This window comes from Zestomonas ipomoeae (genome assembly GCF_057128665.1).
On the sequence record NZ_JBSKHQ010000013.1, the window covers coordinates 56,354 to 110,518 of the forward strand.

Here is a 54,165-nt window from a genome sequence, read left to right on the forward strand (position 1 = left end):
GGGCACTGGACCGCCTGGCCGCGGCCTTCGCGCTGCTCGCCGACCTCTGCATGCTGTTGCTCGGCGGCGAACTCAAGCGCCGCGAGCGGCTCTCGGCGCGCCTGGGCGACGTGCTCAGCTACCTGTACCTGGGTTCGGCGGCGCTCAAGCGCTACCACGACCTGGGCTATCCCGAGGAGCAGCAGGCCCTGCTGCGCTGGTCGCTCGAGGAATCGCTGAACAAGGCGGAAACCGCCCTGGCGCAAATCCTCGACAACTTCCCCAACCGCATACTCGGCTGCCTGCTGCACCTGTTGGTGTTCCCCCTCGGCCGTCGCCATGACGGCCCGAGCGATGCCCTGGACAGCGAGGTCGCCGGCATCCTCGGCCGCCCGGACGGCGACCCGGCACTGGAGCAACTGCTCGCCGGCTGCTACCGCCCCGAGAACGAGCAAGACCCGCTCGGCGACCTCCGCCACGCCTTCGACCTGCTCGCCAGCAGCCGACCGGCCGCGGAAAAACTGCAGAAGGCGCTCAAGAGCGGACAGCTGAACCCCGCCGGCTACGCCGACCCGATTGCCGCCGCCGTGACTGCCGGCGTGCTCGACGACACCGAAGCGAATGCCTTGCGCCAGGCGGAGAAGGCTCGACGCCAGGTAATCGATGTCGACGACTTCACCCCCGACGAACTGGCGCCAGCTCCCGGCAAGGTGCGCTAACGAAGCGTCAGCGTATAATCCCGCGCCCTTACGAAAGCAGGTAACCCCAATGGCCAATCCACATCTCGACTATCACCTGGCGCTGCTCGCCCATCTGCGCGGCGTCCTGCTCGCCCTCGGCGAGAACGAACAGATCCCGGAAGAGAGCCATGCGCTGTTTCTCGAACGCTTCGATGAACTGGTGATGAATCTGCCGAACATTCCCGAAGAGCGGCACCTGGGGCAGGACATGATCTGCCAGGTGTTCCAGCGCTACCCGCAGGTCGCCCACCTGGTGCCGCGCGACCTGCTGTGGTTCTTCGGCGGCGACTGCCTGCACTACATGCCGGACGAGGAAATCGCCCTGTTCCAGGAACTCGAAGAGCGCCGCCATCAGGCCGAACAGAACGGCGAGCTTTTCGACTGGAACCGGGAAAAACAACTGCTGGCCCTGCCACCGGAAAGCAACCGGCACTGATAGCCGCGCGCAAACGGAAAAGCCCGCCGGAACACCGAGCGGGCTTCTTTGTCGGCGCATGGGGCGCACAAACGAAAACGCCGCTCTATTGAGCGGCGTTTCGTGAATTTGGAGCGGGAAACGAGACTCGAACTCGCGACCCCGACCTTGGCAAGGTCGTGCTCTACCAACTGAGCTATTCCCGCAATGGCGTCCCCTAGGGGACTCGAACCCCTGTTACCGCCGTGAAAGGGCGGTGTCCTAGGCCACTAGACGAAGGGGACGCGGCCCGGAACTTACAACAGTTTTTCCGGCTTCCTGCGTTTTGCTTTCACCTTCACGCTGGAAGTGGCGCGCATTCTATGGAGCCTTTGAAAGGTCGTCAACCCTCCAATAAAAAATTTTTCAAATCAAACACTTCTGGCCAAGCAAGGTTCCCGCAACAGGTCGGGCGGCCCCAAATCAGACAAGCCTGGCGGCCTCAGAAATCGCCATCACCCGCATCGGCGCCGCGTATCCATAACCAAGCTCTATCAGCAGCGGCGTTAACGCACTACACTCCGGACAAAGCGCCAGCACCAGAGGGGTTGTAGCGGTGTCTCCACTCGTCATCACTCTATTGATCGTTACCGGCCTCGTCATACTGATCGCCATCGGCTACACCAACCACCTGCTGGAAAGCAGCAAGCTGGAGAAGGCGCGCCTACGAGCCGACATCAACGACCGCATCCGGCGTTGCGCCGCGATTTCCAGCGGCCTGCCGGGACAGTTGATGACTCCCGCCTTGAAGTTGCTGCTCAGCAAGCTCGAATTGCAGCTGTGCGAGCGCCTGTTGCCGCTGGATAAGCGCAACAACACCGTCAAGGTCCGCATCGACGAACTGCGCTCCGCCATCGCTCTCGGCGAGTCGATTCCGGTGAACAACGCGCCGCAGCAGATCATCGACGAGAACCAGGCCAAGGAAGTTCGCTTCCAGCTCGAAGCGCTGCACGCACAAATCACCCGCGCCGCCCAGGAAAGCCAACTGCCCCCCAACGAGGCCAAGCGCTGGCTGGGGGAAATCCGCCTGATGCTGGCGCAGCTGCACATCGAATTCTTCACCAATCTTGGCCAGCGAGCCCTGCAACAGCATCAGCCCGGCCAGGCGCGACTGGCCTTCGAGCGCGGCGTGCAATACCTGCGCAAACAGCCGGACCCCGCGCGCTACCAGGCGCAGTTGCAGCAGCTGGAGAAATTGCTGGAACGTGCCAATGCCCTGGTACTGACCAGCAACAAGCCGGCCGCGGACGAGCCCAGCGAGCTCACCGAAGGCTTGAAAACCCTGGAAGAAGACGACGACTGGAAGAAGAAGAACATCTACGACTGAGCGCGCCTGTGCGCGCCATGAACAACGCCGACAAGGAGCCCTTCATGGCATTGACCGTCTACGGAGCACCGCTTTCCCCCTTCGTGCGCAAGCTGCGCCTGTGCCTGGCGGAGAAAGGCCTGGACTACCAGCTGGAAATCGTCACGCCGTTTGGCCAGCCCGACTGGTACCGCGAGCTGAACCCACTTGGACGCATTCCGGCCTTCCGCGACGGCGACCTCACCCTCGCCGACTCCAGCGTCATCTGCCAATACCTGGAAGACCAGTACCCGGAGCGGCCTGCGCTCTATGGCGACGATCCCGTACAACGTGCACATATCCGCTGGCTGGAAAAATATGCCGATTACGAGTTGGCCCCGCTGACCACCTTCACCGTCTTCCGCAACCGCGTGCTCAAGCCCACCATGGGCAAGCCCTGCGACGAAGCGGCGATTGCCGTGGCATTGCAGGAAAAGCTCCCGGCGCACTTCGACTACCTCGAGAAGACGCTCGGTGAAGCGGCCTACTTCGTTGGCGAGCGCGTGAGCATGGCCGACCTCGCGGTCGCCTGCCAGCTGATCAACATGCAGCATGGCGGCGAAACTCTGGACGCTCGGCGCTGGCCGGCGCTGGCCGCGCACTTCGCGCGCATCGTGGCGCGCGAATCGGTGCAGGAGGTGCTGCCGCGCGAACAGAAGACCATCGCCAAGCTCGGCGGCCAACCCGCCTGAAGACGATAGTTCGCCCCCTCGACCAGCGCCCGACGACAAGCCGGGCGCCTTTTTGACCTACCTGCGCTCCAACAACGCCTTGCCCACCCATTGCCGAGCGAACTGATAGGCACAGCGCCCGTTGCGATTGCCGCGCCCCAACGCCCAGCGGATCGCCGCTTTCTCCAACGCCTCGTCCCAACGCCAGGCCAGCGCGGCCTGGGCAGCCAGTACCTCGATCCAGTGCCTTACCACCGCCAGGTAGTGATCCTGGCTGAACGGATAGAACGACAGCCAGAGTCCGAAGCGATCGGACAGGGCAATCTTGTCCTCCACCGCCTCGCTCGGATGCAGCTCGCCATCCACCCGCTGCCAGTGCTCGTTGTCGCTATGGTTTTCCGGCATCAGGTGCCGGCGATTGGAGGTGGCGTAGAGCAGCACGTTGTCCGGTGCGCGTTCAAGCGAGCCATCCAGCACGCTCTTGAGAATGCGGTAATCGCCCTCGCCCGCATCGAAAGACAGGTCGTCGCAGAACAGCACGAAGCGCTCTGGCTGATCGGCCAGCCTCTCCACCACCCGCGGCAGGTCGGGCAGATGGTCGCGCTCGATCTCGACGAGGCGCAGCCCGGCTTCCGCGTGCTCGGCCAGGAGTGCGCGCACCAGCGACGACTTGCCGGTTCCGCGTGCCCCCCATAGCAAGGCGTGGTTGGCCGGCATACCGGCCACGAACTGGCGGGTGTTTCGCGCCAGCAACTCACGTTGCGCATCGATGCCGATCAGATCGCCAGGGGTCAGGTCCAGGCTGACCCTCAACGGCAGCAAGTGGCCGCCACGCGCCTCGCGCTGCCAGCGTGCAGCCAGGCAGGTACGCCAATCGACCGGTACTGTGGCGACCGGCAACAAGGGTTCGATGCGTGTCAGCAGCGCGTCGGCACGCTCCAGAAAATCCAGCAGGCGGGAATTCACGGGCTCTCCTTTTTTGTTGGGACGATCGCACACCAAACTCTGACGGTGGCGGGAACGGATGGGCTATGCTTGGCCAGCGGAGAAACGAGTACTTCAATGGATATATCGCTAACCAATCGCCTGTCGTTCAAACAGGCCAGTCTTACCGTGCTGGTAGCGTTCATCCTCGGCACGTTGCTCAGCCTGATCCAGGTCGGCATCGATTATGCCAGCGAAGACGCCTCCATCGATCGCGAGATCCGCTCGCTCCTGGAGATCAGCCACAACCCCGCCGCCCGCATCGCCTACAACATCGACGCCGAACTGGCCAAGGAGTTGGTGCTCGGCCTGTTGCAGTCGCCGGTGGTGATTCGCGCAGAGATCATCGACAACAGCGGCATGACGCTCGCCAGTGTCAATCGCCCGCGCATCGAGAGCGGCTACCGGGTCTTCAGCGATTTCCTGTTCGGCGAAAGCCGCCAATTCGAAGACCTCTTGTTCGTCGCCCACGCCCCCGACGAAGCCCTCGGCCTGCTGCGCCTGGAGGTCGACACCTACGCCTTCGGCAGCAACTTCCTGCGCCGCGCCATGCTCACCCTGCTCACAGGCTTCATACGCAGCCTGGGGCTCTCGCTGATCCTGCTGGTGCTGTTCTATTTCATGCTGACCAAGCCACTGGTGCGCGTCATCCGCTCGCTCAGCGACCGCGACCCGCGCGCACCGGCTCACCAGATGCTGCCCTGCCCGCCCGGTCATGAGCGCGACGAGATCGGCATCCTGGTCAACGTCGCCAACCAGCAGCTCTCCAGCATCGCCCAGGAAATGACCCAGCGCCGCGAGGCAGAAGACCGGCTGACCCAGTACCTCGGCGAGCTGGAGAACATCGTCTCCACCCGTACCGCCGAGCTGAAGGCAACCAACCTGCGCCTCACCCAATCCAACCAGGAGCTCGAGATCGCCCGCCGCGCCGCGCTGGAAATGGCCCAGGCCCGCGCCGCCTTCCTGGCCAACATGAGCCATGAGATCCGCACGCCGCTGAACGGCCTGCTGGGCATGCTGGCCCTGGCCCTGGATGCACCGCTGAGTACCGAACAGCGCCAGCAGCTTTCCATCGCCCACGATTCCGGCAAGGTGCTGGTGGAGTTGCTCAACGACATTCTCGACCTGTCCAAGTTCGAGGCAGGCCAGCTGGAGCTGGAAAAGATCCCCTTCGATCTCGGCACCCTGACCGAGGAAACCGCCAACCTGCTGTCGCAGAACGCCGCGCCCGGCGTTGAGCTGACCTGCCTGATCGACCCCGCGCTTCCGGCTCAGGTGCTTGGCGACCCGACCCGCGTTCGCCAGGTGATCAGCAACCTGCTGTCCAATGCGCTCAAATTCACCCGCAGCGGCCGGGTCGATGTGCGCGTGGGCAGCTCCGCCAATGGCGTGCAGATCATCGTGCGCGATACCGGCATCGGTATTCCGGAACAGGCTCGGGCGCGAATCTTCCAGCCGTTCGCCCAGGCCGGCGTCGGCATCACCCGCCAATATGGCGGCACCGGTCTCGGCCTGGCGCTGACCCGGCGGCTCTGCGAAGCCATGCAGGGGCAACTCACCCTCAACTCGCAGGAAGGCTTCGGCAGCCGTTTCAGCGCCGAACTGCCGCTGCCCGCCCATGCGGGGCCCGCCACATTCCCCGCCCTGAGCGGCCGCGTTTTGGCCCTGAGCCCGGCCAATAGCGGCCTGGCAGAGCTGCTCGGCAGCCTGCTACCGGCCTGGGGGCTGGATTACCAGCGGCTGGACATGGACGCCAAGCCGACAGAGATCGATGCCGACGTGCTGGTCAGCGACTGCCCCGAACGCCTGTTCGGCCTGCGCCCCGCCGTCGAGGCGCCGTTCCTGCTGGTTACTGCCTACGGTAGTTTCATGCCCGCCTCGCAAACCACCACCCTGGCGCCGCTCGAGCAGCTCGCCCGCCCCCTGTCGCGCTCGTCGCTCTACCAGGCCTTGCGGCGCATTCTGCAACCGTACAGCGAGGAGGCACCGCATCCGGCTCAGGTCGAACAGTTGCTGCAACGCCAGGCAAAGGTGCTGCTGGTGGAAGACAACCCGGTCAACCAGCTGGTGGCCAAGGGCATGCTGGGCAAACTGGGGTGCGAGGTGGCGGTCGTTGCCCATGGCGGCGAAGCCCTGACCTACCTCGAACAGTCGACCGCGGATCTGGTGCTGATGGACTGCAACATGCCGGTGATGGACGGCTACGAGGCCAGCCGGCGGATACGCCAGAGTGGGCGCTGGCCGGACCTGCCGATCATTGCCTTGACTGCCAATGCCCTGCCGGACGAGCGCGAGCGTTGTCGCGCCGCCGGCATGAATGACTACCTGGCCAAGCCGTTCCGCCGTGAGGAACTGGCCGCGATGCTGGATGCCTGGTTGCCAGTCATAACCTCATGAGCCGTTCGAGCAGGCCGCCGAGCCGACCGCGCAACTCGTCCAGTTCGTCCGGTGCCATGCCGCTCTCGCAAAGCAGTTCGGTCTTCAACGGCAAGACTCGCTCACGCAACGCCAGGCCGGCCTCGGTCAGCGCCAGGTGCAATTCGCGCTCGTCGCGCTCGCCACGCCGGCGCTGCACCAGCCCCAGCTGCTGCAAGCGCTTGAGCAGGGGCGTCAGCGTGCCGGAGTCCAGCAGCAGGCGCTCGCCCAGGGCCTTCACCGTCGGCTGCTCGGGCGGCGTCGCCTGCCACTCCCACAGCACCAGCATCGCCAGGTACTGTGGATAGGTCAGGCCCAGCGCATCGAGCATCGGCTTGTAGCCGCGAATGACTGCCCGCGATACGGCGTAGAGCTTGAAGCAAAGCTGGTTGTCCAGCAGCAACTCGGCCGGGAGATCGATGGTCGCCTGAGTCATCGCAACAAGGCTTCGATCTCGGCGGTCAGCTCTTCCGGCTTGGTGGTCGGGGCGAAGCGCTTGACGACCTTGCCATCCTGGCCGATCAGGAACTTGGTGAAGTTCCACTTGATGCCCTGGCTGCCCAGCAGGCCGGGGGCTCGCTGCTTCAACTGCACGAATAGCGGGTGGGCATTGCTGCCATTGACGTCGATCTTCTTGAACAGCGGGAAGCTAACGCCGAAGTTGAGTTCGCAGAACTCCGAAATGGCACCCTCGTTGCCCGGCTCCTGCTTGCCGAACTGGTTGCAGGGGAAGCCCAGCACCACCAGCCCCTTGTCCTTGTATTGCTGCCAGAGGCTTTCCAGACCCTTGTACTGCGGCGTGAAACCGCACTTGCTGGCAGTGTTGACCACCAACAGGGCCTTGCCGCCGAAGTCGGCGAGGGTTTTCTCTTCGCCCTTGATGGTGGCGCAGGGAATGCTGAGGAGATTATCGCTCATGGTTGTTCGATCCTTCACGTTGGGAAACGGATTAAAAATAGCGAGCAATTGAATTGCACGCAATTTATTCGAGGAAAATAACGCCCGCTGATATCGAGACCCAAGCCGGATGGGCCGCCAGGCAGCCCTCCGGCCCACCGGTCACTCGCGGGGCACCAGCTTCAGCGAGGCGGAATTGATGCAGTAGCGCATTCCGGTCGGAGCCGGGCCATCGGGAAACACGTGGCCCAGATGGGCATCACAGCGGGCGCAGCGAACCTCGATGCGATGCATGCCATGGCTGAAGTCATCCAGACTGGCGATTGCCTGCTCGCTCACCGGCTGGAAATAGCTGGGCCAGCCGCTGCCGGAATCGTACTTGGCATCGGAGTCGAACAGCGGCGCATTGCAGCAGGCGCAATGGTAGGTACCGGGGGTCTTGGTGGCGTAGTAGGCACCGGTGAAGGCTCGCTCGGTGCCGCCCAGGCGACAGATATGGAACTGCTCCTCCGGCAACTCCTCGCGCCAGGCCTCCAGGGGTTTCTCAAGCTTTTCCATGGGTAGTCCTCAAGGTGAAAAAAGGCCGACCTGTACCTTTCCCCAGGATCGGGCCGAACGTATGATTCGACCCCAGTCTGTCACCCGCGTTACACCCCTGCCAAGGCTTGCAGATCCGGCGTTTTCCGCGGCGTTCATTCTTCTTCGGGATCATTCACATGCAGGTCAGTAAATCGAACAAGCTCGCCAACGTCTGCTACGACATCCGCGGGCCGGTGCTCAAGCACGCCAAGCGCCTGGAAGAGGAAGGCCACCGCATCCTCAAACTGAACATCGGCAACCCGGCGCCGTTCGGTTTCGAAGCTCCCGAAGAAATCCTCCAGGACGTCATCCGCAACCTGCCAACCGCCCAGGGCTACAGCGATTCCAAGGGCCTGTTCAGCGCACGCAAGGCGGTGATGCAGTATTACCAGCAGAAGCAGGTGGAAGGCGTCGGCATCGAGGACATCTACCTCGGCAATGGTGTCTCCGAACTGATCGTCATGGCCATGCAGGCGCTGCTCAACAACGGCGACGAGGTGCTGATCCCCGCCCCGGACTATCCGCTCTGGACCGCCGCCGTGGCCCTGGCCGGCGGCAAGCCGGTGCACTACCTATGCGATGAGCAGGCCGGCTGGTTTCCCGACATCGCCGACATGCGCGCCAAGATCACGCCGAACACCAAGGCCCTGGTGCTGATCAATCCGAACAACCCGACCGGCGCCGTGTATTCCAAGGCCGTACTGGAAGACATCGTCGAACTGGCACGCCAGCACAACCTGGTGCTGTTCTCCGACGAGATCTACGACAAGATCCTCTATGACGAGGCCCAGCACATCTCTACCGCCTCGCTGGCGCCGGACGTGCTTTGCCTGACGTTCAACGGCCTGTCCAAGTCCTATCGCGTCGCGGGTTTTCGCTCCGGCTGGGTTGCGATTTCCGGACCCAAGCACAAGGCGCAGAGCTATATCGAGGGGCTGGACATCCTCGCCAACATGCGTCTTTGCGCCAACGTACCCAGCCAGCACGCGATCCAGACCGCGCTGGGCGGCTACCAGAGCATCAATGACCTGGTGCTGCCCAACGGCCGCCTGCTGGAACAGCGCAACCGCGCCTGGGAACTGCTCAACGACATTCCCGGCGTCAGCTGCGTGAAGCCGATGGGTGCGCTCTACGCGTTCCCGAAGATCGATCCGAAGGTCTGTCCGATCCACAACGACGAGAAATTCGTACTCGACCTGCTGCTTTCCGAGAAGCTGCTGATCGTCCAGGGCACCGCCTTCAACTGGCCCTGGCCGGACCATTTCCGTGTGGTCACCCTGCCCCGTGTCGACGACCTTGAGCAGGCCATCGGTCGCATCGGCAACTTCCTCAAAAGCTACCGCCAATAAGCGAGGGGCCGCCTGCCGGCCCCTCGCCAGAATTCGAAGCCCATGGATCTGCAAATCGACGATTTCTACAAAGATGCCGCGGCAGGCATGCTGCTGCTCTACCAGGCCTTCCCGCGCAAGATCGCGCTCTACGTGGAAGACCTGATCGGCCGCGAAGAGCCGGACGAGTTCGGCCTGCCGAGCAAGCGCCACCAGAGCTGCCTGGGCGCCCTGCTCTGGCTGGCCGAGGAGGGCTACATCCGCTACGACTCGACCATCCATTACGATGCCCTGGACCAGGCGGTGCTCACCGAGAAGGGCTTCCTGCGCCTGTCCCGCGGCGTGCCCCATGCCGTACGCGACGGCGAGGCGCTGCCGCCCAGCGTGCGGCGTGTGCACTCCACCCTCGCCTATCAATTACGCGAAGCGCTGGCGACCCACCATGGCGAGCGCCTGGCGCGCCTGACGCGATTGCTTTTCGAGAGCACCCTGCAAGGCCCAAGCGACACAGTTTGAAATAGTCGCTCGGTTGAATAGCCAGGGGGGCGGACCTTATATAGCCGGCATAACTCGCATGCCTTTTGCTCTGTAAGGAGACGCTCTGAAATGCGCATTCTGTTGTTCCTGGCCACCAACCTGGCGGTAATCCTGATCGCCAGCATCACCCTCAAGCTGTTGGGTGTCGACAGCTACCTGCAGGGTTCCGGCCTGAACTACGCCAACCTGCTGATCGTCTGCGGCGTGTTCGGCTTCGCCGGCTCGCTGTTCTCGCTGTTCATCTCCAAGTGGATGGCGAAGATGACCACACGCACCGAGGTCATCAGCCAACCGCGCACCCGCCATGAACAGTGGCTGCTGCAGACTGTCGAGCAACTCTCCCGGGAAGCCGGTATCCGCATGCCGGAAGTCGGCATCTTCCCCGCCTACGAAGCCAACGCCTTCGCCACCGGCTGGAACAAGAACGATGCCCTGGTCGCGGTCAGCCAGGGCCTGCTGGAGCGTTTCTCGCCTGACGAAGTGCGCGCCGTGCTGGCCCATGAGATCGGCCACGTAGCCAACGGCGACATGGTCACCCTGGCACTGATCCAGGGCGTGGTGAACACTTTCGTGATGTTCTTCGCCAGAATCTTCGGCAACTTCGTCGACAAGGTCATCCTCAAGAACGAAGAGGGTCATGGCATCGGCTTCTTCGTCGCCACCATCTTTGCCGAACTGGTATTGGGCATCCTGGCAAGCATCATCGTCATGTGGTTCTCCCGCCGGCGCGAGTTCCGCGCCGACGCAGCCGGTGCCCACCTCGCCGGCACCGGCGCGATGATCGGTGCGCTGCAGCGCCTGCAAGCCGAACAGGGCGTGCCGGTGCATATGCCGGACAGCCTGACCGCGTTCGGCATCAACGCGGCGAAGAAGCGCACGTTCGCCGGGCTGTTCATGAGCCACCCGCCGCTGGAAGAACGCATCGAAGCCTTGCGCAACGCCCGCTGAGGGCCCGTGAGAAGAAAGGGCAGCCACGGCTGCCCTTTTTTCTGCCCGCCCGGTTCCACAACCGGCATCAGGCCCGACAAATCGATCATATCGCGCTAGCTTTTGTATTGGATTTGCACCGACAGCGCAGGGACGATGACACCATTCCTTCATCGAGATGCATCCATGCTGCCAAGCCTGTTCATTTCCCACGGATCGCCGATGCTGGCCTTGCAACCGGGTGCCAGCGGCCCGGCGTTGGCCCGGCTGGCTGACGACCTGCCACGCCCGCAGGCGGTACTGGTGGTCTCCGCGCACTGGGAAAGCACGGAACTGCTGATCGGTGCCGGGCGCCGGCCAGACACCTGGCATGACTTCTACGGCTTTCCTGCCGAACTCTACGCGGTGCGCTACCCGGCCCCGGGCGCACCGGAGCTGGCAGCCGAGGTCGCACGCCTGCTGCAGGCGGCAGGCCTCAGCTGTCGCTTCGACCGCGAACGCCCAAGGGACCATGGCGCCTGGGTGCCACTGTTGCTGATGTATCCGCAGGCAGACGTGCCGGTGCTGGAGCTGTCCCTGCCCAGCCGCATGGGACCTGCGTTCCAGACCTGCATCGGGCATGCGTTGGCCACGCTGCGGAAGAACGGCGTGCTGCTGATCGGCTCCGGCAGCATTACCCACAACCTGGGCGAACTGAACTGGCAGGCGGAGCCCGAGATTGCCGAGCCCTGGGCCGAGGAGTTTCGCGATTGGATGGTCGCCAAGCTGGCCGCGAACGACACCGCCGCGCTGCACGACTACCGCCGCCAGGCGCCCTCGGCGGCGCGCAATCATCCCAGCGACGAGCACCTGTTGCCGCTCTTCTTCGCCCGCGGCGCGGGTGGCGACTTCGCAGTGGTGCATCAAGGTTTCACCCTGGCAGCACTGGGCATGGACATCTACCGGTTCGGCTGAGGGCCCACTCCCCAGCGGTCATTCGCCAACCGCCCTCGACAACCCGGCGAAAACAAAAAAGCCCCGTCTCGCGACGGGGCTTTTTCTAGGCTCGGAGAGGCATCAATCCTCGCGATAGCGACGCAGCTTGAGCTGCTTGCCGGCTACACGGGTGTCCTTGAGCTTGCCGAGCAGACGATCCAACCCTTCTTCCGGCAGCTCGATGAGGCTGAAGGTTTCGCGGATCTGGATGCGGCCAATGGCTTCGCGGGCCAGGCCACCCTCATTGAGGATGGCGCCGAGCAGGTTCTTCGCTGCGATGCCGTCGCGCGCGCCGAGGGCGGTACGGCAGCGGGCGCGACCTTCGGCCAGCGGCACCGGCGCACGGCGCTCGCGGTATTCGCCGCGCTCGCCGGAGCGTTCGCTGCGCTCGCGCGGGGCGCTCGGCACCAGCGGCTGTTCGCGCTCCACTTCCGCCAGGGTCAGTGCCTGGCCATTGGTGGCCTTGCGCAGCAGCGCCGACGCCAGGGCGCGCGGGCTGCAACCGAGGTCGGCGATCAGGCGGTCGAGCAGATCGCCATGGGTCGCCTCCGCCTCGGCCACCAGCGGCTTCAGGCTGCTGGTGAGCTTCTTGATACGCGCATCCAGGACCTGTTGCGGGTCAGGCAGGCGCACCTCGCCGACCTTCTGCCCGGTGACGCGCTCGATCACCTGCAGCATGCGCCGCTCGCGCGGGGTTACCAGCAGCAGCGCGCGGCCATCGCGACCTGCACGACCGGTACGACCGATACGGTGCACGTAGGATTCGGGGTCATACGGCATGTCCACATTGAGCACATGGGTGATGCGCGGAACGTCCAGGCCACGGGCGGCGACGTCGGTCGCGACAACGATATCCAGGCGGCCGTCCTTCAGCGAGTCGATCACCCGCTCGCGCTGGTTCTGGGCGATATCGCCGTTCAGCGCAGCGGCTTTGTAGCCCTTGGCTTCAAGGGCGCTGGCCAGGTCCAGGGTGGCCTGCTTGGTACGCACGAACGCGATCAGCGCGTCAAATTCCTCGACTTCCAGCAGGCGCAGCACGGCGTTGATCTTCTGATCGGCATGCACCATCAGATGGGCCTGCTCGATGCGGGCGACGGTCTGGGTCTTGGCGGCAATCTTGATGTGCTGCGGATTGCGTAGGTGCTTCTCGGCGATGGCACGGATCGAGTGCGGCAGCGTCGCGGAGAACAACACGCTCTGGCGGCTTTCCGGCATGGCCTGGAAGATCACTTCCAGGTCGTCCATGAAGCCAAGCTTGAGCATCTCGTCCGCTTCGTCGAGTACCAGGTACTGGATGGTGGACAGGACCTTCTCATCGCGACGCAGGTGGTCGACCAAGCGACCAGGGGTCGCCACGATCACCTGGGCGCCCTGGCGGATGGCCTTGAGCTGCGGGCCCATGGGTGCGCCGCCGTAGACGGCGACCACAGTGAGTCCGGGCATCTGCTTGGAATAGGTTTCGAACGCGGTGGCCACCTGCAGGGCCAGCTCGCGGGTCGGAGCAAGGATCAACGCCTGCGGCTCACGCTTGGCCGGGTCGATTTTCGACAGCAGCGGCAAGGCGAAGGCGGCGGTCTTGCCGGTACCGGTCTGGGCCTGGCCGATCATGTCGTGGCCGGCGAGAATGACCGGTATGGCCTGTTCCTGGATCGGGGAAGGCTCTTCGTAGCCGACCGCCGTCAGGGCAGCGAGAATATTGGGGTGAAGTCCGAGCGCGGCGAAGCCGCCGATTTCCTGGGTCATGGGTCTGCCTCAAGTGCATCCGCAAAGACCCATGTTCCAAAGCTGCGCATGCCGTGTAAGACCCGAAGGTCACCCTGGCAGCTCGGTCGGCGAGTATTTGCGAAAACGGATGAATGAAACGTCAAGGGTAGCTCGCTTGGCGAGCTGGCCGCCGAAGGCTGGCTTCGGGAGTAGAGCACGTACCTGAACGCGGCCAGTTCAACGGCCGGCGCGCACTATACCGGAAAAACCTGACTGACGCGTGGGTTTTTCTCTTCATTGCGACAAAGCGCCGCGATACGACGGACAGTCGACCATCGTCTCGACCGCTGTTTTGGACAAGCCCCGCCTGGCTGGCTATACCCCTTGGGTCGTTTCATTTTGCCGGGGGGTAGCCAGATGTCTCAGAACGCCAGTAGCCGTGTCAGCCGCGAAAAGCGCGGCCATGTCCTGATGATCGGACTGGACCGGGTCGCCAAACGCAATGCCTTCGATCTCGAGTTGCTGAACCAACTCTGCCTGGCCTACGGCGAGTTCGAGCGCGACGACGAGACCCGGGTGGCGCTGGTCTTCGCCCATGGCGAGCACTTCACGGCCGGCCTGGATCTCGCCAACATCGGCCCGGTGTTCGCCGCCGGCTGGCAGGTGCCCGACGGTGGCTGCGACCCCTGGGGCGTGTTCGGCGGCCCGCGCACCCGCAAGCCGGTGATCGTTGCCGTCCAGGGCTACTGCTTCACCATCGGCATCGAACTGATGCTGGCCTCGGATATCAACCTCTGCGCCAGCAACACCCGTTTCGCCCAGATGGAGGTACAACGCGGCATCTTCCCCTTTGGCGGCGCCACCTTGCGCATGCACCAGCACGCCGGCTGGGGCAATGCCATGCGCTGGTTGCTGACCGGCGATGCCTTCGATGCCCAGGAGGCCTACCGCCTCGGACTGGTCCAGGAAGTCATGGCCAGCGAAGACCTGATGGATCGCGCACTGGCCCTGGCCGAACGGGTTGCGGCGCAAGCCCCGTTGGGCGTCCAGGCTACGCTGGCCTCCGCTCGCCAGGCCGTGCGCGAGGGCGCCGATGCCGCCGCTGGCGCGTTGCCGCAAACCATGCGCCGACTGATGGCCAGCGACGACGCCCAGGAAGGCGTGCGCGCGATGATCGAGCGCCGCCCCGGAGACTTCACGGGTCGCTGAGCGAACCCTTGGCTCAGCGACCGGAGTGTGCCGCCTGCATCTCGGTAAAGCCGGCGGCGGCCTCTTGCACATCGGCGGGGAAGTCCTCCATCTCGAACACCTGGCGCACCTCGATCACTTCGTTGTCGGAGGCCGGGCAGCGCTTGGCCCACTCGATGGCCTCGTCCTTCGATTGCACCTGGATCATCCAGTAGCCACCGAGCACCTCGCGGGTTTCGATGAAGGGGCCATCCGTGACCGTCGGCTTGCCGCCGGCGAACGATACCCGCGCACCGGAGGCCGGTGGATGCAACCCGTCCAGCGCCACCAGCACGCCCGCCTCCTGCAGCGCCTCGTTGTATTTCATCATCGCGGCCACCGCTTCCGGCTCGGGCGTGGTACCGAGCGCGGCGAGTTCGTAACCCTTTGGAATCATCAGCATCATGAAACGCATCGTGCTCTCTCCTTTTAAACGAGCGAGGTCATTCGCCAACCGTGTTGATCATCCAGGACATGCCGAAACGGTCTTTGACCATGCCGAAGCAAGGCGACCAGAAGGTCTTGCCCAGAGGCATTTTCACTTCTCCCCCAGCTGCCAGCGCCGTGAACAAGCGATCCGCCTGCTGGGCATCGTCGGGATTCAGCGACAGCGAGAATCCCTCGAATCCGGCCGCATCGCCACCGCAACCATCCGATGCCATGAGGCGGGTCTCGCCGATACGCCAGCAGCAATGCATGATCTTGTCCTCGAAGCCCGCCGGCACCGCCCCCGGAGGCAGCGGCTCGGGGCTCTCGGAAAAGCGCAGCAACTCCTCCACTTCGGCACCGACGGCGGTGCGATAGAACTCCAGCGCCTCTTCGCAGCGGCCGTTGAAGAATAGATAGGCTTGCACAAACATGGCTTTGCTCCTTTCTCGGTAATCGAATCGCGGCTCCTTCGAGAGCCGTTCACTACCTAGTCGATGAAAGGAGCAGCAGATCGACAGCGGCACCGAAATTATTTTCAGGTTGCCGCGCGTAGCACATCGATCAGCGGCTGCAAGCTATAGCCCAACCGCGGCGCCAGGGCCTGCGCCCGCGCCGCCAGCCCCTCGCGATCGAGGGTTTGCTCCAGATCCGCCGGCACCAGCAGGATGACGTTGCCCTCCTTCACCGGGATTTCCCAGTAGTGCCGGTGGTAGAGCCCGCGCAGCAACGCCGCGCCGAGTGGCTTGCCTTCGTCGTTGGTCCACTGGTTGATCACCAGCCAGCCGCCGGGGTTGAGACGCTTCTGGCAATCCTCCAGAAAGCGCCAGGCCAAATGCCCCGCCGCCGGCCCGGTGTCGGTATACAGATCGACGAAGATCAGGTCGGCCGGCTCGGCGCTGCCGAGCAACTGGGTGGCATCGCCGATGCGCACATACAGGCGCGGGTCGTCGGCCAGGCCGAGGTGTTCCATGGCCAGGCGTGGGACATCGGGGCGCAGCTCGATGGCCTCCACGTCTTCCAGCGGCAGGAACTGCAGACAAGCCTGGGTCAGGGTACCGGCACCCAGGCCGAGGAACAGGGCGCTCTCGGGCGCCTCGTGACAGAGTGCGCCGAGCAGCATGGCGCGGGTGTAGTCATACTCCAGCCAGCTCGGATCGCTGACGAACACACAGCTCTGCTCCACCGCTTCGCCGAACTCCAGAAAGCGGTAGTCGCCGATTTCCAGTACCTGGATCAGACCGAAGTCATCGCGCACCTCGGCGATGACCTTCTCTTCTTTGCCCTGCAAATCCATCCGCCCGCCCCTCTTTCGAACGCTGGCATCTTAACAGCGTCATGCACGGGGTCTATCACAACCCTGGAGACCTATCGGTTACCATGCCTGGCATTGCCGAACCATTGAGACAGAGCCGCGATGAGCCAGACCTGGAGCCCCGAAAGCTGGAGAAGCAAGCCGATCCAGCAGCAACCCGAATACCCCGACGCCGCCCACCTGGCACAAGTAGAGCGCACCCTGGCAGGCTATCCGCCGTTGGTGTTCGCCGGAGAAGCACGGGAGCTGCGCCGGCAGTTCGCCGAGGTCACCCAGGGCCGCGCGTTCCTGCTGCAGGGTGGCGATTGCGCCGAGAGCTTCGCCGAATTCTCCGCGGCCAAGATCCGCGACACCTTCAAGGTACTGCTGCAGATGGCCATCGTCATGACCTTCGCCGCCGGCTGCCCGGTGGTGAAGGTCGGGCGCATGGCCGGGCAGTTCGCCAAGCCGCGCTCGGCCGGCGATGAAACCCAGGACGGCATCACCTTGCCGGCCTACCGCGGCGACATCGTCAACGGCATCGGCTTCGACGAGAAAAGCCGGGTGCCGGACCCGGAACGCCTGTTGCAGGCGTATCACCAGTCCACCGCCAGCCTCAACCTGCTGCGCGCCTTTGCCCAGGGCGGCTTCGCCGACCTGCACCAGGTGCATAAATGGAATCTCGATTTCATCGCCAATTCAGCGCTGGCGGAAAAATACAGTCAGTTGGCCGACCGCATCGACGAGACCCTGGCTTTCATGCGGGCCTGCGGCCTGGACACCGCGCCGCAGTTGCGCGAAACCGGCTTCTTCACAGCCCATGAGGCGCTGCTGCTGAACTACGAGCAAGCCTTCGTGCGCAGGGACAGCCTTACCGGCGGCTGGTACGACTGCTCCGCGCATATGCTGTGGATCGGCGACCGAACCCGCCAGGTGGACGGTGCCCACGTAGAGTTCCTGCGTGGCGTCGGCAACCCCATCGGCGTGAAGGTCGGGCCGAGCATGACCGACGAAGATCTGATACGCCTGATCGACATTCTCAACCCGGACAACGACCCCGGCCGCCTCAACCTGATCGTGCGCATGGGTGCGGACAAGGTGGAGGCCGGCCTGCCACGGCTGATCCGCACCGTGCAGCGCGAAGGCCGCCAGGTGCTGTGGAGCTCCGACCCCATGCACGGAAACACCATCAAGGCCTCCAGCGGCTACAAGACCCGCGATTTCGCGCAGATCCTTGCCGAGGTGAAGCAGTTCTTCGCGGTGCACCAGGCCGAGGGCAGCTATGCCGGCGGCATCCATATCGAGATGACCGGGCAGAACGTCACCGAGTGCATCGGCGGCGCCCGGCCGATTACCGAAGACGGCCTGTCCGATCGCTACCACACCCATTGCGACCCGCGCATGAACGCCGACCAGTCGCTGGAGTTGGCCTTCCTGATCGCCGAAACCCTGAAGCAGGTACGGCGCTGACCTCCGCATGAAAGTTGCGAAGCAGGTCTCGAAAGTGAGACCTGCTTCAGCGACCCGTCATGGCGATGTGCCCACAATCGCCCCGCGCCAGCCCCAGCGCGGCGCCCACGACATTCCAGACCTTCCGGATCTTTTCCCTCCAAGGATGATGCGCATGAAATTGCAAGCCTCCCTCTCCGCCCTCGCCCTCGCCACCCTGCTCGCCGGCTGCCAGAACATGACGCCGGACGCGATGCTGCAAACCGGCATGATGGCCATGAAAGCAGCCACCCTGAGCGACGCGGAAGTCAAGCAAATGGCCGACCAGGCCTGCGTCGAGATGGATGCCCAGGCCCCGATCGCCGGCCCGGACAGCCAGTACAGCCAGCGCCTGGCGAAGATCGCCAGCAACCTCGGCAGCGAAGTGAACGGCACCCCGGTCAACTACAAGGTGTATCTGACCGACGACGTCAACGCCTGGGCCATGGCCAACGGTTGCGTGCGCGTCTACAGCGGCCTGATGGACCTGATGACCGACAACGAAGTGGAAGGCGTGCTCGGTCACGAGATGGGCCACGTTGCCCTCGGCCACACCAAGAAGGCGATGCAGACCGCCTACGCCACCAACGTCGCCCGCAATGCCGCCGCCTACTCGGGCAACAACGCCGTCGCGGCGCTGTCCAGCTCGCAGCTCGGCGAGCTGGGCGAAGAGCTGATCAACGCCCAGTTTTCCCAGTCCCAGGAAAGCGACGCCGACGACTTCTCCTTCGACCTGCTGACTCGCCGCAACATCAAACGCGAGGGCCTGGTCACCGCTTTCGAGAAGCTGGCGCAGTTGAGCGGCGGCGAGAGCAGCATGTTCTCCTCCCACCCGGGTTCGAAGGATCGCGCCGATCACATCCGCACGCGCATCGCCTCCAGCAAATAAACCGCACCAACAGGCGGCCGGCGCCTTTCTTGCCCGCATGGGCAACGACGTCGCCGGCAGCCTCCCGGCTGGCCGGATCCACCCGGATCGCCGCTTCTATCGAACCAGGCCACCACCCAGGCTCAGCCGCGAAGCAACGGCCGCAGGCGCGAAGCGGTAGCCGAGGGGCAGTTCAGCGCGACATCCGCCAACCCCAGCCAGCCCGCCATGCGGCGCAGTTCATTCACCAGCGCCACACACCCCGCCTCCCCCAGCCCCTGCCTTTCTTCGTGCACGGCATGCACCGCCAGACGTCCATGGGCACGTTCGGCGCGCAGGTCGACCCGGGCAGCCAGGCGCTCATCGTGCAGGAACGGCAGCACGTAGTAGCCATAGAGGCGCTTGTGCGCCGGCGTATAGATTTCCAGCCGATAGTGAAAGTCGAACAATCGCTCGATACGGGCCCGCTCCCAGACCAGCGAATCGAACGGCGAAAGCAGCGCGCTGGCGCCAACCTTGCGCAACAGCTTCGGCTCGCCGGCGCAATAAGCGGGCTTGTCCCAACCCTGCACCTGCACCGCCAGCAGCTCGCCGCTCTCCAGCAACTCGGCCAACCGGGCACGGCTGTCAGCGGGATCGAGACGGTAGTAGTCGCGCAGATCCTTTTCCGTCGCCACGCCCAGCGCCTGGGCCGAACGCAGCAGCAACTGGCGCTGCGCGTCGGCCTCGTCGGGCGTCGGCAGATTGAGCACCGCAGCGGGAAGTACCCGCTCGGGCAGATCATAGAGCCGCTCGAAGCCGCGACGCCCGGCCACGGTTACTTCGCCAGCCGCGAACAGCCACTCGAGAGCCTGCTTTTCCACACTCCAGTCCCACCACGGCCCGGCCCGCTCCGCGCGGGTGGTCAAACTGCCCGCACCAAGCGGCCCCTGCTCCCTTACCGCTTGCAAGACCCGGCGAATAACATCCTGTCGCTCGCGGCCGAACTGTGCCATCTGTCGGTAGATACCCTGCCCGTTGGCCGCGCGTGCCATGCGCCAGCGCATCAGCGGCTGTAGCGCCAGCGGCAGCAGCGAGGCTTCGTGCCCCCAGTACTCGAACAACGCCCGTTGCCGCCCGACGCTCCAAGCCGCCTGCTCCAGGAGTTTCTGCGGGTAGGGACCAAGGCGGGAGAACAGCGGCAGATAGTGCGAGCGCACCAGCGCATTCACCGAATCGATCTGCACCACGCCAAGCCGCTCGATGGTCTTGTGCAGGTGCGCAGCCTTGATTGCGGCAGACGGCCGGCGACCACCGAAGCCCTGGGCGGACAAAGCCAGGCGACGAGCCTGCCTGAGAGACAGCGACAATGCCGGGGGCATCCGTACTCCAAAGCCGCCGATGCGGCACAAGCGATTCAGGCCGGCTGCGGTGCGACCGACGCCGTCGGTGCCGGGAACGGTCGGGCGAAGTTGAAGGCCTGCTCGGTGGCCCCCTGCTCCTCCATGTGCGTCAAGGCTCGCAGAGCGTCTTGCGGCGTTGGCAAGCAGCCCGCCGGGATCCACCAAAGCGCCAGGTGGGGGAGCGCGAGCTTGGCGAACCAGTTCTTCTTGCTGCGCAGTACACTCAGGTGATCGCCCTGGTAAACGTAGGCTTTGAGCGCCTCGAGCGACTCCCAGACGGACAGGTTGACGACCATCAGCGGATCATCGAACACGCGGATAGCCGTGGCGTCGCCGTCATCATCCTTGAGCCGCCAGATAAACCCCGGGCTGCGCTCGGCCAGGGCGTTGATGTACTCCAACTGATCGACAAAGCCTTGCATCAATGGGGCATCCAGCGGAGCCAGGGCCTTGGCCACATTCACTTGGGCCAGATGGTAGTGCTGCGTCATCGCTGCCTTCCTTTTCGTTAGCGCTTGAGTGGATCATCCCAGAACGGCCGCTCGCTTTCGGCCTGCACATCGAGGCGACTGATGCCCAGGTCCTTCAGGGCCGCCTCACTGAGCGAGGCCAGTTGGCGGCGCTGGCGATGCAATTCGCCCCAACGCCGCAGCAGTTGCCAAGCCGCCGACAGATAGTTAAGCGCCTGCAGTTCCAGTCTGCGCGGCAGCGCCGGCGCCATTGCGTAACCTTTTTGCGATTTCATCGTCAAGCCCTCCATTCACTGAAGCGCCACCACTCGGCGCTTCAGGCTTGGCGACAGTGTCGCGCCGGGCTTAAGATCAATCAAACGAATGTTTCTTATGTCTTGCATCTCGGAGATTGATGAATGACCACTTACCCCAGCATCGACAGCGAACTGCTGCGTACCTTCGTCGCCATCGCTGACGAAGGTGGCTTTACCCGCGCGGCCGAGGTGGTCAACCGCACCCAGTCGGCCGTGAGCATGCAGATGAAGCGTCTGGAAGAAGACGTGCTCAAGCGCCCGCTGTTCCAGCGCGATGGTCGCCAGTTGAGCCTGACCGCCGAGGGCCAGGTCCTGCTGGGGTATGCGCGGCGCATTCTCAAGCTGCACGGCGAGGTGCTCACCACCCTACGGGAACCGCACATGGTCGGCGTGGTACGCATCGGCACCCCGGACGACTACGTGATGCGTTTCCTGCCGGGCATTCTCTCGCGCTTCGCCCAGGCCTACCCGCTGGTGCAGGTGGAAGTGCACTGCGAGCCGTCCTATCAACTGCTGCAGCGCCAGGACCTGGATCTGACCATCGTTACCCGCGAACCGGGTAACGAGATCGGCCAACTCCTGCGCAAGGAGCCCATCGTCTGGGCCGAAGCCTCCGGATTCAGCCCCCACGAGCAGACACCAATGCCGTTGGCGATGTTCAACAGCGAGTGCTTCTGCCGCACCTGGGCCTGCAACGGCCTCGACGCACGGGATCGCGCCTACCGTATCGCCTACACCAGCCCCAGCCTGTCGGCCATCATGGCGGTGGTCAGTGCCGGCTTGGCGGTAACCGCCCAGTTGCAGAGCCTGATCACCAGTGACATGCGCATCCTGGGCGAAGCCGAAGGTCTGCCCACCATGCCCTCGGCGAGCATCGTGCTGCTGCGCAATGTGCGCAGCCAGTCGCAGGTCACCGAATGCCTGGCCGAGCACATAGCCGAAGGCTTCATGCTCTGACCGCCAACCCTATTGCGCAGAGCAGCAGAAAGCCGCAGAACAGCAGACGTAACCAGCGCTCCGGCAACCCATGTGCCAGACGCACGCCCCAACCGATGCTGAGTAGGCCGCCCGCCGCCAAGGGCACGCCCTGCAACCAGTTGACCTGCCCATGCAGGCCATAGGTAATCAGCGTCACGCCCGTGCTGGGTGCGGCCAGGGCGAGGGAAAGCCCTTGAGCGACCACCTGGCTGACGCCGAACAGCGCCGTCAATACCGGCGTAGCCAGCACCGCTCCACCCACGCCGAACAAGCCGCCTAGCAACCCCGCGCCGGCGCCCAACCCAGTCAGCCAAGGCCAGGGGTAGCGCAGCCGCGTGCCTCCGGGCGGGCTCCCCACCCACACCTTGAACAGGTTGTAGGCCACCAGCACGAGCAGGAAAGCTACGAAGGCCAGGCGCATGCGCGCGGCATCCCATAGCACCGCCCAGTGCGCGCCTAACCACGCCAAGCAGAATGCCGGCAGGGCCAGCGCCAAGGCATGGCGGAGATCGATGCGGTTGCGCTGGTGATAGCGCCACAGCGCAAGCAGTACATTGGGCACTACCATCACCAGCGCGGTCCCCTGGGCCAGTTGTTGATCGAGGCCATAGAGCACACCCAGCGCCGGAATGGCTACCAACCCACCGCCGATCCCGAACAGCCCGCCCAGGCCGCCCAACACCAGTCCCAGCATCAGGTTCAGTGCTACTTCGAGCAGATTCATTGGCACTCCTTCCTCACTGCCCGGCATGCTATTCAGCAGCGGTTGGCACGGAAACGCATAGCAGCGCAAAATGGCTTTGCCGATTACGCATAAAGAGCCGCCGTGAATCCCGACACCCTTACCGATCAACTCGTGCTGTTTCTCGACGTGCTGGACAGCGGCAGCTTTTCCGCGGCAGCACGCCGCCATCCGCTGACCCCGTCGGCGGTGGCCCGGCGCATGGACACGCTGGAGCGCTCTCTCGGCAGCACGCTGTTCCTGCGCAGCACCCATGCGCTGCGCCCCACGCCGGCCGGGCTGGCCTTTGCCGAGCGAGCCAGGCGCATCCTTGCCGAACTGCGCCTGGCGCGAGCCGAGGCGGTCTCCCTGAGCAGCGCACCGGAGGGCCTGATCCGCATCGACGCACCGGCACCCTTCGGTCGCCGGCGGCTCGCGCCGGTCATCGCCGAGTTCCTGGTGGCCTATCCGGGGCTGGACGTGCAACTGCGGCTGATCGACAGCTTCGTCGACCTGCACGGCGAGCACTTGGGCGAAGTCGACCTGGTGTTGCGCATCGGACCGTTGGCCGATACCCGCCTGGTGGCCACGCCGCTGGCACCGCTGGTGCGGGTGGTCTGCGCCAGCCCGGACTACCTGCAGCGCCGGGGCATTCCCCGCGAGCCCAGCGAGCTGACGGAACATGATGGCCTCGACTGGGACGCCCTCGCCCCGCCCTATGCCTGGCGCTTCGAGCATGACGGCAAGCTGCAGGTGTTCCGCCCGCAACGCTCGCGAATGACCGCGAACAATGCCGAGACCCTGCTGTTCGCCGTCCTCGCCGGCCTTGGCATCGCCCACCTGCCAACCTGGCTGATCAGCGAGCATCTGCTGCGCGGCGAACTGGTGCCGCTATTCTGCGAAGGCGGCCTGCCGGCGGCCGAACCCAGCAGTATCTACGCGCTACGGCTGGAGCGGGAAACCAGCTCGCGTACTCGCCTGCTGCTGGCCTTTCTCCAGGAACGCTTCGGCGACCCGCCGCCATGGGATCGCGCCTTGCAGAGCGGCATGGCCGCGCTGTAGTCGCCCAGCGCCTGACGGAATGCGGAAGCATCCCGTCAGGCCAGCGAACAGCCCCGGCCCGAATTTACCTTGCGCACAAACCAATTCAGAGATATTGTTTCCTCGCAATTAATTAGCGCGCAAATATATTGCGCTAAAATAACCGACCCAAGAGGCCACGTCCCATGTCTATTGAAAATGTTCTCTACCGCGCCTATGCAAAAGCCACCGGCGGCCGCGATGGACGCGCCATCTCCTCCGATGGCGTGCTCGACGTCAGCCTGGCCACCCCCCGCGAACTCGGCGGCGCTGGCGGCCAGGGCACCAACCCCGAGCAACTGTTCGCCGCCGGTTACTCGGCCTGCTTCCTGGGAGCCCTGAAGTTCGTCGCCGCGCGTGACAAGCACTCGCTCTCCCCCGACACCTGGATCGAAGGCATCGTCGGCATCGGTGCCATACCCAACGGTTTCGGCATCGAGGTGGAACTGAAGATCACTCTGCCCGGCATGGACCGCGAGGAAGCCCGGCAACTGATCGACAAGGCCCACAGCGTCTGCCCTTACTCCAACGCCACCCGCGGCAACATCGACGTCACCCTGACGCTGGTCTGAGGGTTCGCTGCGCGCTCAAATAGCGCGCAAACAAAAATGCCCGTATCGAACGATACGGGCATTTTTTGGTTGGCGGCTCGCGATGCGTGGGTCGCGAGCCGCCCTCAATCGGCGCGAACGCTTACTTGAGGTTCCACCCAGTCAGCTCGGCCAGGGCCTTGCCGATGTCAGCCAGGGAACGCACGGTTTTCACACCGGCGTCCTGCAGGGCGGCGAACTTCTCGTCCGCAGTGCCCTTGCCACCGGAAATGATGGCGCCGGCATGGCCCATGCGCTTGCCCGGAGGGGCAGTCACGCCGGCAATGTAGGACACCACCGGCTTGGTCACGTTGGCCTTGATGTAGGCAGCCGCTTCTTCCTCGGCGGAACCACCGATCTCGCCGATCATGACGATGGCTTCGGTCTGCGGGTCTTCCTGGAACAGCTTGAGGATGTCGATGAAGTTGGAGCCAGGGATCGGGTCGCCGCCGATGCCCACGCAAGTGGACTGGCCGAAACCGGCGTCGGTGGTCTGCTTCACGGCTTCATAGGTCAGGGTGCCGGAGCGCGACACGATACCGACCTTACCCGGCAGGTGGATGTGACCGGGCATGATGCCGATCTTGCACTCGCCGGGAGTGATCACGCCCGGGCAGTTCGGGCCGATCAGGCGTACGCCCAGCTCGTCGCACTTGACCTTGGCATCCAGCATGTCGAGGGTCGGGATGCCTTCGGTGATGCAGACGATCAGCTTGATGCCGCCGAATGCAGCCTCCAGGATCGAGTCCTTGCAGAACGGAGCCGGAACGTAGATCACCGAGGCTTCAGCGCCGGTGGCTTCCACGGCTTCCTTGACGGTGTTGAACACCGGCAGGCCCAGGTGGGTGGTGCCGCCCTTGCCGGGGGTCACGCCGCCAACCATCTTGGTGCCGTAGGCGATGGCTTGCTCGGAGTGGAAAGTGCCCTGCGAGCCGGTGAAGCCCTGGCAGATGACCTTGGTGTCTTTATTGATCAGGATGCTCATTACTTGCCCTCCGCGGCCTTGACGACCTGCTGGGCAGCGTCTGTCAGGCTGGTCGCCGCGATGATGTTCAAACCGCTCTCAGCCAGTACCTTGGCGCCCAGTTCGGCATTGTTGCCTTCCAGACGAACCACGACCGGAACCTTCACGCCGACTTCCTTCACCGCGCCGATGATGCCTTCGGCAATCATGTCGCAGCGCACGATGCCGCCGAAGATGTTCACCAGCACGGCTTTCACATTGCTGTCGGAGAGGATGATCTTGAACGCTTCGGTCACACGTTCCTTGGTCGCACCGCCGCCCACGTCGAGGAAGTTGGCCGGCTTGCCGCCGTGCAGGTTGACGATGTCCATGGTGCCCATGGCCAGGCCAGCACCATTGACCATGCAGCCGATGCTGCCTTCCAGCGCGACGTAGTTCAGTTCCCACTTCTGCGCATGGGCTTCACGAGCATCGTCCTGGGACGGATCGTGCATGGCGCGCAGCTTGGGCTGACGGTACATGGCGTTGCTGTCGATGTTGATCTTGGCATCCAGGCAATGCAGGTTGCCGTCTTTCTTGATCACCAGCGGGTTCACTTCGAGCAGGGCCAGGTCGTAGTCCTGGAACAGCTTGGCGAGGCCAACGAAGATGTGGGTGAACTGCTTGATCTGGTCGCCGGAGAGGCCCAGCTGGAACGCCAGCTCACGACCTTGATACGGCTGGGCGCCGACCAGCGGGTCGATGGTGGCCTTGAGGATCTTCTCGGGAGTGTCGTGGGCGACTTTCTCGATGTCCACGCCACCTTCGGTGGAAGCCATGAAAACGATGCGACGGCTGGAGCGATCGACCACGGCGCCGAGGTACAGCTCCTTGTCGATGTCAGTGCAGGATTCGACCAGGATCTTGCTGACCGGCTGACCATTGGCGTCTGTCTGGTAGGTCACCAGACGCTTGCCCAGCCACTGAGCGGCGAACGCCTTGGCGTCGTCCTTGCTCTTGACCAGCTTTACGCCACCCGCCTTGCCGCGGCCACCGGCGTGAACCTGGGCCTTGACCACCCACATGTCACCGCCAATCTTGTCGCAGGCTTCTGCGGCTTCTTCCGGGGTGTCTACGGCGAAACCCTTGGATACGGGCAGGCCGTATTCGGCGAACAGCTGCTTACCCTGATACTCGTGAAGATTCATGCTTATCTACCGTCTTCGTTTAGGTATTGCGCATTCGGCGCTGCACTTGTGGTGCCGCGCCACCTGTGACTGTCTTTGAATGGACAGTCCGACGGACGTTCCGCGGCGAGCCCAAGACTCGCGACGGGCAGTCCACCGTGGTTTTCTTATTATTCTCTTCGTCCTGCACCGGCCGCGCAGGCGGGCCGGCATGGCGAGCCCGCTACGTCGGGCTCGCCTGTCGCTCCTCAGCGCTTCTTGCGATTGGCGATGTGGATGGCGTGGCCATTCACCGCCAGGGCCGCTTCGTGCAGCGCTTCGGACAGCGTCGGGTGCGAGAACACCATCATGCCCAGGTCTTCGGCACTGGTGCCGAATTCCATGCCGATGGCGCCCTGCTGTACCAGCTCGGCGGCGCTCGGGCCGATCACGTGCACACCGAGCACGCGGTCGGTCTTGGCGTCGGCGATGACCTTCACCAGGCCGGCGGTGTCGTTGGCGGCCATGGCGCGGCCGCTGGCGGCGAAGGGGAAGGTGCCGACGTTGACTTCGACGCCCTCGGCCTTGAGCGCCTGCTCGGTCTTGCCGACCCAGGCGATTTCCGGATGGGTGTAGATCACCGACGGGATCAGGTCATAGTTCATCTGCGCCTTGTGGCCGGCGATACGCTCGGCGACCATCACGCCCTCTTCCGAGGCCTTGTGGGCCAGCATGGCGCCACGCACCACGTCGCCGATGGCGTAGACGCCCGGCACGCTGGTAGCGCAGTAGTCATCGACGTAGATGAAGCCGCGCTCGTCCATGTCAACGCCGCTGTCGGAGGCCAGCAGGTCGGTGGTGACCGGACGACGGCCGACCGCGACGATCAGCTTGTCGAAGGTCATCTTCTGCTCGCCTTCGGCGTCGGTGAAGCTGACGGTGACTTGCTTCTTCTTCACTTCCGAGCCGGTGACGCGCGCGCCCAGGCGGATCTTCAGGCCCTGCTTGGTCAGCACCTTCAGGGCCTCCTTGGCGATCTGCTCGTCAGCCGCCGGGAGGAACTTGTCCATGGCTTCGATCACGGTGACTTCGGCGCCCAGGCGAGCCCAGACGGAGCCCAGCTCGAGGCCGATCACGCCGGCACCGATCACGCCCAGCTTCTTCGGCACGGCCTGGAATTCCAGGGCGCCGGTGGAATCGACGATGACGTCCTGGTCGACCGGAGCCGGCGGGATGTCCACCGGCTTGGAGCCGGAGGCGAGAATCACGTTCTCGGCCTGGATGACCTGGGTCTTGCCGTCCATGCCGGTCACTTCGACCTGCTTGCCGGCCAGCAGCTTGCCGTGGCCTTCCAGCAGGGTCACGCCATTGGCCTTGAACAAGGTGCTGACGCCGCCGGTCAGGTTCTTCACGATGCTGCTCTTGCGCGCAATCATCGCCGGCACGTCGATGGTGACGCCCTTGGCTTCGATACCGTGGATTTTGAAGCCTTCATGGGCCTCGTGGTACTTGTAGGAGCTGTCCAGCAGTGCCTTGGACGGGATGCAGCCGACGTTCAGGCAAGTACCACCGAGGGCGATCTTGCCGTCCTTGTCCTGGTATTTCTCGATGCAGGCGGTCTTCAGACCGAGCTGGGCGGCCTTGATCGCTGCTACATAGCCACCAGGGCCGGCACCGATAACCACCACGTCGAATTTCTGGGTCATAACTCTTTCCTTCTTGGTAGCTTGAAGCGGGAAACTCACGGCGGGAGACCGGAGGCATAGACGCCTCCGACCCCAGCTTCCAGCTATCTGTTAGATATCCAGCAGCAGACGCGCCGGGTCTTCCAGCAGGTCCTTGATGGTGACCAGGAAACTCACCGCTTCCTTGCCGTCGATCAGACGGTGGTCGTAAGACAGGGCCAGGTACATCATCGGCAGGATCACGACCTGGCCGTTCACCGCCATCGGCCGCTCCTGGATCTTGTGCATGCCAAGGATAGCGGTCTGCGGCGGGTTGACGATCGGGGTGGAGAGCAGCGAACCGAACACGCCTCCGTTGGAAATGGTGAAGGTGCCGCCAGTCATGTCCTCGATGGTCAGCTTGCCGTCTTTGGCCTTCTTGCCATAACCGGCGATGGTGCCTTCGATTTCCGCCAGGCTCATCTGCTCGGCATTACGCAGCACCGGAACCACCAAGCCACGGTCGCTGGACACGGCGACGCCGATGTCCTGGTAACCGTGATAGACGATGTCGTTACCGTCGATGGAGGCGTTAACCCCGGGGAAGCGCTTCAGCGCCTCGGTGGCGGCCTTGACGAAGAAGGACATGAAGCCCAGGCGCACGCCGTTGTGGGTCTTCTCGAAGAGATCCTTGTACTTGCTGCGCAGGTCCATGACCGGCTTCATGTTGACCTCGTTGAAGGTGGTCAGCATGGCCATGGAGGATTGCGCTTCGACCAGACGCTCGGCGACTTTCGCACGTAGACGGGTCATCGGTACGCGCTTCTCGACGCGCTCGCCAGCGGCGAACACCGGTGCGCTGGCAGCCGGTGCAGCGGCCTTGGCCGGGGCCGGCGCGGCGGCCGGAGCATTCTTCTTCGCTTCGACGGCGGCGACCACGTCTTCCTTGGTTACGCGCCCGCCCTTGCCGGTACCGGCGATGCTGTTCGGGTCGATGCCGTTCTCTTCGGCCAGCTTGCGCGCGGCCGGGGACAGGATCTGCTCGTCGCCGGCCGCAGGGGCGGCGGCTTGCGCGGCAGGCGCGGCGGCCGGTGCAGCAGCCGGAGCGGCGGCGACGGCGCCGGCCTCGACGACGGCGATCACCTCTTCGGAAAGCACGGTGTCGCCTTCGTTCTTCAGCACCTTGGCGAGCACGCCGTCGGCCGGGGCCACCACTTCCAGAACGACCTTGTCGGTCTCGATGTCGACCAGCAATTCGTCACGCTTGACTGCTTCGCCCGGCTTCTTGTGCCAGGTGGCAACGGTGCCGTCGGCAACCGATTCCGGGAAAGTGGGGGCTTTGATCTCGATAGCCATTCTCAGGGGTTCCTATTGATTCGGTTTCTTCTTCGAGACAACTGCAAAGCTGCTGCGCTCAAGGTTTCTCTGAGGGAAACAGGCTGGTGCATTTTCCCAGCCTGTTTCCTTCCTGTTCCACGTTGCTCGCTGCGCTTCGCCTCGGCCTCTTTACGAAGGCGTTAAACAGTAAAGGCGTCTTGCAGCAATTTTTCCTGCTGTTCGGCATGCAAAGAGGCATAGCCCGCTGCCGGAGCAGCCGATGCATCGCGACCGGCGTACTGCAGGAACAGCTCCTTCTTGTGCGCCGCAGCGACACGGCGCATGTGGTGCTGACTGCAGTACCAGGCGCCCTGGTTCATGGGTTCTTCCTGGCACCAGACGATGTGCTTGAGGTTCTTGTACGGTGCCAGCGCCTCGGCCAGGTCTTCTTCCGGGAACGGATAGAGCTGCTCGATGCGCACGATGGCGATGTCGTCGCGACCCTCGGCGCGGCGCTTTTCCAGCAGGTCGTAGTAGACCTTGCCGCTGCACAGCACCAGCCGCTCGACTTTCTTCGCATCCTGCTGGTCGACTTCGCCGATGACCGTCTGGAACGAACCCTCGGCCAGATCCTCCAGCGTCGAGATGGCCAGTTTATGGCGCAGCAGCGACTTGGGCGTCAGCGCAACCAACGGCTTGCGCAGCGGGCGAATCACCTGGCGACGCAGCATGTGGTAGACCTGCGCCGGCGTGGTCGGCACGCAGACCTGGATGTTGTGCTCGGCGCACAGCTGCAGGTAGCGCTCCAGGCGCGCGGAGGAGTGCTCCGGCCCCTGCCCTTCATAGCCATGCGGCAGCAGCATGGTAAGACCGCACAGGCGGCCCCACTTGTGCTCGCCGCTGGTGATGAACTGGTCGATCACCACCTGGGCGCCGTTGGCGAAGTCGCCGAACTGGGCTTCCCAGATCACCAGCGCGTTCGGCGTGGTGGTGGAATAACCGTATTCGAAGGCCAGCACGGCTTCCTCGGACAGGTAGGAGTCGTACAGGTCAAAACGCGGCTGCGCCTGGTACAGATGCTTGAGCGGCAGGTAGGTGCTGGCGTCCTTCTGGTTGTGCAGTACCGCGTGGCGGTGCGAGAAGGTGCCGCGACCGACATCCTGACCGGTGATGCGGATCGGATGGCCCTCAAACAGCAAGGTCGCGTAGGCCATGGTCTCGGCATAACCCCAGTTGATCGGCAGCGCGCCGACTGTCATCTTCTGGCGGTCTTCGAGAATCTTCGCCACCTGGCGCTGCACGACGAAACCTTCCGGGATTTCCAGCAGCTTGCCGGCCAGTTCCTGCAGGGTCTTCAGTTCGAAGCGGGTGTCATGGCGAGCGGTCCAGGCATGGCCCAGGTACGGGCGCCAGTCGACGAAAAGCTCCTTGTTCGGCTCCTTGACCAGGCTCTTGACCACATGCAGCCCGTTGTCGAGCGCATTGCGATAGTCGTCGACCTTGCTCTGCACGCGCTCGCCATCGAGGCTGCCGGCCTGCATCAGTACATCCGCGTACAGCTCGCGGGTGGTGCGCTGCTTGGCGATCTGCTGGTACATCAGCGGCTGGGTGCCACTGGGCTCATCGGCCTCGTTGTGGCCGCGGCGGCGGTAGCAGACCAGATCGATGACCACATCGCGCTTGAACTGCATGCGATAGTCGACCGCCAGTTGGGTGACGAACAGCACCGCTTCCGGGTCGTCGCCATTCACGTGGAAGATCGGCGCCTGGATCATCTTCGCCACGTCGGTGGCGTATTCGGTGGAGCGCGCATCTTCCGGACGGCTGGTGGTGAAGCCGACCTGGTTGTTGATCACGACGTGGATGGTGCCGCCCGTCTTGTAGCCGCGGGTCTGCGACATCTGGAAGGTTTCCATCACCACGCCCTGGCCGGCGAAGGCCGCATCGCCATGCAGCGATACCGGCAATACCTTGTCGCCGATGGTGTCGTTGCGACGGTCCTGGCGGGCACGTACCGACCCCTCGACCACCGGAGAAACGATCTCCAGGTGCGACGGGTTGAACGCCAGCGCCAGGTGGACCTCGCCACCTGGGGTCATGACGTTGGAAGAGAAGCCCTGATGGTACTTCACGTCGCCGGAGCCGAGCTCGACCAGCTTCTTCTTGCCTTCGAACTCGTCGAACAGGTCGCGCGGGTTCTTGCCGAAGGTGTTGACCAGTACGTTCAGGCGGCCGCGGTGGGCCATGCCGATGACGATTTCCTTGGTGCCGTAGGAGCCCGAGCGCTGGATCACTTCGTCCAGCAGCGGGATCAGGCTCTCGCCGCCCTCCAGGCCGAAACGCTTGGTGCCCGGATACTTGGTGCCAAGGTATTTCTCCAGGCCTTCGGCAGCGGTGAGGCGCTCCAGCAGGTGGCTTTGCACCTCGGCGGAGTACACCGGGCGACCGCGAACGCTTTCCAGGCGCTGGGCGAACCAGTTGCGCTGCTCGGAGTCGACGATATGGGTGAACTCGGCACCGATGGTGCGGCAGTAGGTCTGCTGCAGGGTGTCGTGGATCTCGCGAAGGGTCGCCTCTTCCTTGCCGATGAACAGGCCGCCGGTACGGAAGGTGGTGTCGAGATCGGCGTCGGTCAGTCCGTAGTGGTTGATCGACAGGTCTGCCGGCGCGGGGCGCTGCCAGAGGCCCAGCGGATCGAGCTGAGCGGCCTGATGACCGCGCATGCGATATGCCTGAATCAAGCGCAGGACTTCCACCTGCTTCTTCTCGTGCTCGCTGCTCACCGCACCGGCGGATACCGGCTGGGCGCGACGCTGGTTCTTCGCCAGCAGCACGAAGTGGTCGCGTACGGTGGAGTGCGGAACGTCGGTGGCGGGGTTGCCGTCTGCGGGCAACTTCTGGAAGTAGGTGCGCCACTCTTCGGGCACAGCGTTGGGATCGTGCAGGTAAAGCTCATAGAGCTCTTCCACGTAGGCAGCGTTACCACCGGATAGGTGGGCACTGTCCCACATGCGCTGCATCACGCTTTCTTGCATGCTAGGTCACCCTCGGTAAGGGGACACCACCGGCGTGGAAACCGCATGAACCTTGTCCAAGTCCTGAAGCAGCGACTCGGTAAAGCCACCACGGATCCCGCAGATAGTCCGGGTACCAGCCCGGATGCCCCTGCTGGTCAACAAATTTTTCAAAGTAAGAGCCGTGCCTTGTGGGCTGCGGCTCTGGTTAAAACTACGGCGCCGAGGTCGGTCCGGCGCCGCAGGTGTCACGGGTGAAGCAACGTGCGTATCAGGTACCGCTTTGCAGCAGCATGTTGCGCACATGACCAATGGCTTTGGTCGGGTTCAAGCCTTTCGGGCAAACGCTGACGCAGTTCATGATGCCGCGGCAGCGGAACACGCTGAACGGATCGTCAAGCGCAGCCAGACGCTCTTCGGTCTTGGTATCGCGGCTGTCGGCCAGGAAGCGATAGGCCTGCAGCAACGCAGCGGGACCGAGGAACTTGTCCGGGTTCCACCAGAACGACGGGCAGGAAGTCGAGCAACAGGCGCACAGGATGCACTCGTACAGACCATCCAGCTTCTCGCGCTCTTCCGGGGTTTGCAGACGCTCGATGGCCGGGGCCGGCGTATCGTTCTGCAGGAACGGCTTCACCTTCTCGTATTGCTTGTAGAAGATGCTCATATCGACCACGAGGTCACGGATGACCGGCAAACCGGGCAGCGGGCGGATCACCAGCTTGCCGCCCTTGAGGCCGGCCGCGGACAGCGGGGTGATGCAGGCCAGGCCGTTCTTGCCGTTGATGTTCATGCCGTCGGAGCCGCAGACGCCTTCGCGACAGGAGCGCCGATAGGAAAAGCCCTCGTCCTGCTCCTTGATCAGGGCCAGTACGTCGAGGACCATGATGTCCTTGCCGCCGGTATCGACCTGGAAGTCCTGCATGAACGGCGCAGCGTCCTGTTCCGGGTTGTAGCGGTAAACACTGACTTGCAACATATCGGCCACCCTCAATAAGTCCGAACTTTGGGTTCAAACGCCGGCATGGTCTTCGGCGCGAAGTTGACAGCACGCTTGGAAACGCGCTTGTCGCCCGGGAAATACAGGGAGTGGCACAGCCAGTTTTCGTCGTCGCGATCTTCGAAGTCTTCGCGGGCATGGGCGCCACGAGACTCCTTGCGAGCCTCGGCGGCGATCGCCGTGGCTTCGGCCACTTCGAGCAGGTTCTGCAGTTCCAGCGCCTCGATGCGGGCCGTGTTGAAGGCCTGGCTCTTGTCGGCGATCTTGACGTTGGCGATGCGCCCGCGCAGATCGGCCAGCTGGGTAATACCCTTCTGCATGTATTCGCCGGTACGGAATACACCGAAGTAGTTTTGCATGCACTGTTGCAGCTCTTTGCGCAGCGGAGCCACGTCTTCGCCGCTGCTGCGCTCGTTCACGCCACTCAGGCGCTTGAGCGAGGCTTCCAGGTCGGACTCGGAAGCGCCGCGGTAGTCGACGCCCTCCTTGAGGGCCTTCTCCAGGTGCAGACCGGCGGCGCGACCGAACACCACCAGATCGAGCAGCGAGTTGCCGCCCAGGCGGTTGGCACCGTGCACGGATACGCACGCCACTTCGCCAACGGCGAACAGGCCTTCGATAACGACGTCGTTGCCGTTGGCATCCTGGGTCATGGCCTGGCCATGGATGTTGGTGGCCACGCCACCCATCATGTAGTGGCAGGTCGGAATGACCGGCACCGGCGCGACGACCGGATCGACATGGGCGAAGGTCTTGGACAGTTCGCAGATACCCGGCAGGCGGGTATGCAGGACTTCCTCGCCAAGGTGATCGAGCTTCAGCAGCACATGGTCGCCGTCCGGGCCGCAGCCATTGCCGGCGATCACTTCCTTGACCATGGAACGGGCAACCACATCGCGGCCGGCCAGGTCCTTGGCGTTCGGCGCGTAGCGTTCCATGAAACGCTCGCCATGCTTGTTGATCAGGTAGCCACCCTCGCCACGGCAACCTTCGGTCACCAGCACGCCGGCACCGGCAATACCGGTCGGGTGGAACTGCCACATCTCGATATCCTGCACCGGTACGCCGGCGCGCAGGGCCATGCCCACGCCGTCACCGGTATTGATCAGGGCATTGGTGGTGGACGCATAGATGCGACCGGCACCGCCGGTGGCCAGCACAGTGGCCTTGGAGCGGATGTAGACGGTTTCGCCGGTTTCGATGCAGATGGCGATGATGCCGACGATGGCACCGTCCTGGTTCTTCACCAGGTCGACCGCGTACCACTCGTTCAGGAAGGTGGTGCCGTTTTTCAGGTTGGCCTGGTACAGGGTATGCAACAGCGCGTGACCGGTACGGTCGGCCGCAGCACAGGTACGAGCCGCCTGGCCGCCCTTGCCGAAGTCCTTGGACTGACCGCCGAACGGACGCTGGTAGATGCGACCCTGCTCGGTACGGGAGAACGGCAGGCCCATGTGCTCCAGTTCGAAGACAGCCTCCGGGCCGACGGAACACATGTACTCGATGGCGTCCTGGTCGCCGATGTAGTCCGACCCCTTGACGGTGTCGTACATATGCCAGCGCCAATCGTCGTTCGGATCGGCCGAGGCGATGGCGCAGGTGATGCCGCCCTGGGCGGATACGGTGTGCGAGCGAGTCGGGAACACCTTGGTGACTACCGCGGTCTTATGGCCGCCTTGAGCCAATTGCAGTGCCGCGCGCATGCCGGCACCGCCGCCACCGACGATGATGGCGTCGAAGGAAAGCGTACGAATGTTAGCCATGGATCAGATACCCCAAAGAATCTGCACACCCCAGACGAAGAACGTGAACATCGCAATGCCACATGCTGCCTGGAAGAGAAAACGCACACCGGTCGCCCACTTGCCCAGCGCCATCGACGTCAGGTAGTCAGTGGAGATCGTCCACATGCCGACCCAGGCGTGCACGCTGAGCGCGACCAGGGCCAAGAGGCTGAAGATGCGCATCCAGTTCTGGGAGAACAAAGCATGCCAGTCGGCATAGCTCAGATCCGGGCTGGCCACGAGGTAGCCCAACAGGAAGAGAAAATAAGCCGCCAATACGACCGCGGAAACGCGCTGAGCCATCCAGTCATACAGACCCGAACGCGAGAAATTCGTGACGTTAGTTACCATATCCACACCCCTGCCAGCACGATCAGCACCGCCGAAACGACGAGCACGATTTTCGAGCCCAGCTTGCCGCCTTCCAGCGTCTCGCCGACACCCATATCCATGATCAGGTGGCGCACCCCGGCCACCAGGTGGTACAGCAGGGCGGACAACAGGCCCCAGATCACCAGTTTGGCCAGCGGACTGGTCAGACACTCTTTCACCTGGCCGAAGCCTTCCTCGGAACTCAGCGACTTGTCGAGCGCGAACAGCAGCACGGCAATACCGAGAAAGAGAATGACACCGGAAATACGGTGAAGAATGGACGTGTAAGCGGTGACTGGGAGTTTGATAGTCCTAAGGTCTAGGTTTACAGGTCGTTGGCTATTCACGGCTTTTTTCACACTGAAGAGCCCCTAACAATCAGGGCAAAGTTGTAGGGAAGTGCACTGGTCAGGTACCCACCCCCAGGGAGTGACAACCTCCAGAATAAAGGCTTGCAAGGCCCTGGCGGTCGGACGCCGAGTATAGACAGTTAGGCTACTAATGACAACGCAAAGACCCGCCACAAAGAGCGGATTGCGCTGTCTATATAAATGTCGTAAATGGGGCCTCTTTTCATCCCGAAATGCCTCTGGAAGCCCTCTGCTGCCTGGGTTTTCGCAAATTGACTTTCAGATTTATCTCTCTATAGTGATGCGGGCCCTGCGTGGGGGGCAGTCTGATGACTTCAAGCATAACTAGGAGGCCACACATGGCTGACAAAAAAGCGCAGTTGATCATCGAGGGCGCAGCCCCCGTCGAACTGCCCGTCCTGACCGGCACCGTTGGTCCCGATGTAATCGATGTGCGGGGTCTGACCGCCACGGGCCGTTTCACTTTTGATCCTGGCTTTATGTCGACCGCCTCTTGCGAGTCGAAAATCACCTACATCGACGGTGACCAAGGCGTGCTGCTGCACCGCGGTTACCCGATCGAGCAACTGGCCGACAAATCCGACTACCTGGAAGTCTGCTACCTGCTGCTGAATGGCGAACTGCCCAACGCCACCGAGAAAGAGAAATTCGTCAGCACCATCAAGAACCACACCATGGTTCACGAGCAGTTGAAGACCTTCTTCAACGGTTTCCGCCGCGACGCCCACCCGATGGCCGTGATGTGTGGCGTGGTCGGTGCCCTCTCCGCCTTCTACCACGACTCCCTGGACATCAACAACGCCCAGCACCGCGACATTTCCGCGATGCGCCTGGTTGCGAAGATGCCGACCCTGGCCGCCATGGTGTACAAGTACTCCATGGGTCAGCCGATGATGTATCCGCGCAACGATCTGAACTACGCGGAAAACTTCCTGCACATGATGTTCAACACCCCGTGCGAGATCAAACCGATCAGCCCGGTGCTGGCCAAGGCGATGGACAAGATCTTCATCCTGCACGCCGACCATGAGCAGAACGCCTCCACCTCCACCGTGCGCCTGGCTGGCTCCTCCGGGGCCAACCCGTTCGCGTGCATCGCCGCCGGTATCGCCGCGCTCTGGGGCCCGGCCCATGGCGGCGCCAACGAAGCGGTGCTGACCATGCTGGAAGAGATCGGCGACGTCTCGAACATCGAGAAATACGTAGCCAAGGCCAAGGACAAGAACGATCCGTTCAAGCTGATGGGCTTCGGCCATCGCGTGTACAAGAACTTCGACCCGCGCGCCAAGGTCATGAAGCAGACCTGCGACGAAGTGCTGGCCGAGCTGGGTATCAACGACCCGCAGCTGGAACTGGCGATGAAGCTGGAGGAAATTGCGCGCAACGACCCTTACTTCAAGGAGCGCAACCTGTACCCGAACGTGGATTTCTACTCGGGCATCATCCTCAAGGCCATCGGCATTCCGACCAGCATGTTCACGGTGATCTTCGCCCTGGCGCGCACCGTCGGCTGGATCTCGCACTGGAAGGAAATGCTCTCCAGCCCGTACAAGATCGGCCGTCCGCGCCAGCTCTATACCGGCTATCCGCAGCGCGACCTGCCGTAAGGTCCGCGCAAGAAAAAAGGCTGCCTCGGCAGCCTTTTTTCATTGCGCCGGGCTCAGTGTTTCTCAGCCCTCTCGCGAAGCGCTTCGAGGGTATTGAACGGCGCATCCACCACGAATTTGTTGGCCAGCCAGGACGGCACGCTCCCTCCCGGTTCGGAGTGTAACTGGTAAGTCACCTCCACCTGGCCTTCACCCTTGGGCACCAGCTTCCACAAACCTTCGACCTTGCTCACCCGCACGTAGCCGTCTTCTTTTGGCAGGTAGTCCGGCACGCCTTCGAGGGTACGAGTCACGCTGCCATCGGCACCGATGGCACTGGTGACCCGGATGATCGAGTCACGTGGCGTCACCGGCCAGGGGGTATTGAAACGGGTATAGGTCCAGCTGAGAGGGCCTTCGGTCTTCAGCAGTTTTTGTGCACGGCACTCGTGAATCCAGGCGCACGATCCGGCCACGTCTTCCTGCAGGGCCGCCAGGGTGGCGACATCCGTGCGCATGGTGACCACACCGCGATAGGCCTTGTACTTGGAGCCTGCCACAGGGCTCAGGTAGACCTTGATGCCGGCCTCGTCCTTGGCCAGCTGCCAATCCTCGGCATGGGCAGTGCATGCCAGCAACATCGCCAGGCTGCAGGCAGCCGCTCGGGGTAACCAATCCATTGTTCGTTCCTTCTAGTGATGGCAGTCGTGCGGACCTTTCTACCGGTTATACCGCCGTCGCCTGCTCCAGCCAGCCGAGCAGACGAATCGCTTCATCGCGGTCGTTGCCACAGACCACCGGATCGGCAGCGAAGGCCGAGCAGACGGCTGGTCTTTCCGGTCGGCCAAACAAGGCACACAGGTGCTCGCTGGTCAGCTGCACACAGCGCTCGCCGGCGGCCTTGCCCAATGGCATACCTGGAATCGGCGAACTGATCGAGGGAGCTATGCAACAGGCGCCACAGCCCAAACGACATTTCATGACAGAAACCCCGGACTCCGACAGACAACGGGGCAGCGATTCTACCCAGGCCGGCGGCGAAAAGGGATAGCCCCCGGGGAGGTGCCGCTTGCCAGCCGTCAAGCCTGGAATTAGGCTGCGCGCCGTCCTCCTCCGGAGCCGAGATCATGCCGGTCTGGCTGCAAACCGCTGCCCTGCTTTGCCTTTCCAACATCTTCATGACTTTCGCCTGGTACGGCCATCTCAAGACACTGCATGGCAAGCCGTGGCTCATCGCCGCCCTGGTCAGTTGGGGCATCGCCTTGTTCGAGTATCTGATCATGGTGCCGGCCAACCGCATCGGCTACGGCGAGCTGTCGATCGGCCAACTGAAGATCATGCAGGAGGTGATAACCCTGGCGGTTTTCGTGCCCTTCGCCGTGCTCTATATGCAGCAGCCGCTGAAGCTGGACTACCTGTGGGCCGGGCTCTGCCTGCTCGGCGCGGTCTACTTCATCTTCCGCGCTTGAGAGGCAGATAGCAGGGTCAAGGCTTGGCAGCAGGCTTCAAGCGAGCGATCAGGCTGGAGGTATCCCACCGCCCGCCGCCCATGGCCTGCACATCGGCATAGAACTGGTCGACCAGGGCGGTAACGGGTAGCTGCGCGCCATTGCGCCGCGCCTCCTCCAGCAGAATCGACAGGTCCTTGCGCATCCAGTCGACGGCGAAGCCGAACTCGAAATCACCGGCAATCATGGTCTTGTGGCGATTATCCATCTGCCAGGACTGCGCCGCCCCCTTGCCAATCACTTCCATTGCACCATGTGCATCCAGCCCGGCGCACTGGGCGAAATGCAGTGCCTCGGCCAGCCCCTGGACCAGGCCGCCGATGCAGATCTGATTGACCATCTTGGTCAGTTGGCCGCTGCCGGCGTGGCCCATCAGGCGAATCATCCGTGCATAGCTGCGGATGACCGGCTCGGCCCGGTCGTAGAAAGCCTGCTCACCGCCAACCATCACGGTCAGTTGGCCATTGACCGCGCCGGCCTGGCCGCCGGACACCGGTGCGTCGAGGCACCCCAGTTCGCGTTCGGCCGCCAGCAGCGCCAGTTCCCGGGCAACACTCGCCGAAGCGGTGGTGTGATCCACCAGCACCGCACCGGGTTGCATGCCGGCGAAGGCGCCGTCGGCACCGAGCACCACGCTACGCAGGTCGTCGTCGTTGCCCACGCAGGTCATGACGAACTCCGCTCCCTGGGCGGCTTCCCGCGGCGTCGCGGCACTGCGCCCGGCGTACTCGCCGAGCCACTGGGCTGCCTTGGCGGGCGAGCGGTTGTACACGCAGACCTCATGGCCCTGGCCTGCCAGATGCCCTGCCATGGGATACCCCATCACGCCGAGCCCGATAAAGGCGACTTTCGCCATGTTTTCTCTCCCCATGTGAACAAGAACCAAGCATAGCGCGGCGCACCACGGGCAGACAGGCACAGCCACGACCCGGAACTGTCAGGCGCGTTGCGGCTCCATAGTCGGCAATGTGGTTTGCCCGGCGGAAAAAGCCCTCCATACTGAGTCGATCGCAACGGAGGGCCCATGGGACATTGGCTGGTAATCGACCTGGAAGCCACCACCGAAGAAGGCGGCTGGCCGATCGAAGAGATGGAGATCATCGAGATGGGCGTCACCCTCGTGGCGACCGACGGGCATGAACTGGATCATTTCCAGCGCTTCGTCAAACCACTCAGGCGACCTTGCCTGACCCGCTTCTGTCGCGAGCTGACCCATATCGAGCAGAGCGACGTCGACCTCGCCGAATCGCTGAGCGGCGTCTGGCCACAATTCGAGCACTGGCTGGACCAGCACATCGCGCGCCTGGAGGGCTGGGCCAGTTGGGGCGACTACGACCGGCGGCAACTGGAGCAGGACTGGCACCGCTACGCCCTCGCCAGCACCCTTGCGGCCCTGCCCCATCTCAACCTCAAGCAGCAGTTCGCCAAGGCCCGCCAGCTCACTCGGCCGGTCGGCCTGAACCAGGCGTTGCAGCTGGCGGGCCTGAGCTTCCAGGGTCGCCAGCACCGAGCGCTCGAGGATGCGCGAAATACCGCGCGCCTATTGCCCCTGATCCTGCCTGGATAGCCCGGTCTCACAGCCGCCGATCCCCTGTACGCCCCCTTGCGCCTTGGGCATACTGGCGAGCCTTTTTTCATCCCTTTTCGAGGATTCCACCATGTTCAAGGTCAACGAGTACTTCGACGGTACCGTCAAATCCATCGCCTTCGAAATGAGTGCCGGCCCGGCCACCATCGGCGTGATGGCTGCGGGCGAATACGAGTTCGGCACCAGCCAGCTGGAGATCATGCACGTGGTGGCTGGCGCGCTGACGGTCAAGCTGCCGGGCAGCGAAGCCTGGCAGACCTTCGAAAGCGGCAGCAACTTCACCGTCCCGGCCAACAGCAAGTTCCAGCTGAAGGTCGCCCAGGATACTGCCTACCTCTGCGAATACCGCTGAGCCCGGGCAAATGCCAAACCGGCCATTTCGGCCGGTTTTTTATTGCCTGCGATATGACGCAAAGGCGCAATTGCCACCATGGTGACAAGAGACGGGAATGCTCCTAGTCTGACAATCAGGCAATCGAAGCCCCTTCCCACGCGTTTTCCTGCAAGCCCGAAAGCCGTTCTTGCAGGACGCCAGCCGAGTTTCCATGGAGGAACCATGTCGCGCATTCTCATTGTCGAAGACTCCCCCACCAACATGCTGCTGGCGGTAGAGATCCTCGGCTACGCCGGCCACGAAACCCTGCAGGCGACCACCGCCGGTGCGGGGATCGAGAGCGCCCGGCGCGAGCGGCCGGATGTGATCCTGATGGACATCCACCTGCCCGACATGGACGGCGACGAAGCCGCGCGCATCCTCAAGAGCGATCCACGAACCGCCGGCACGCCGATCATCGCAGTGACCGCCGGCATCGTTCCCGGCGAGCACAAGGCGCTGGACGCCTGCTTTGACGGCTATTTGCCCAAGCCCATCGGCTACAAGGAATTTCTCGCCGCCGTCGAGGCCGCGACCACGAGTGCCCAGCCACCACAGTGCCGGAGCCAATCGCGCTAACCTGTGGGCTTTTCCGCCAGCGCCTGCCGCACGGCCTGCAGCAGGGCCTTGTAGCTGAAGGGTTTGGTGATGAAGCAGTCGAACTCCGCCTTTTCCAGGTGAGCGATCTCATTGACCAGCGCGTGCGCCGACATGCCGATCAGGGGAATGGCCCGCGTCGATGACGACTGCTTCAGGTGCTGCGCGGCGGTGACCCCATCCATGCCTGGCAGGGTGATATCCAGCATGATCAGCGCCGGCTGCAGGGTCTCGGCCAGACGCAGGCCGTCTTCGGCGTTGTCCACCATCTGGCAGCGATAACCGTTGCATTCGAGCACATCCTTGATGAGCAACTGATTGGCCGCATCGTCCTCGACCACCAGGATCGCAGCGTCGTGCCCGTTCATGGCTCCACCTCCGCTATCGGGTCCGCCGGTTGCCGTGGCAGGTACAGGGTGAAGCGACTGCCGACACCGACATCGCTCTGCGCCTCGACCCGACCGCCGTGCAATGCCGCCAGCCGGCTAACCAGGGCCAGCCCCAGCCCGGTACCTTCGACGGTGCGTTTCTTCATTGGCGCCTTGGCCTGTTCGAAAGGACGGAATATCCGCTCGAGGTCGTCCCTGGCGATGCCACAACCCTGGTCGACGACCGACAACACGACTTCGCCGTTGCCGCCGGCACGGGCGCTGACTCTGACCTGCTTGCCGGCTTCCGTGAACTTGATGGCATTGCTGAGCAGGTTGATCAGCATCTGCTTGACCCGCAGCGCGTCCCACTCCGCGGTGCCCAATTGGACATCGACGTCGCTGAGCAATTCGACTCCGCGGCGCAGCGCCTTTTCCCGGACCATGCCGAGGGCGCTGTCGATCAGCGAAGGAATGCCGGTCGGCTGGCGGATCAGCTCCAACTTGCCGGCCTCGATCTTCGACAGGTCCAGCAGGTCGTTGATGATCAATAGCAAGTAGGACCCGCTGTTATAGATTTCCTGGCAGTACTGCTTCTGCTTCTCGTTCAGCGGCCCCAGCAGCTCATCAAGCAGCACTTCGGAAAAGCCCAGCACGGCATTCAGCGGGGTACGCAGTTCATGGGACATGGAGGAAAGGAAGTTGACCTTGTAGCGATTACCCAGCTCGAGCGTACGGTTCTGCTCTTCCAGTCGCTCGCGGCTGACCTTCACCTCGTCATCCAGCCGCTTGTGCTCCAGATGGTGGCGCAACCGTGCCAGCAGGACCGGAAAATCCACCGGCTTCTCGATGTAGTCGTTGGCGCCCGCCTCGAATGCCGCCACCAGGTCGTCCCCTTCGCTCCTGGCGGTGACCATCAGCACCGGCAGGCTGACCGAGTCGTGGCGCTGGCGCAGGGTTCGCAGCACTTCCAGGCCATCCATCTCCGGCATCATCATGTCCAGCAGCACGATGTCCGGCAGTTGCCGGTCGATCGCCTCGAGCGCCTGGGCCCCGCTTAGAGCCTGGGTACAGCGATAGCCCTGGCGGCCCAGGCGCCTGGACAGCAGCTCGCAGTTTTCCGGATTGTCGTCGACCACGAGAATGGCCACGCCAGTGTCAGTACTTGTCATGACGCCCCCATATAGCGCTCGATCTTGCTCAGCAATTGCGGAAAGTCGATGGGTTTGGTCTCGTAGTCGTCGCAACCGGCGCTCAATGCGCGCTGTTCATCCTCCAGCAGTGCATGGGCGGTCAAGGCAATGACCGGGGTGGCGCCGAGCGGCCCGCTCTTGAGCAAACGCGTCGCCTGGTAGCCGTCCATCTCCGGCAGGCTCAAATCCATCAACACCAATGCCGGGCGCAGTTTCTCCACCAACTCCAGGGCTTGCCGGCCGTTGGTCGCCCAGGCGGTTTCGAAGCCATGGCGCGCCAGCCGGCGCATCAGCATGTCGGCGTTCATTTCGTTGTCCTCGACGACCAACAGCAACGGCATGACTCTCAACCCTCCGAATGACTGGCCACGACCTGGTGGTTTTCCAGGATCGCCTGGATATGGTCGAGCAGCTCCTGCTTGCCGAACTGTCCCTTGCGGATGATCGCCTGGGTGTGCTGCTGCAGGAGCTTGCGCTCCTTGTTGGACAGCTCGTGGGCGGAAATGACGATGATCGGAATATGGGCATAGCGGGGCTGGGCACGCACCGCGTCGATGAATTCGAAGCCATTCATCACCGGCATCAGCAGGTCGAGCAGAATGATCAACGCACCCTTTTCCCGCTCGAGAGTTTCCAGCCCCTCGCGGCCATTGGTGGCCGTCAGCAACTGGCAATCCAGGTCGGCCAGATAGGCCGTCATCAGCTCCTGGGTGTGCGGATCGTCCTCGACCAGCAGGACCCTGGCGGGCGACGTCCTGCGGTAGCTCTTCAACGTCGCCAGCAGCTTGTTCTTGCTGATGGGTTTGACCAGGTAGTCGTCGGCACCCAGGGCATAGCCCTTTTCCTTGTCCGCCACGATGGTATAGAGCACCACCGGCAGGGAAAGGGTCCGCGGATCGGACTTGAGCCTCTGCAGGACCTGCCAACCGTCCATTTCCGGCATCAGGATGTCCAGCACCACGACATCGAAATGCTCCTCGAAGGCCATTTTCAACCCCTCCTGGCCAGACAGCGCCGAGTGCACCCGGTAGCCCTGCCGCGACAGTTGGTAACGCAGGATGTTGTGCACGGCAGCATCGTCGTCGATCAGCAGTAGCTCGGTCTGCTCCAGGCGCGCGAAGTGTTCCGCCGGATCGGGCAGCTGGCTATGCACCGGAATGTCCGCCGGATCGGCCGGCAGCTTCGCGCGCAACGGCAGCGCCACGGTGAAGGTGGAACCCTCGCCCGGAGTGCTATCGACCTGGATCTCGCCGCCGAGCATCTGCGCGAAGGAACGGCTGATCGCTAACCCCAGGCCGGTGCCACCGTACTTGCGCGTGGTGGAGGCGTCCGCCTGGCTGAAGGGCTGGAACAGGGACTCCAGCGTCTTCTGGCTGATGCCGATGCCGGTGTCTCGAACCCGGAACACCACCTGCTCGCCGCCCTCACCCCGCTCCTTCGTACAACTCAGCGCCACCTCCCCCTGGTGGGTGAACTTGGCTGCATTGCTCAGCAGATTGAACAGAATCTGGCGGACCTTGAGGACATCGCTGTGGATGACGCCGACCTCGGCGCAATCGACGCTGAGGCGGTTGCCTCGCGACTCAGCCAGCGGCGCAATGGTCTCGCTCACCTCGTGGATCAGCTCCCCGACGTCGAATGCTTCGATGTTCAGGTCCATCTTGCCGGCCTCGATCTTGGACAGATCGAGGATGTCGTTGATCAGGCTGAGCAGGTGTTTGCCAGCCGCGCGAATCTTGTCGACGTCGCCGGCCAGTTCATCCGGGTCGAGGGTGTCGTCGGTCATCACCTCCCGCAGCATCTCGCTGTAGCCGATGATGGCGTTGAGCGGCGTGCGCAGCTCGTGGCTCATGTTGGCCAGGAACTGGCTCTTGGCCTTGTTCGCTGTATCGGCGCGATTGCGCATGGCGATCAAGTCGCGTTCCACTTCCTTGCGCTCGGCGATCTCGGCTTCGAGGATTTCGTTCCAGGACTGGATGGACTCTTGCTTGGCCAACTCCGTCAACATGCTGTTGAGGCTGTCGACCAGGGCACCGACCTCGTCGTCGTTGTGCTTGATCGCGCGGGCATTGAAATCCTTGGCCTTGGACACCTGGATCGCCCAGGCCGACAGGGCGCCGAGTGGACGGGTGATGTGCCGGTTCAGCCAATAGGCGACCACCGCCGTGAGCGCCAGCAGGCCGGCCAACAGTCCGGCGAACACCTTGTAGAGGTTGTTCTTGACGGTTTCCCACTCCTGCAGGTCGGACTGCAGGTACAGCCGCCCCTTGACCTCCTCGCCCACCACGATGGGCACCACGGCGTAGTAGTGCTCATCCTGCAGCCAGACGCCACTGCGTCCACGCAGGGCCCCGAAGATGGAAGCGGGAACCGCTTCCGGGTAGCTGGCAAACAGCTCGCCGCCCTTTTCGATCAGCGCCATGCGGATGTGCGGGTTGCCGGTGGCCGCCGACAGCACATTCACTGCCGCCGGGGCATCGTCGAAGGTCACCGCTGCGCGACTGTTGTTGGCCAGCACCTTGGCCAATACCTGAAGGTCGTGTCTTGCCGTGCGATGGAAATAGCTGTTGGCGAACCAGCCCAGCGATACCCCGCTGATCAACAGCACCAACAACGCATAGCCGACGATGCTGAGCTGCAATTTCAGCCGGAGAGAGGTTCGGCGCCACCAGGGGCGCTGGCTGCCAGGAGATTGCATGCCTATTTGACTCCCAGTTGCAGCAACTGTGCGTCGAGCTTGAAGTGCGTCTTGTCGATCAATTGCTCGTTGATACGAAAGCGAATGACGTCGTCCTGCTCGAACAGTTCGATCAGCCCGCCATGGCGGATGAAGGGTGAAAACTCGCCGATGGTGAGCACTTTGCTCGCATCCACCCTGGACAGTACCGCGTCGGCCTCGCGCCGCTCGGTGTCGACCAGATAGAGAACATTGCAGCGATCCAGCGCTTCGCTGCGGCTGGAATGACCCAGCCGCAACACCCGCAGCCGGCCATCCGGGATCTTCGAACCGTCGATCTGGTCGAGCGCCGGGCCGAAACGGTCTTCGCCGAGAACGCAGACGTTCACCGTGGCATCGCCATGCAGGGCGTCATAGGGGAAGTGCACGAATTGCAGCAGGTTGTAGATGTAGGACGCCTTGATCTGGTAGGCGATGTCGACCCCCTGGGCCGGCAGCGCCGGAGCGGCAGCCAGCCCCATGCCCAGGAGGCCCCCGTGCAACCAGCGACGCAACAGGCGGCATGCCTCCATGGTCTCAGAACTCCTGGGTGAGATAGAGCGCCCAGTCCGGCTCTACCGCATTGACGCTGCCGCCCCACTCGAACCGCTCCGAGTGGCCCAGGTGCCGCCCGACCAGTTGCAGGCTGGTGCGCTTCAGCGGCCGCCAGACCAGGCTCAGGTCTCCCGCCCAGTAGCTGGATACATCCTGCCCTGGCAGCGCATCCACGTAGCGCAGGTAGGTATTCAACTGCCAGTGCGGGTCGATGTCCCAGAGGGAGATCAACTGCAGCGAGTTCTCCGGCATGTTGCCTTCGACCACCTCCGGATCGGTAAATCCGGAGCTGCCGGATGACAGCGACAGGTCCATCTCGGCATGGCTGTAGTTCAGCCGTAGCAGCCAGTTGTCCCGGGCCTGGTAGCTCACCGAGGTCTCGATGCCCTTGACCGTGCCGCTCATTTCGTTGCCGTAGGTGGGCAGCTCGACGGTTTGCAGGTTCTCGTAGCGGGACCAGTAGGCGGCGATATCCAGCTGCCAGTCTTTCCAGTTCCGCCGCCAGCCCAGCTCATAGACCTGCGCATATTCCGGGCTCATTCGCCGATCCGCATCGAAGAGGATCGGCCCGGCCGAGGACAGGTCGTGGTCCAGCCGCGTCGGCGTGCGCACTGCCTTCGACCAGGCTGCCCACAGCAGCGAGTCGTCGAAGGCATAGGAGGCGCGCAGGCTCGGCTGCCATTCCTCGTTGGAGTAATCGTTCCGCTCGTACTTGCTGCCGACAATCACATGCAGGCGATCGTCGAGCAATGCAATGTCGTCCTGGAAGAAGGCACTTGCCAGTTCATCGGTCCGCTGCTCGGGGGTCAGCGCGAAGAACGGCGTGCTCTCGATATCGTCGGCGATACGCCGATAGCCGATCCCGGCCACCAGCTCATGGTTGCGCCAGCGCTGCAGAACCTGGTAGTCGAAGCTCCAGACGTTGCGCCGATCCTCGAGGATCGGCAGCTTCAGCGAAGTGGTGTCGTAGTACACCTGGACCTGGTGGTTGCGTTCGGCGCTCGGCGAGTAGGACCAGTCGAACTGCAGGTTGCCGCCGCTGTATTCCTCGCCGCCGGAGGCCACGCCGACACCGGCGAACTCCCGCCCGATGCCGCCCTCGTAGAGATCGCCCTGCAGGGTGAAATACCCGCGCTCGTCGGAGTGGCGGTCGATGCGGAAACCTCCCTGCCGCATGCGCGCACCGTCGTCCTGCCGGGACACCGGGCCACTGCCGCTGTCATCCCGCTCGGTGTACTTGCCGTACAGCCGCGCCGTGGTCTGCCCGTCCAGGCGCCAGCCATAGCGCGCACCGACCAGGCCGCGCTCCTCCAGCCCGGCGCCGAGCTTCAGGAAGCCACCCAGGGTCTGCTCGCTGTGCTTGGTGATGATATTGATCACCCCATTCACCGCATTGGCGCCCCAGGTGGTGCCGCCGGGCCCACGGATCACCTCGATGCGCTCAACGTCCTCCAGCAGCAGATCCTGCTCCTCCCAGAGCACCCCGGAGAACAGCGGGCTGTAGATGCTGCGGCCGTCGATCATCACCAGCAGCTTGTTCGCCGCACGGGAATTGAAGCCGCGAATGCTGATGGCCCAGAGATTGGCCTCCAGGCGCGCCACCTCGACGCCCGGCACATAGCGCAGGGCTTCGGCGACGTGGGTCACGCCCATGCGGCGGATTTCATCCTGGGTGATGACGAAGACCGCCGCCGGCGCCTTGTTCAGTGACTCCGTCTTGCGCGACAGCGAGGTGATTTTCAGGCTCATCAGCTCGGCGAGACTGGTGCCCTTGATATCCAGAACCAACTCTGGTGGGGCGGCCCACGCGGCACAGCTCAAGCAGATGGAGAACATCCCTGCGAACAGAAACTTCATGGCACCCGTCCAAATGCGCCCCAGCGCACGACCAGACGAACATGAGGGCGTCGTTATCCCGACAACTACCCTAAGACGCTAGCCTGCCTTGGGCATAGCGCAAGCCGACCTCCTCAGGCCGGCAGTGCGCGGACCTGTGTCGCGCAGTTCAACCCCTCCAGCTCGGCCAGGTATTCCCCGAGGCTCAACAAGCCCTGGCAAGGCAGCGCACCGCAGGCGTGCAGCTCTCCGGCGGCCAGTTTGCGCGCCAGCGCTACCGCGGCCATGCACGGAATGCTCGGACCGTGGTCGTCCTGGGCAATCAGCTCCCAGCACAGGCCCTGCGGACTTCCGTGCCGATCCAACCCCTGCAACCTGACGAACATGCCGCTGTTGCCATTGCCCAGCCATTCCACCCCCTGTGCGCAACGCCGCAGGAATGCCGCGAGGGGAACGGCGTTGCGCACCACGCCGCCGCGCACCAGCCAGGACAACAACCAGGTGCCGAACTGGGTCACCCGCAGCCCCACCCCCGCCGAAAAGCGCACGCTGCGCACGCCGGCATAGCGCTGCGGAAACAGCTGCAAGTCGGGAACGTCGCAGTGCCCCACCCAGCGCCGCCCCAGGGGCGGCGGAAAATCATGAGCCGCCAGCCCTTGCCAACCATGGACGGACCGCCAGGCGCCATCGCGCCACTGGTGAAACGGCTTGCCGCAGTAGTGCAGCACCGCCGCCAGGGTGGACTCGCCTGGCGTTTTCTCCGACGAGCTGATGCCGTGCCAGATGTCATCCAGCCGGCTGAAGCGCGGCAGCAGGTTGTCGATGACGGCGGCGCTCAGCGCCGGGACGGAACTGGCGCCGCTGCAGACCAGCACCCCGGCCTGCCGCGCGGACTCGTCCAGCGCGTGGATGCCACAGACGAATTCCCGCGCATCGGCCAGGTCGACGTAGTGGGCACCCGCGGCGACCGCGGCGCGGGCGACTCGGTAATCCTGCCCCTGGAACGGTCCCGCGGTGGAAATCACCAACTGCGTCCCCAGTTCGCGCAACCGCTCTGCCAGGTTTTGCTGGTTCGCATCCAGCCTGACCGCCCGCGCGCCGGTCCGTGCCGCGAGCGCTTCGGCCTTGGCCAGGTTGCGTCCGGCGATGCAGACGCCTATACCGGCGATGGTCGCAAGTCGCCGTACGATCACCTCACCGAAGTTGCCATAGCCGCCAAGCACGACCACCACAAAATGCTCACCGCTCACCTTCTTCTCCTCACTACGCCGACTCGGCTTCGCCGTGGCTGAACTGCAACTGCGCCAAACGCGCATAGAGCGAATTGCTGGCAACCAATTCGGCATGGCGGCCAATGGCGATCAGCTTGCCGTGCTCGATGACCGCGATGCGGTCGGCGCTCTTCACCGTGGCCAGGCGATGTGCGATCACCAGCGTCGTGCGGCCACGCATCAGGTGCGGCAACGCCTGCTGGATCAGGTGTTCGCTCTCCGCATCCAGCGCGCTGGTGGCTTCGTCCAGCAGCAGGATCGGCGCATCCACCAGCAGCGCCCGGGCAATCGCCAGGCGCTGCCGCTGGCCACCGGACAGGCCGAGCCCGGCGTCGCCCAGATGGGTCTGGTAGCCCTGCGGCAAGCGCATGATGAATTCGTGGGCATGGGCCGCGCGGGCCGCCGCCTCGACTTCCGCCTGACTGGCACCGGGCTTGCCGTAGCGAATGTTCTCCTCCACCGAACCGAAGAACAGCGCCGGGTTCTGCGAGACCAGTGCAAAGCAGCGACGCAGGTCCGCCGGGTCCAGCCGCTCGATGGCCTGCCCCTCGACCAGGATGCGGCCCTGCTGTGGGTCGAAGAAACGCAGCAGCAAGTCGAACAGCGTCGACTTGCCTGCGCCCGAGGGCCCCACCAGCGCGAGCGTCTCCCCCGGCCGCACCTGCAGGCTGATGCCGTCGATGGCGAACTGGTCGGGCCGCGACGGGTAGGCGAAGCGCACCGCCTGCAGTTCGATGGCACCCGCGATGCGCTGCGGCAGCCGCTCGAGCCCATCGGCGGGTGCGGTGATGGTGCTGCGCGTCTGCAGCAGCTCGGCGATGCGCCCGGCGGCACCGGCCGCGCTCTGCAGCTCGCCGATCACTTCGCTGATGGCGCCGAAGGCCATGCCGACGATCAGGCTGTAGAACACGAAGGCCGCCAGCTCACCGCCGGAAATGCGGCCGGCGATCACATCCATGCCACCGACCCAGAGCATCACCCCCACCGCGCCAAGCACCAGCACGATCACCACGCTGACCAGCCAGGCGCGTTGGGCAATGCGCTGGCGTGCCGTGCCGAAGGCCGACTCCACGGTCTGGGCGAAACGCTGCCGGTCCTGCGCCTGGTGGTTGTAGGCCTGCACGGTCTTGATCTGCCCGAGGGTTTCGCCGACATAGCTGCCGACATCCGCCACCCGGTCCTGGCTCTGCCGCGACAGGGCGCGCACCCGGCGGCCGAAGATCAGGATCGGCGCCACCACCAGCGGCAAGGCGACGATGACGATCCCGGTCAGCTTGGCGTTGGTGACGAACAGCAGCACGATGCCGCCGATCATCATGATCACATTGCGCAGCGCCATGGACAGCGACGAGCCGATCACCGTCTGCAGCAGCGTAGTGTCGGCGGTCAGCCGCGACTGGATTTCCGAGGCGCGATTGCGTTCGTAGAACCCCGGATGCAGCTCGATCAGGTGGTCGAACACCCGCTTGCGAATGTCGGCAACGAACCGTTCGCCGATCCAGGACACCAGGTAGAAGCGTGAAAAGGTGCCCACGGCCAGGGCGACAACCAAGCCGAAGAACAGCAGGATGGAATGGTTCAGCGCCGCCTGGGATTGCGTAGCCAGGCCCTGGTCCACCAGCAGCTTGATACCCTGGCCCATGGACAGGGTGATTCCCGCGGTGAACAACAGCGCCAGCATGGCGCCGACCATGCGCCAGCGATACGGCGCCACGAAGCGACCGGCCATGCGCAGGGCATTGCGCTGGCGGGATGACAGGATGGACAGCATGGCGGACTCGCAGATGAGCCGGGAAGGCCCAGGTTAGTGGGTGGAGGCCGGTGGCTGCTCGGCCACCCAGGCAACCAGGCAGAGCGCCAGCGACGCCAGGTTGGTGGAGACCGGGTTGAACGCCTGTACCAACAGATGGGGGCTGGTCAGCGCAACATCAACCAGCAAGGCCACCAGCAGGGTGCCGGAAAGCAGCAAGGGCCAGCGCACATTGCGCCAGACGATCAGCACCAGGGCCACGCCGATCTCCCCCAGTCCGGCCAGGGCGGCCACCCAGGGCGCGGCCGGCAGACCGTGGGCCTCGATCATCGCCAGCTCGTCGGGGCTCAGCCAGAGCAGCTTCGGCACCAAGCCATGCCAGAGGAACACCAACGCCAACGCCAACCGCGCCAGCAGGGATATCTGCCGCAAACGCCGTTCAGCCATGTAGGAAGCGCTCGTCGTGGTCGGCGCTCGGCAGCAAGCACTGGTCATGGCGGCCGAACAGGCGATAGCGATTAAGCGCGATGCGATCATAAGCCCAGTCGCGCAGCGGCCGGGGGATCAGGCGCAACAGGGCGAAGCCACGCCAGGGCCAGGGCAACTGCGTAACGATGCGCAGCACCGCATCAGAGCGTACCGACAGCTTCGCGCCGTCCACATAGGCCATGGTGTCGAATCGCTCGGTCGGCAGGCCGAACCAGGCGAGGATCGCCTGTCCTTCGGCGGACTGCACCGAGGCCAGCTTGAACAACCGCTGGCGATCATGGCGAATGAGAAACCTCGCCCAGCCGCTGCATAGTTTGCAGACACCGTCGAAGAGCACCACGCGTTCGCCGGCGGCGATAAAGGGCGGAAGGGAGTCGTCGGTCATCGGCAATCCTCTGGGTCGGTCCGTTCGGTCGTGCCCGGGATGCGCCCCTGCTGCGCCCGCGCGCCGAGCGCTTGCGCGTGCAGCCAGCAACGGCCGGGAACCACTGCCATGGGCGGTTTCACCCGGCCGGGCTCGCCAGGCGGTAGTGGCCAATCACTTTGAAACGAAACAGGATGTCCTCCTCCTGCACGCCACGGCCGATATTGTGCAGCACCAGAGGGACGCCGGCAGCCGTGCGGCGGTCGGAAAGAATGCCAATGTGGGTCAGGCCGTTGCCCAGGTCCCAGGCGACGATGTCGCCGCTGGTGTAGTCCGCCGCAGCCGCGCTGGGCGGCAGTGCGAAGCCGCGCCGGCTGAAGTAGGTCATCAGGTTCGGCACTCGACGGTGGTCGATATTGCGGTCCGGCCGGCTCAGCCCCCAGTTGCGCGGGTAGGCCGAAAAATGCGTACGCATGTCCTCGTGCACCCGTTGTTGCAGGTCGACACCCTGCGTACGCAAGGCACGGATTACCACATCACTGCACACGCCCGTGCTCAGCGGGACGTCGCCGCCCGGATAGCGGAGTTGCCGATAGGCAGGATCGTAGCCGACCGTCACGCCCAGCTGCTCTCGCGCCGCCAGCACCAGTTGCTCGGGCCGCAGGCCATCGGCCGCGACCGGAAGCGCCAGCAGCAGCAACAGGGCGATCAGGGCTCGCATGGGCTACTTCTTGCCTTCGCTGAAGGTGGGTAGGTCGTCGTTCAGGTCCCACCAGTTGGCTTTCGAGGCCACATGGATGTGCGCCTGCGGACGGGTCGCCAGCTCACCCTCGAGGGTGCCGGCGCGAATGCGCAGGACGCCGGGCAGTTTGGCATTCTGGCTATAGATCGGCGATCCGCAGTTGCCGCAGAAAACCCGCTGCTTGCCCGGCGAGGACTCATAGGACTTCAGTGACTCGCTACCGGAAAACAGCCGAAAGGCAGTCGCCGGGGTCGGAATGTTGCTGGCGAAGGGCGTGCCCTGGGCCTTGCGGCACATGCTGCAATGGCACATCTGGATCGGCTCCAGCTCGCCCTCGATGGCAAAACGGATCTTTCCGCAAAGACAGCTTCCCTGATACATGAGACACCTCCAGATTGTCTTGAAGCGCTAGCCTAGCGCAGAGCCAAGGCGCCGGGCAGCCCCTGCAGGGTGGGCGCCCGGCGCTCAGCGCGCCAGCGGATAGAGCAGCTCGTCCTTGTAGCCCGCCCACACCCGCACGGCATCCGGAAAGGCATCGTCGAGCGCCGGATCGCCGCTGTCCACCAGCAGCGGGCGCCCTTCGAGGGTCTGCAGCTTGCGCTTGGTGGCCACCACCCTCAGCCGGTCGAGGCCGATGGCCCGCAAAACCCGCGGGCTGATCTGCTGGTTGCCGCGCCCGAGAATGTGGCCCTGCCCACCGATGGCGGTGACCAGCAGCAAGGCGGCATGCCCATCGACCAGTTCGAACAATTGGCTTTCGGTCACGTCGCGGGCGATGACCTGGCCGTTCTCGATCACGTCGACGCCCAGCAGCGTGGTCTCCAGGCCGAGGTTGCGCGCCAGTCCGTGCAGAGTCGAACCGGGGCCGAACACATAGCGCACGTCCGCCTGCCAACTGTCTTCCAGCCATGCCGCCAGGTCGCTCAGCACCAGTTCCTCGGACTCCATGCCGGCCTGCTTGACATGCTGCAGGTAGCCGCCCTCCTCCGGCACGGTCAGTTCGCCGTACCAGCGCGCGGCGACGCGGCCCTCGCGCAGGGCCGACTCATCGAGGTCACGCACTTCGCCGCTGGCCAGGCGCACCAGGCCGCCCTCCAGCAGGCGCCGGGCGAGTTCGCCGGCAGCACGCGGGCTGATGGCGTAGACCCCGGAATGAATCTTCACCCCGGCAGGAATGCCCAGCACCGGCTGGCCATCTCGGGCCACCTCGGAAATGTCCCGTGCCGTGCCATCGCCGCCGGCG

General features: G+C 63.9%; 57 protein-coding genes and 2 tRNA genes (2 of these 59 only partly in view). 20 read left to right on the plus strand and 39 right to left on the minus strand.

Annotated elements, in window-relative coordinates; genetic code table 11:
* Positions 1-698, plus strand: the final stretch of a protein-coding gene (locus ACWKV7_RS14985; RefSeq protein ID WP_483858483.1) for an acyl-CoA dehydrogenase. It extends 1,750 nt beyond the left edge of the window; the window shows 698 of its 2,448 coding nt (coding positions 1,751-2,448); its start codon lies off the left edge, out of view; its stop codon occupies positions 696-698.
* A 49-nt stretch (positions 699-747) separates the two neighbouring features.
* On the plus strand, positions 748-1,155 hold the full coding sequence (locus ACWKV7_RS14990; RefSeq protein WP_483858484.1) for a PA2817 family protein: 408 nt from the start codon (positions 748-750) through the stop codon (positions 1,153-1,155).
* Positions 1,156-1,264: 109 nt separating this feature from the next.
* Here ACWKV7_RS14990 and ACWKV7_RS14995 read toward each other — a convergent pair.
* Both ACWKV7_RS14995 and ACWKV7_RS15000 read right to left on the minus strand, forming a co-directional pair.
* Positions 1,265-1,340, minus strand: a tRNA-Gly gene (locus ACWKV7_RS14995).
* A 2-nt stretch (positions 1,341-1,342) separates the two neighbouring features.
* Positions 1,343-1,418, minus strand: a tRNA-Glu gene (locus ACWKV7_RS15000).
* A 311-nt stretch (positions 1,419-1,729) separates the two neighbouring features.
* On the opposite strand from ACWKV7_RS15000, the gene ACWKV7_RS15005 reads away from it, so the two are divergent.
* Entirely contained in the window at positions 1,730-2,500 is a 771-nt protein-coding gene (locus ACWKV7_RS15005; RefSeq protein ID WP_483858485.1) for a hypothetical protein, read from the plus strand.
* A gap of 44 nt (positions 2,501-2,544) precedes the next feature.
* Positions 2,545-3,210 (plus strand): glutathione S-transferase family protein, encoded by a 666-nt coding sequence (locus ACWKV7_RS15010; RefSeq protein ID WP_483858486.1) that lies wholly within the window; start codon positions 2,545-2,547, stop codon positions 3,208-3,210.
* A gap of 57 nt (positions 3,211-3,267) precedes the next feature.
* Here ACWKV7_RS15010 and ACWKV7_RS15015 read toward each other — a convergent pair whose 3' ends face one another.
* Positions 3,268-4,155 (minus strand): ATP-binding protein, encoded by an 888-nt coding sequence (locus tag ACWKV7_RS15015; protein ID WP_483858487.1) that lies wholly within the window; start codon positions 4,153-4,155, stop codon positions 3,268-3,270.
* 96 nt (positions 4,156-4,251) lie between these two features.
* Here ACWKV7_RS15015 and ACWKV7_RS15020 point away from each other — a divergent pair, with 96 nt between their 5' ends.
* Complete coding sequence (locus ACWKV7_RS15020) at positions 4,252-6,570, plus strand: hybrid sensor histidine kinase/response regulator (RefSeq protein ID WP_483858488.1); 2,319 nt, start codon at positions 4,252-4,254, stop codon at positions 6,568-6,570.
* On the opposite strand, the gene ACWKV7_RS15025 is transcribed toward ACWKV7_RS15020, so the two are convergent.
* The 3 genes from ACWKV7_RS15025 to msrB form a co-directional block, all read right to left on the minus strand.
* Positions 6,557-7,024: a MarR family winged helix-turn-helix transcriptional regulator gene (locus ACWKV7_RS15025; protein ID WP_483858489.1), complete on the minus strand. Its 468-nt coding sequence runs from the start codon at positions 7,022-7,024 to the stop codon at positions 6,557-6,559. The genes ACWKV7_RS15020 and ACWKV7_RS15025 overlap by 14 nt on opposite strands.
* Positions 7,021-7,506 (minus strand): glutathione peroxidase, encoded by a 486-nt coding sequence (locus tag ACWKV7_RS15030; RefSeq protein WP_483858490.1) that lies wholly within the window; start codon positions 7,504-7,506, stop codon positions 7,021-7,023. The genes ACWKV7_RS15025 and ACWKV7_RS15030 overlap by 4 nt, the downstream gene beginning before the upstream one ends.
* Before the next feature lie 141 nt (positions 7,507-7,647).
* Positions 7,648-8,043, minus strand: coding sequence for a peptide-methionine (R)-S-oxide reductase MsrB (msrB, locus tag ACWKV7_RS15035; protein ID WP_483858491.1), 396 nt, complete (start codon positions 8,041-8,043; stop codon positions 7,648-7,650).
* 158 nt (positions 8,044-8,201) lie between these two features.
* Here msrB and ACWKV7_RS15040 point away from each other — a divergent pair, with 158 nt between their 5' ends.
* The 4 genes from ACWKV7_RS15040 to ACWKV7_RS15055 all read left to right on the plus strand — a co-directional run bounded on the left by ACWKV7_RS15040 (position 8,202) and on the right by ACWKV7_RS15055 (position 11,810).
* The gene (locus ACWKV7_RS15040) at positions 8,202-9,413 is read left to right on the plus strand and encodes a pyridoxal phosphate-dependent aminotransferase (protein ID WP_483858492.1); all 1,212 of its coding nucleotides are present in this window, start codon (positions 8,202-8,204) and stop codon (positions 9,411-9,413) included.
* Positions 9,414-9,455: 42 nt separating this feature from the next.
* Positions 9,456-9,908: a hypothetical protein gene (locus ACWKV7_RS15045; protein ID WP_483858493.1), complete on the plus strand. Its 453-nt coding sequence runs from the start codon at positions 9,456-9,458 to the stop codon at positions 9,906-9,908.
* A gap of 90 nt (positions 9,909-9,998) precedes the next feature.
* Positions 9,999-10,877: a protease HtpX gene (gene htpX, locus ACWKV7_RS15050; protein ID WP_483858494.1), complete on the plus strand. Its 879-nt coding sequence runs from the start codon at positions 9,999-10,001 to the stop codon at positions 10,875-10,877.
* A gap of 165 nt (positions 10,878-11,042) precedes the next feature.
* Positions 11,043-11,810, plus strand: coding sequence for a DODA-type extradiol aromatic ring-opening family dioxygenase (locus ACWKV7_RS15055; RefSeq protein ID WP_483858495.1), 768 nt, complete (start codon positions 11,043-11,045; stop codon positions 11,808-11,810).
* 102 nt (positions 11,811-11,912) lie between these two features.
* On the opposite strand, the gene ACWKV7_RS15060 is transcribed toward ACWKV7_RS15055, so the two are convergent.
* A complete protein-coding gene (locus ACWKV7_RS15060) occupies positions 11,913-13,574 on the minus strand; it encodes a DEAD/DEAH box helicase (RefSeq protein ID WP_483858496.1) in 1,662 nt (553 codons plus the stop codon).
* Between the two features lie 378 nt (positions 13,575-13,952).
* Between ACWKV7_RS15060 and ACWKV7_RS15065 the strand changes: the two genes are divergently transcribed.
* Positions 13,953-14,744: a crotonase/enoyl-CoA hydratase family protein gene (locus tag ACWKV7_RS15065; RefSeq protein ID WP_483858497.1), complete on the plus strand. Its 792-nt coding sequence runs from the start codon at positions 13,953-13,955 to the stop codon at positions 14,742-14,744.
* Positions 14,745-14,757: 13 nt separating this feature from the next.
* Here the strand turns inward: ACWKV7_RS15065 and ACWKV7_RS15070 are convergent, their stop codons facing one another.
* The 3 genes from ACWKV7_RS15070 to ACWKV7_RS15080 form a co-directional block, all read right to left on the minus strand.
* Entirely contained in the window at positions 14,758-15,177 is a 420-nt protein-coding gene (locus tag ACWKV7_RS15070) for a YciI family protein (protein ID WP_483858498.1), read from the minus strand.
* 28 nt (positions 15,178-15,205) lie between these two features.
* Entirely contained in the window at positions 15,206-15,622 is a 417-nt protein-coding gene (locus tag ACWKV7_RS15075; protein ID WP_483858499.1) for a VOC family protein, read from the minus strand.
* A 104-nt stretch (positions 15,623-15,726) separates the two neighbouring features.
* A complete protein-coding gene (locus ACWKV7_RS15080; protein ID WP_483858500.1) occupies positions 15,727-16,485 on the minus strand; it encodes a spermidine synthase in 759 nt (252 codons plus the stop codon).
* 120 nt (positions 16,486-16,605) lie between these two features.
* On the opposite strand from ACWKV7_RS15080, the gene ACWKV7_RS15085 reads away from it, so the two are divergent.
* The gene (locus ACWKV7_RS15085) at positions 16,606-17,952 is read left to right on the plus strand and encodes a class II 3-deoxy-7-phosphoheptulonate synthase (protein WP_483858501.1); all 1,347 of its coding nucleotides are present in this window, start codon (positions 16,606-16,608) and stop codon (positions 17,950-17,952) included.
* A gap of 154 nt (positions 17,953-18,106) precedes the next feature.
* The gene (gene loiP / locus ACWKV7_RS15090; RefSeq protein ID WP_483858502.1) at positions 18,107-18,859 is read left to right on the plus strand and encodes a metalloprotease LoiP; all 753 of its coding nucleotides are present in this window, start codon (positions 18,107-18,109) and stop codon (positions 18,857-18,859) included.
* Between the two features lie 122 nt (positions 18,860-18,981).
* Here loiP and ACWKV7_RS15095 read toward each other — a convergent pair whose 3' ends face one another.
* From ACWKV7_RS15095 to ACWKV7_RS15105, 3 genes are read right to left on the minus strand one after another with little or no spacing between them, the layout of a single operon-like run.
* Positions 18,982-20,199 carry a winged helix-turn-helix domain-containing protein gene (locus ACWKV7_RS15095; RefSeq protein WP_483858503.1) on the minus strand — a complete coding sequence of 406 codons (1,218 nt, stop codon included), beginning with the start codon at positions 20,197-20,199 and terminating at the stop codon, positions 18,982-18,984.
* Positions 20,200-20,234: 35 nt separating this feature from the next.
* The gene (locus tag ACWKV7_RS15100; RefSeq protein ID WP_483858504.1) at positions 20,235-20,711 is read right to left on the minus strand and encodes a DUF3291 domain-containing protein; all 477 of its coding nucleotides are present in this window, start codon (positions 20,709-20,711) and stop codon (positions 20,235-20,237) included.
* Between the two features lie 17 nt (positions 20,712-20,728).
* Positions 20,729-20,965, minus strand: a complete 237-nt coding sequence (locus tag ACWKV7_RS15105) for a DUF1127 domain-containing protein (RefSeq protein WP_483858505.1) — start codon at positions 20,963-20,965, stop codon at positions 20,729-20,731.
* Between the two features lie 123 nt (positions 20,966-21,088).
* Between ACWKV7_RS15105 and ACWKV7_RS15110 the strand changes: the two genes are divergently transcribed.
* Complete coding sequence (locus ACWKV7_RS15110) at positions 21,089-21,943, plus strand: LysR family transcriptional regulator (RefSeq protein WP_483858506.1); 855 nt, start codon at positions 21,089-21,091, stop codon at positions 21,941-21,943.
* Here the strand turns inward: ACWKV7_RS15110 and ACWKV7_RS15115 are convergent.
* On the minus strand, positions 21,933-22,688 hold the full coding sequence (locus ACWKV7_RS15115) for a sulfite exporter TauE/SafE family protein (RefSeq protein WP_483858507.1): 756 nt from the start codon (positions 22,686-22,688) through the stop codon (positions 21,933-21,935). The genes ACWKV7_RS15110 and ACWKV7_RS15115 overlap by 11 nt on opposite strands.
* A gap of 102 nt (positions 22,689-22,790) precedes the next feature.
* On the opposite strand from ACWKV7_RS15115, the gene ACWKV7_RS15120 reads away from it, so the two are divergent.
* Together ACWKV7_RS15120 and ACWKV7_RS15125 are read left to right on the plus strand one after the other, a co-directional pair.
* Complete coding sequence (locus tag ACWKV7_RS15120) at positions 22,791-23,747, plus strand: LysR family transcriptional regulator (RefSeq protein ID WP_483858508.1); 957 nt, start codon at positions 22,791-22,793, stop codon at positions 23,745-23,747.
* Positions 23,748-23,911: 164 nt separating this feature from the next.
* Positions 23,912-24,337: an organic hydroperoxide resistance protein gene (locus ACWKV7_RS15125; RefSeq protein WP_483858509.1), complete on the plus strand. Its 426-nt coding sequence runs from the start codon at positions 23,912-23,914 to the stop codon at positions 24,335-24,337.
* Between the two features lie 121 nt (positions 24,338-24,458).
* Here the strand turns inward: ACWKV7_RS15125 and sucD are convergent, their stop codons facing one another.
* From sucD to sdhC, 9 genes are all read right to left on the minus strand, one after another.
* Positions 24,459-25,340, minus strand: coding sequence for a succinate--CoA ligase subunit alpha (gene sucD / locus ACWKV7_RS15130; protein WP_483858510.1), 882 nt, complete (start codon positions 25,338-25,340; stop codon positions 24,459-24,461).
* On the minus strand, positions 25,340-26,506 hold the full coding sequence (sucC, locus tag ACWKV7_RS15135; protein WP_483858511.1) for an ADP-forming succinate--CoA ligase subunit beta: 1,167 nt from the start codon (positions 26,504-26,506) through the stop codon (positions 25,340-25,342). The genes sucD and sucC overlap by 1 nt, the downstream gene beginning before the upstream one ends.
* 227 nt (positions 26,507-26,733) lie before the next feature.
* Positions 26,734-28,170, minus strand: coding sequence for a dihydrolipoyl dehydrogenase (gene lpdA, locus ACWKV7_RS15140; RefSeq protein ID WP_483858512.1), 1,437 nt, complete (start codon positions 28,168-28,170; stop codon positions 26,734-26,736).
* Positions 28,171-28,260: 90 nt separating this feature from the next.
* Positions 28,261-29,484: a 2-oxoglutarate dehydrogenase complex dihydrolipoyllysine-residue succinyltransferase gene (gene odhB, locus ACWKV7_RS15145; protein WP_483858513.1), complete on the minus strand. Its 1,224-nt coding sequence runs from the start codon at positions 29,482-29,484 to the stop codon at positions 28,261-28,263.
* A 161-nt stretch (positions 29,485-29,645) separates the two neighbouring features.
* Positions 29,646-32,480 carry a 2-oxoglutarate dehydrogenase E1 component gene (locus ACWKV7_RS15150; protein ID WP_483858514.1) on the minus strand — a complete coding sequence of 945 codons (2,835 nt, stop codon included), beginning with the start codon at positions 32,478-32,480 and terminating at the stop codon, positions 29,646-29,648.
* A 250-nt stretch (positions 32,481-32,730) separates the two neighbouring features.
* Complete coding sequence (locus ACWKV7_RS15155) at positions 32,731-33,438, minus strand: succinate dehydrogenase iron-sulfur subunit (RefSeq protein ID WP_483858515.1); 708 nt, start codon at positions 33,436-33,438, stop codon at positions 32,731-32,733.
* Positions 33,439-33,449: 11 nt separating this feature from the next.
* The gene (gene sdhA, locus ACWKV7_RS15160) at positions 33,450-35,222 is read right to left on the minus strand and encodes a succinate dehydrogenase flavoprotein subunit (RefSeq protein ID WP_483858516.1); all 1,773 of its coding nucleotides are present in this window, start codon (positions 35,220-35,222) and stop codon (positions 33,450-33,452) included.
* 3 nt (positions 35,223-35,225) lie between these two features.
* Positions 35,226-35,594 carry a succinate dehydrogenase, hydrophobic membrane anchor protein gene (gene sdhD / locus ACWKV7_RS15165; RefSeq protein ID WP_483858517.1) on the minus strand — a complete coding sequence of 123 codons (369 nt, stop codon included), beginning with the start codon at positions 35,592-35,594 and terminating at the stop codon, positions 35,226-35,228.
* Positions 35,588-35,974, minus strand: a complete 387-nt coding sequence (sdhC, locus tag ACWKV7_RS15170; protein WP_483858518.1) for a succinate dehydrogenase, cytochrome b556 subunit — start codon at positions 35,972-35,974, stop codon at positions 35,588-35,590. The genes sdhD and sdhC overlap by 7 nt, the downstream gene beginning before the upstream one ends.
* 350 nt (positions 35,975-36,324) lie before the next feature.
* On the opposite strand from sdhC, the gene gltA reads away from it, so the two are divergent.
* Positions 36,325-37,593: a citrate synthase gene (gltA, locus tag ACWKV7_RS15175; protein ID WP_483858519.1), complete on the plus strand. Its 1,269-nt coding sequence runs from the start codon at positions 36,325-36,327 to the stop codon at positions 37,591-37,593.
* Between the two features lie 53 nt (positions 37,594-37,646).
* Here the strand turns inward: gltA and ACWKV7_RS15180 are convergent, their stop codons facing one another.
* Positions 37,647-38,252: an START domain-containing protein gene (locus ACWKV7_RS15180; RefSeq protein WP_483858520.1), complete on the minus strand. Its 606-nt coding sequence runs from the start codon at positions 38,250-38,252 to the stop codon at positions 37,647-37,649.
* 46 nt (positions 38,253-38,298) lie between these two features.
* A complete protein-coding gene (locus tag ACWKV7_RS15185) occupies positions 38,299-38,553 on the minus strand; it encodes a YkgJ family cysteine cluster protein (RefSeq protein WP_483858521.1) in 255 nt (84 codons plus the stop codon).
* 146 nt (positions 38,554-38,699) lie between these two features.
* Here ACWKV7_RS15185 and ACWKV7_RS15190 point away from each other — a divergent pair, with 146 nt between their 5' ends.
* Positions 38,700-39,041, plus strand: a complete 342-nt coding sequence (locus ACWKV7_RS15190; RefSeq protein WP_483858522.1) for a DMT family protein — start codon at positions 38,700-38,702, stop codon at positions 39,039-39,041.
* Positions 39,042-39,057: 16 nt separating this feature from the next.
* On the opposite strand, the gene ACWKV7_RS15195 is transcribed toward ACWKV7_RS15190, so the two are convergent.
* Complete coding sequence (locus tag ACWKV7_RS15195; RefSeq protein WP_483858523.1) at positions 39,058-39,936, minus strand: NAD(P)-dependent oxidoreductase; 879 nt, start codon at positions 39,934-39,936, stop codon at positions 39,058-39,060.
* A gap of 168 nt (positions 39,937-40,104) precedes the next feature.
* Between ACWKV7_RS15195 and ACWKV7_RS15200 the strand changes: the two genes are divergently transcribed.
* The 3 genes from ACWKV7_RS15200 (at position 40,105) to ACWKV7_RS15210 (ending at position 41,620) form a co-directional block, all read left to right on the plus strand.
* Positions 40,105-40,647, plus strand: a complete 543-nt coding sequence (locus ACWKV7_RS15200) for a 3'-5' exonuclease (protein ID WP_483858524.1) — start codon at positions 40,105-40,107, stop codon at positions 40,645-40,647.
* Between the two features lie 91 nt (positions 40,648-40,738).
* The gene (gene ppnP / locus ACWKV7_RS15205) at positions 40,739-41,020 is read left to right on the plus strand and encodes a pyrimidine/purine nucleoside phosphorylase (protein WP_483858525.1); all 282 of its coding nucleotides are present in this window, start codon (positions 40,739-40,741) and stop codon (positions 41,018-41,020) included.
* A 204-nt stretch (positions 41,021-41,224) separates the two neighbouring features.
* The gene (locus tag ACWKV7_RS15210; RefSeq protein ID WP_483858526.1) at positions 41,225-41,620 is read left to right on the plus strand and encodes a response regulator; all 396 of its coding nucleotides are present in this window, start codon (positions 41,225-41,227) and stop codon (positions 41,618-41,620) included.
* Here ACWKV7_RS15210 and ACWKV7_RS15215 read toward each other — a convergent pair.
* The 13 genes from ACWKV7_RS15215 to ACWKV7_RS15275 form a co-directional block, all read right to left on the minus strand.
* Positions 41,617-42,006 carry a response regulator gene (locus tag ACWKV7_RS15215; protein ID WP_483858527.1) on the minus strand — a complete coding sequence of 130 codons (390 nt, stop codon included), beginning with the start codon at positions 42,004-42,006 and terminating at the stop codon, positions 41,617-41,619. The two genes, ACWKV7_RS15210 and ACWKV7_RS15215, sit on opposite strands and share 4 nt — an antisense overlap.
* The gene (locus ACWKV7_RS15220; RefSeq protein WP_483858528.1) at positions 42,003-43,178 is read right to left on the minus strand and encodes an ATP-binding response regulator; all 1,176 of its coding nucleotides are present in this window, start codon (positions 43,176-43,178) and stop codon (positions 42,003-42,005) included. The genes ACWKV7_RS15215 and ACWKV7_RS15220 overlap by 4 nt, the downstream gene beginning before the upstream one ends.
* The gene (locus ACWKV7_RS15225) at positions 43,175-43,540 is read right to left on the minus strand and encodes a response regulator (RefSeq protein ID WP_483858529.1); all 366 of its coding nucleotides are present in this window, start codon (positions 43,538-43,540) and stop codon (positions 43,175-43,177) included. The genes ACWKV7_RS15220 and ACWKV7_RS15225 overlap by 4 nt, the downstream gene beginning before the upstream one ends.
* Positions 43,541-43,545: 5 nt before the next feature.
* Positions 43,546-45,897 (minus strand): response regulator, encoded by a 2,352-nt coding sequence (locus tag ACWKV7_RS15230; protein ID WP_483858530.1) that lies wholly within the window; start codon positions 45,895-45,897, stop codon positions 43,546-43,548.
* A 2-nt stretch (positions 45,898-45,899) separates the two neighbouring features.
* Positions 45,900-46,448, minus strand: coding sequence for a YfiR family protein (locus ACWKV7_RS15235; protein WP_483858531.1), 549 nt, complete (start codon positions 46,446-46,448; stop codon positions 45,900-45,902).
* Between the two features lie 4 nt (positions 46,449-46,452).
* Positions 46,453-48,327, minus strand: coding sequence for a TonB-dependent receptor plug domain-containing protein (locus ACWKV7_RS15240; RefSeq protein WP_483858532.1), 1,875 nt, complete (start codon positions 48,325-48,327; stop codon positions 46,453-46,455).
* 113 nt (positions 48,328-48,440) lie between these two features.
* Positions 48,441-49,556 carry a saccharopine dehydrogenase family protein gene (locus ACWKV7_RS15245; RefSeq protein WP_483858533.1) on the minus strand — a complete coding sequence of 372 codons (1,116 nt, stop codon included), beginning with the start codon at positions 49,554-49,556 and terminating at the stop codon, positions 48,441-48,443.
* A gap of 13 nt (positions 49,557-49,569) precedes the next feature.
* Positions 49,570-51,348, minus strand: a complete 1,779-nt coding sequence (locus tag ACWKV7_RS15250) for an ABC transporter transmembrane domain-containing protein (protein ID WP_483858534.1) — start codon at positions 51,346-51,348, stop codon at positions 49,570-49,572.
* Positions 51,349-51,381: 33 nt separating this feature from the next.
* Positions 51,382-51,774, minus strand: coding sequence for a DoxX-like family protein (locus tag ACWKV7_RS15255; protein WP_483858535.1), 393 nt, complete (start codon positions 51,772-51,774; stop codon positions 51,382-51,384).
* Positions 51,767-52,201 (minus strand): thiol-disulfide oxidoreductase DCC family protein, encoded by a 435-nt coding sequence (locus tag ACWKV7_RS15260; protein WP_483858536.1) that lies wholly within the window; start codon positions 52,199-52,201, stop codon positions 51,767-51,769. The genes ACWKV7_RS15255 and ACWKV7_RS15260 overlap by 8 nt, the downstream gene beginning before the upstream one ends.
* A gap of 118 nt (positions 52,202-52,319) precedes the next feature.
* Positions 52,320-52,901, minus strand: coding sequence for a DUF1287 domain-containing protein (locus tag ACWKV7_RS15265; RefSeq protein WP_483858537.1), 582 nt, complete (start codon positions 52,899-52,901; stop codon positions 52,320-52,322).
* Between the two features lie 3 nt (positions 52,902-52,904).
* Positions 52,905-53,303 carry a GFA family protein gene (locus ACWKV7_RS15270; protein WP_483858538.1) on the minus strand — a complete coding sequence of 133 codons (399 nt, stop codon included), beginning with the start codon at positions 53,301-53,303 and terminating at the stop codon, positions 52,905-52,907.
* 84 nt (positions 53,304-53,387) lie between these two features.
* Positions 53,388-54,165, minus strand: the 3' portion of a protein-coding gene (locus ACWKV7_RS15275; protein WP_483858539.1) for an ATP-NAD kinase family protein. It continues 338 nt past the right edge of the window; only the last 778 of its 1,116 coding nucleotides appear in the window; its start codon lies beyond the right edge, outside the window — the gene reads right to left on this strand; its stop codon occupies positions 53,388-53,390.

What these genes read in the sequence shown, in the direction of transcription:
- ACWKV7_RS14990 (WP_483858484.1), top strand. Translation starts at nt 748, where the DNA reads ATGGCCAATCCACATCTCGACTATCACCTGGCGCTGCTCGCCCATCTG.
- ACWKV7_RS15010 (WP_483858486.1), top strand. Translation starts at nt 2,545, where the DNA reads ATGGCATTGACCGTCTACGGAGCACCGCTTTCCCCCTTCGTGCGCAAG.
- ACWKV7_RS15020 (WP_483858488.1), top strand. Translation starts at nt 4,252, where the DNA reads ATGGATATATCGCTAACCAATCGCCTGTCGTTCAAACAGGCCAGTCTT.
- ACWKV7_RS15025 (WP_483858489.1), bottom strand. Translation starts at nt 7,024, where the DNA reads ATGACTCAGGCGACCATCGATCTCCCGGCCGAGTTGCTGCTGGACAAC.
- ACWKV7_RS15030 (WP_483858490.1), bottom strand. Translation starts at nt 7,506, where the DNA reads ATGAGCGATAATCTCCTCAGCATTCCCTGCGCCACCATCAAGGGCGAA.
- msrB (WP_483858491.1), bottom strand. Translation starts at nt 8,043, where the DNA reads ATGGAAAAGCTTGAGAAACCCCTGGAGGCCTGGCGCGAGGAGTTGCCG.
- ACWKV7_RS15040 (WP_483858492.1), top strand. Translation starts at nt 8,202, where the DNA reads ATGCAGGTCAGTAAATCGAACAAGCTCGCCAACGTCTGCTACGACATC.
- ACWKV7_RS15045 (WP_483858493.1), top strand. Translation starts at nt 9,456, where the DNA reads ATGGATCTGCAAATCGACGATTTCTACAAAGATGCCGCGGCAGGCATG.
- htpX (WP_483858494.1), top strand. Translation starts at nt 9,999, where the DNA reads ATGCGCATTCTGTTGTTCCTGGCCACCAACCTGGCGGTAATCCTGATC.
- ACWKV7_RS15055 (WP_483858495.1), top strand. Translation starts at nt 11,043, where the DNA reads ATGCTGCCAAGCCTGTTCATTTCCCACGGATCGCCGATGCTGGCCTTG.
- ACWKV7_RS15060 (WP_483858496.1), bottom strand. Translation starts at nt 13,574, where the DNA reads ATGACCCAGGAAATCGGCGGCTTCGCCGCGCTCGGACTTCACCCCAAT.
- ACWKV7_RS15065 (WP_483858497.1), top strand. Translation starts at nt 13,953, where the DNA reads ATGTCTCAGAACGCCAGTAGCCGTGTCAGCCGCGAAAAGCGCGGCCAT.
- ACWKV7_RS15070 (WP_483858498.1), bottom strand. Translation starts at nt 15,177, where the DNA reads ATGCGTTTCATGATGCTGATGATTCCAAAGGGTTACGAACTCGCCGCG.
- ACWKV7_RS15075 (WP_483858499.1), bottom strand. Translation starts at nt 15,622, where the DNA reads ATGTTTGTGCAAGCCTATCTATTCTTCAACGGCCGCTGCGAAGAGGCG.
- ACWKV7_RS15080 (WP_483858500.1), bottom strand. Translation starts at nt 16,485, where the DNA reads ATGGATTTGCAGGGCAAAGAAGAGAAGGTCATCGCCGAGGTGCGCGAT.
- ACWKV7_RS15085 (WP_483858501.1), top strand. Translation starts at nt 16,606, where the DNA reads ATGAGCCAGACCTGGAGCCCCGAAAGCTGGAGAAGCAAGCCGATCCAG.
- loiP (WP_483858502.1), top strand. Translation starts at nt 18,107, where the DNA reads ATGAAATTGCAAGCCTCCCTCTCCGCCCTCGCCCTCGCCACCCTGCTC.
- ACWKV7_RS15095 (WP_483858503.1), bottom strand. Translation starts at nt 20,199, where the DNA reads ATGCCCCCGGCATTGTCGCTGTCTCTCAGGCAGGCTCGTCGCCTGGCT.
- ACWKV7_RS15100 (WP_483858504.1), bottom strand. Translation starts at nt 20,711, where the DNA reads ATGACGCAGCACTACCATCTGGCCCAAGTGAATGTGGCCAAGGCCCTG.
- ACWKV7_RS15105 (WP_483858505.1), bottom strand. Translation starts at nt 20,965, where the DNA reads ATGAAATCGCAAAAAGGTTACGCAATGGCGCCGGCGCTGCCGCGCAGA.
- ACWKV7_RS15110 (WP_483858506.1), top strand. Translation starts at nt 21,089, where the DNA reads ATGACCACTTACCCCAGCATCGACAGCGAACTGCTGCGTACCTTCGTC.
- ACWKV7_RS15115 (WP_483858507.1), bottom strand. Translation starts at nt 22,688, where the DNA reads ATGAATCTGCTCGAAGTAGCACTGAACCTGATGCTGGGACTGGTGTTG.
- ACWKV7_RS15125 (WP_483858509.1), top strand. Translation starts at nt 23,912, where the DNA reads ATGTCTATTGAAAATGTTCTCTACCGCGCCTATGCAAAAGCCACCGGC.
- sucD (WP_483858510.1), bottom strand. Translation starts at nt 25,340, where the DNA reads ATGAGCATCCTGATCAATAAAGACACCAAGGTCATCTGCCAGGGCTTC.
- sucC (WP_483858511.1), bottom strand. Translation starts at nt 26,506, where the DNA reads ATGAATCTTCACGAGTATCAGGGTAAGCAGCTGTTCGCCGAATACGGC.
- lpdA (WP_483858512.1), bottom strand. Translation starts at nt 28,170, where the DNA reads ATGACCCAGAAATTCGACGTGGTGGTTATCGGTGCCGGCCCTGGTGGC.
- odhB (WP_483858513.1), bottom strand. Translation starts at nt 29,484, where the DNA reads ATGGCTATCGAGATCAAAGCCCCCACTTTCCCGGAATCGGTTGCCGAC.
- ACWKV7_RS15150 (WP_483858514.1), bottom strand. Translation starts at nt 32,480, where the DNA reads ATGCAAGAAAGCGTGATGCAGCGCATGTGGGACAGTGCCCACCTATCC.
- ACWKV7_RS15155 (WP_483858515.1), bottom strand. Translation starts at nt 33,438, where the DNA reads ATGTTGCAAGTCAGTGTTTACCGCTACAACCCGGAACAGGACGCTGCG.
- sdhA (WP_483858516.1), bottom strand. Translation starts at nt 35,222, where the DNA reads ATGGCTAACATTCGTACGCTTTCCTTCGACGCCATCATCGTCGGTGGC.
- sdhD (WP_483858517.1), bottom strand. Translation starts at nt 35,594, where the DNA reads ATGGTAACTAACGTCACGAATTTCTCGCGTTCGGGTCTGTATGACTGG.
- gltA (WP_483858519.1), top strand. Translation starts at nt 36,325, where the DNA reads ATGGCTGACAAAAAAGCGCAGTTGATCATCGAGGGCGCAGCCCCCGTC.
- ACWKV7_RS15180 (WP_483858520.1), bottom strand. Translation starts at nt 38,252, where the DNA reads ATGGATTGGTTACCCCGAGCGGCTGCCTGCAGCCTGGCGATGTTGCTG.
- ACWKV7_RS15185 (WP_483858521.1), bottom strand. Translation starts at nt 38,553, where the DNA reads ATGAAATGTCGTTTGGGCTGTGGCGCCTGTTGCATAGCTCCCTCGATC.
- ACWKV7_RS15190 (WP_483858522.1), top strand. Translation starts at nt 38,700, where the DNA reads ATGCCGGTCTGGCTGCAAACCGCTGCCCTGCTTTGCCTTTCCAACATC.
- ACWKV7_RS15195 (WP_483858523.1), bottom strand. Translation starts at nt 39,936, where the DNA reads ATGGCGAAAGTCGCCTTTATCGGGCTCGGCGTGATGGGGTATCCCATG.
- ACWKV7_RS15200 (WP_483858524.1), top strand. Translation starts at nt 40,105, where the DNA reads ATGGGACATTGGCTGGTAATCGACCTGGAAGCCACCACCGAAGAAGGC.
- ppnP (WP_483858525.1), top strand. Translation starts at nt 40,739, where the DNA reads ATGTTCAAGGTCAACGAGTACTTCGACGGTACCGTCAAATCCATCGCC.
- ACWKV7_RS15210 (WP_483858526.1), top strand. Translation starts at nt 41,225, where the DNA reads ATGTCGCGCATTCTCATTGTCGAAGACTCCCCCACCAACATGCTGCTG.
- ACWKV7_RS15215 (WP_483858527.1), bottom strand. Translation starts at nt 42,006, where the DNA reads ATGAACGGGCACGACGCTGCGATCCTGGTGGTCGAGGACGATGCGGCC.
- ACWKV7_RS15220 (WP_483858528.1), bottom strand. Translation starts at nt 43,178, where the DNA reads ATGACAAGTACTGACACTGGCGTGGCCATTCTCGTGGTCGACGACAAT.
- ACWKV7_RS15225 (WP_483858529.1), bottom strand. Translation starts at nt 43,540, where the DNA reads ATGCCGTTGCTGTTGGTCGTCGAGGACAACGAAATGAACGCCGACATG.
- ACWKV7_RS15230 (WP_483858530.1), bottom strand. Translation starts at nt 45,897, where the DNA reads ATGCAATCTCCTGGCAGCCAGCGCCCCTGGTGGCGCCGAACCTCTCTC.
- ACWKV7_RS15235 (WP_483858531.1), bottom strand. Translation starts at nt 46,448, where the DNA reads ATGGAGGCATGCCGCCTGTTGCGTCGCTGGTTGCACGGGGGCCTCCTG.
- ACWKV7_RS15240 (WP_483858532.1), bottom strand. Translation starts at nt 48,327, where the DNA reads ATGAAGTTTCTGTTCGCAGGGATGTTCTCCATCTGCTTGAGCTGTGCC.
- ACWKV7_RS15250 (WP_483858534.1), bottom strand. Translation starts at nt 51,348, where the DNA reads ATGCTGTCCATCCTGTCATCCCGCCAGCGCAATGCCCTGCGCATGGCC.
- ACWKV7_RS15255 (WP_483858535.1), bottom strand. Translation starts at nt 51,774, where the DNA reads ATGGCTGAACGGCGTTTGCGGCAGATATCCCTGCTGGCGCGGTTGGCG.
- ACWKV7_RS15260 (WP_483858536.1), bottom strand. Translation starts at nt 52,201, where the DNA reads ATGACCGACGACTCCCTTCCGCCCTTTATCGCCGCCGGCGAACGCGTG.
- ACWKV7_RS15265 (WP_483858537.1), bottom strand. Translation starts at nt 52,901, where the DNA reads ATGCGAGCCCTGATCGCCCTGTTGCTGCTGCTGGCGCTTCCGGTCGCG.
- ACWKV7_RS15270 (WP_483858538.1), bottom strand. Translation starts at nt 53,303, where the DNA reads ATGTATCAGGGAAGCTGTCTTTGCGGAAAGATCCGTTTTGCCATCGAG.